This is a genomic window from Nocardia sp. NPDC049190, from assembly GCF_040648115.1.
Classification (GTDB): Bacteria; Actinomycetota; Actinomycetes; order Mycobacteriales; family Mycobacteriaceae; genus Nocardia.
This window is the reverse complement of record NZ_JBEZDE010000001.1, coordinates 403,442-461,112: the sequence shown is the minus strand read 5'-3', so window position 1 is coordinate 461,112 and position 57,671 is coordinate 403,442. Positions and strand designations below refer to the sequence as shown.

The following is a 57,671-nucleotide window of genomic DNA, read 5'->3' as shown; positions in this document are numbered from 1 at the left end:
GGTCCGCGGGCCGCAAACCATGGTTGCCGAACAGCCCGGCCCAGGCGAGAATCGCCATCCGCATGGCCTCCTCGCTCTCCTCCGGTGCAGACGGCAGTTTCGCACGGAAGACCGGATCGGACAGGTAATTGGCGATGCCTTTGCCATGCAGGAACGGCAGGTGCGCATGCTCCAGGTCACGCGGACGCCAGCCGAGGGCCGGGGTGTCGACGGTGACCACAATCGCCGTTGCGCCCGCCCGCTCCGCGCGCTGGACGAATGACTTCGCCAGATCGTCGTCGGCGGGCCAGTACAGCTGATACCACCACGCACCGGCCGCCGCGCCGACCTCTTCGATCGTCGAGGACGCCGCCGTGGACAGCACGGTACCGATACCGAGTTCCTTGGTCACCTCGGCGGCGATCACCTCGCCGCCCGCGTGCAGCAACTCCAGTACGCCGATCGGGGCGGTGAGCACCGGGGCGGCCAGCCGCGTCCCCAGCACCTCCACCGACAGATTCCGTGCGCCCGGCCCGGTGGTGCCGCGCAGCATCCGCGGCAGGATCCGATAACGCTCGAAAGCGCGCCGGTTGGCCGCCGCGGTGCGTTCGGCCGAGGCGCTGCCGGCGACATAGGCGAACGCCACCGGGTCCAGCCGCTCCTGTGCGCTCAGCTCCAAACCCGCTGCGGTCATAGGCAATTCGGGCACCGCACCGCCGAGGCCGCCTAGGTAGATCTCGTTCTGGAAACCGATGAAGCCGCTGGTCACCACCGAGACGGTAGTCGGCGGCGCCGACTACCGCAGGCGGCTGGTCGGATTGCTCTTTTCCGCCCGCGCTTACCCCGCCGATCGTTGTGCGACACACCGGCCGAGGGCCCCGTGCGCGGCGGTCCGGACGGCGGGAGCACTATGACATTGTGCGTGCTATCAACCTGAACGGTTTCGGCGGCCCAGAGGTGATGCAGTGGTCCGCGGCCGCGGACCCGACGCCCGGGCACGGCGAAGTACTGATCGAGGTGGCTGCGGCCGGCGTCAATCGCGCCGACCAGATGCAGCGTCAAGGCCACTATCCACCCCCGGCGGGCGCCAGCGAAGTCCTCGGCCTGGAATGTTCCGGCGTCGTCGCCGAGCTAGGCGACGGCGTGCACGAGTGGCAGGTCGGCGACCGGGTATGCGCGCTGTTGTCCGGCGGCGGCTATGCCGAACGGGTCGCGGTCCCCGCGACCCAGGTGCTTCCGGTTCCGGACGGCCTCGATCTCGGCGCGGCCGCCGGGCTGCCCGAAGTAGCGGCCACCGTGTGGTCGAACCTGGTGATGACCGCGGGGCTGCACGCGAACCAGCTGGTATTGATCCACGGCGGCGGCAGCGGCATCGGCACGCACGCCATCCAGGTCGCCACGGCGCTGGGCGCGCGCGTCGCGGTGACCGCGGGAACGGTCGAGAAACTGACCCGTTGCGCGGAGCTCGGCGCGAGCGTACTGATCAACTACCGCGACGATGACTTCGTCGCCGCGGTGCGGGCCGAGCAGTCGGCCGCGGACGGCCCAGGCGCGGACATCATTCTGGACCTTATGGGCGCCAGCTACCTGGCGCGTAATGTCGAGGCGCTCGCCGCACACGGACAGCTAGTGGTGATCGGCATGCAGGGTGGCATCAGCGCGGAACTGAATCTAGGTGCGCTGCTGCGCAAATGGGGCACCATCCACGCGACCAACCTGCGCGCGAGGCCGTCGACCGGTGTGGGCGGCAAAGCGGAGATCATCACGGAGTTGACTCGGCATTTGTGGCCGTTGATCGCCGACGGCACGGTCGTACCGGTCATCGGCGCCGAACTGCCGATCGATCAGGCGGCCGAGGCACATCGGCTACTGAACTCCGGCGAGATATTCGGCAAGGTGATACTACGGGTGCAGGACCTGTGAGCGCCGGAAGTTCCGGCGGTCATTCCAACGCGACGAGCGCCCTGCTGAGCTGATCGATCTCGAACCTCGTGGTGTACGGCGCCAGGCCGACGGTCACCGCGCCGCCCTCGTCGTTGACGCCGAGCGCGTCCAGTAGCCGGCTGCCGCCGTGCACCCCGCTCAACGTGCCGATCCGATTGTCGGCCAGTTTGGCGGCGACCTTTTCCGCCTGCATGCCGGCGAGCGTGAAACTGACGGTGGGGATTCGAGTAGACGCGCGCCCGATCACGGTGATGTTCGGAATCTTGTCCAGCGCGTCCATCAGATACTCGAACAGTTGGTCGTGGTAGTCCTGCAGCGAGGTGATCGACATCTCCAACCGCTCGCGCCGGGTGCCGTGCGCCCGTTCGTCGAGGCCCGCGAGGAAGTCGATCGAGGTGGTCAGCCCGGCGAGCAGCGCGTACTGGTGCCCGCCTACCTCGAGCCGTTCGGCGCCCTTCGCATAAGGGTTCAACGACATCGAGGGAATCCGGTCCAAGAAGGCCGGGTCGCGGAAGACCAGCGCGCCGATCTGCGGGCCACCCCATGCCGGGGCGCTCAGCGCAACCACGTCGGCATTCAAATCCTCGATGTCGATCAGCGCGTAGGGTGCGGCTCCGAACGCATCGGCCACCAGCAGGCCGCCCACCTCGTGCACCCGGTCCGCGGCGACTCGGACGGCGGGAGCGGAGCCGACGATGGGCGAAGCCGCGGTCAGCGCCACCAGTCGAGCGGTGGGTCCGATCAATTCCTCGAACTGCCACGACGGCATCTCGCAGGTCTCGATCTCGACCTCCGCCCAGCGCACATGCGCGCCGTAGCGGTTGGCGATGCGCAGCCACGGCGCCACATTGGCCTCGTCGTCCAACCGGGACAGCACGATGCCGGTGCCGAGCCCGAGCCGCGAACTGAGTGATTCGGCGAGCCAGGCCAACAGGACCGCGCGGTCGGGGCCGAGCACGACGCCCGCCGGGTCACCGCCGACCAGGTCCGCCACCGCTTCACGAGCCGCGTCCAGGATCGCCGCGCTGCGCACGGCGGCGCCGTTGCGCCCGATATGTGAAAACGAAGACGTTCGGAAACCCGTTGATACGGCGCGAGATACCGCGTCCGGAACCAGCATGCCCAACTGCGGGTCGAGATGGATCCAGCCGTCGCCGAGGGACGGTATCAGGCCCCGAACCCTCGCGACGTCGTAAGTCATGTTGGCCACTCTAAGGGCAGCGGACGAGCCTGTGTAACCGCGTTGCCTTCTGCCTCGCAGCGGGAGCACAGTGACCTGGGACTCAGCATGGCAACCGACTTTCGACAAATCCGAACCACACGACCCGAACAGAATAGAACGCCTTCGCGTCGCCGCGGCGTGGACCGGGCAACCCCATTCCAGCCCGTCGCGCCGCGCGCACCGCCGAGGCCGGGGGCACCCGCTGAGCGCCTGCCGAGCGAACGCGACATGATAGGGATCATGACGCACTCGGATGAGGAACCGGACCACATCGTCGTTGTCGGACCGGACGGCAGACCGTTGGTTATCCCCGCGGAGGCCGGATCCGGAGCGCCCTTCACCGCGCAGGTGGTGACCGATGGCGACAAGAAGGACGACCCGGACATCGGTGACGATTCCGGCGAATCGCTCGCCGACATGGTCGAGCAGCCCGCGAAGGTCATGCGGATCGGCACCATGATCAAGCAGCTGCTCGAAGAAGTGCGCGCGGCTCCGCTCGACGACGCCAGCCGCAGTCGACTCAAGGAGATCCACAAGTCGTCGGTGCGCGAGCTGGAGCAGGGCCTCGCTCCCGAGTTGCGCGAAGAACTCGAGCGGCTGACCTTGCCGTTCACCGACGACACCGTCCCCACGGACGCCGAACTGCGGATCGCGCAGGCACAGTTGGTCGGCTGGCTGGAAGGCCTTTTCCACGGCATCCAGACCGCGCTGTTCGCACAGCAGATGGCGGCACGCGCGCAGCTCGAGCAGATGCGCCAGGGCGCGCTGCCCGCGGGCATCCACGCCGCCGACCCGCGCGGTGGGCATGGAAATCAGGTCACCGGCGGTTCCGGCCAATACCTCTGACCGGGCGACGGGATGTGCCACGCGGGTCCAGGCCGGCCGCAAGGGTAGTGTCGAGCACCGTGCCCGCCGCTGCCGCTCGCTCCGACTCGGTATCCGAACCGAGTGCGGTGCGTCCTGAAGAGAGCTCAGTTGGTTCCGATGACCAAGCACGTTCAGATGACAGCTCACCGCCGTCGACCGAGCGCACGGAGCGTTCCAGCGACGATTCGGCGGAGCAGGATCCGGTGAACGCGACAAACAGTGACGCGACGGAGAACACGGCCGCGGTCGAAGCGGACCCGGCGCCCGCCGGGAGCGAACGAGCCGGCGCCACTGCGGAGCCGATCGTGTCGGATTCCCAGACGTTCCGTCGCGCGTTCCGAGACTTCCGCAGCGGCTTCGCCCAGCGCGAGCTGTGGCTGTCGCTCGGCTGGCAGGACATCAAGCAGCGCTACCGACGCTCGGTGCTCGGCCCGTTCTGGATCACCATCGCCACCGGCCTGCAGGCCGCGGCGATGGGCGTGCTGTACGCGGCGCTGCTCGGCCAGCCGCTGCGGGAGTACCTGCCGTACGTCACGGTCGGTCTGATCATCTGGAACGTCATCAGCGCGAGCATCCTGGAGGGCTCGGAGGTCTTCATCGCCAACGAGGGGCTCATCAAACAGCTTCCTTCGGCGCTGAGCGTCCATATCTATCGGATGGTGTGGCGGCAGCTGCTGTTCTTCGCGCACAACATGGTCATCTATCTGGTGATGCTGGCGGCCTTCGGGGTCTGGCAGAACCTGCGCTGGTCGAGCCTGCTGGCGATTCCGGCGATCGCGCTGGTGTTCCTGAACTCCATGTGGGTGTCGATCGTGTTCGGCATTTTCAGCACCCGCTACCGCGATATCGCACCGATTCTCGGTAGCACCACACTGATGCTTTTCGTGCTGACCCCGGTCATGTGGACGACCAAGACCCTCGAGTCGCAGATCGGCACCGGCGACCGCGCCAAGCTGGCCGAACTGGTGCCGACCTTCCACTATCTCGAGATCGTCCGGGCGCCCCTACTCGGCGAACCGCAAGAGTTGCGGCACTGGTTGATCGTCGGCGGAATCACCATCGCGGGCTGGATCGTGGCGATCTTCGCCATGAAGCAGTACCGTTCGCGCGTGCCGTACTGGGTATAGGAGCGCCCCATGAGTCGTGTGAGTATCGAAACCCAGCAGGCGTGGGTGGAATTCCCGATCTTCGACGCCAAATCGCGCTCGTTGAAAAAGGCTTTTCTCGGCAAGGCGGGCGGCGCGATCGGGCGTAACCAGTCCGACGTCGTCGTGGTCGAGGCGCTGCGCGACATCACGCTGTCGCTGAAGGAAGGCGACCGGGTCGGCCTGGTCGGACATAACGGCGCGGGTAAGTCCACGCTGCTGCGGCTGCTTTCCGGCATCTACGAACCCTCGCGCGGCAGCGCGCGCATCCGCGGGCGGGTCGCGCCGGTGTTCGATCTCGGCGTCGGCATGGACCCGGAGATCTCCGGCTACGAGAACATCATCATCCGTGGCCTGTTCCTCGGGCAGACGCGTAAGCAGATGCTGTCGAAGATCGACGAAATCGCCGATTTCACCGAGCTGGGCGAGTATCTGTCCATGCCGCTGCGCACCTATTCCACCGGTATGCGGGTTCGCCTCGCGATGGGCGTGGTGACCTCGATCGATCCGGAGATCCTGCTGCTCGACGAAGGAATCGGCGCAGTCGACGCGGAATTCATGAAAAAGGCCAGACTCCGGCTGCAATCATTGGTGGCGCGCTCGGGCATCCTGGTTTTCGCCAGCCATTCCAACGAATTCCTTGCGCAACTGTGCGATTCGGCGCTGTGGATCGATCACGGCCAGATCCGTTTGCGTGGCGGGATCGAAGAAGTGGTGCGAGCCTATGAGGGTCCGGACGCGGGTAATCACGTCGCGACCGTGCTGCGTGAGATGGCAGTCGAACGGGCCGGCGGAACCGACCGAGAACTGGAGCGGAATCAGGCATGAGCGGTCAAGCTCGGAGGCGGCAGCGCAGCGTAATCACGGAGAGCTCCGCTCATGCCCGAGGCCACAGCATGAGCGGTCAAGCTCGCAGGCGGCAGCGCAGCATAACCACGGAGAGCTCCGCTCATACCCGAGAGGCCACGGCATGACTGAGCCGACCGGGCAGGACACCCCGCCCGATGCTGGGCCGCAGGCCCCGGTCGACGCGGCGCCGGAGAGTTCCGAGCCGACCCTGGCCTCGGCGGGCAGCGACAGCGGCCCGACCGCACCGGCCACCGCCGTGGCGGCGCCCAACACCGGGCCGGATGCCCGCATCGTGGCCGTCGTGGTCACGCACAAGCGCCGCGAACTGCTCGCCGAGTCGCTGAAAGTCCTTGCGTCCCAGTCACGGCCGGTGGACCACCTGATCGTGGTCGACAACGGCAACGAGTCGGAAGTCGCCGATCTGGTGCGCGACCAGCCGGTCGAGACCACCTACCTCGGTTCGGCGCACAACCTCGGCGGCGCGGGCGGGTTCGCGCTCGGCATGCTGCACGCGCTGAGCATCGGCGCGGACTGGGTCTGGCTCGCCGATGACGATGGCAGGCCCGAAGGCGCGGACGTGTTGTCCACCCTGCTGGACTGCGCCGACCGGCACGGGCTGGTCGAGGTCTCACCCGTGGTCTGCGACATCGACGAACCCGACCGCCTCGCGTTCCCGCTGCGCCGGGGCGTGGTCTGGCGGCGGCTGCGCTCCGAACTCGGCGACGAGGATTTGCTACCCGGGATTGCCTCGCTGTTCAACGGCGCGCTGGTCTCCGCGCAGGCCGTCGACGTGATCGGCGTCCCGGACCTGCGCCTGTTCGTGCGCGGCGACGAGGTCGAGGTGCATCGTCGCCTGGTCCGGTCCGGTCTCCCGTTCGGTACCTGCCTGCAGACCGCGTACCTGCATCCGAACGGCGCGGCCGAGTTCAAGCCGATCCTCGGCGGCCGGATGCACACGCAATACCCCGACGACCCGGTGAAGCGGTACTTCACCTACCGCAACCGCGGCTATCTGATGTCCCAGCCCGGCATGCGCAAACTCCTTCCCCAGGAATGGGTCCGCTTTTCCTGGTTCTTCCTGGTCACCCGCCGTGACCCGGCAGGCCTGCGCGAGTGGTTCCATCTGCGATCCCTGGGCCGCCACGAACAATTCGGCAAGCCCGACTGAACTCGGCGCTTCGCAACCCACGTCGCTGAGCACCCGGTGCGCGACCGAGCGAGCCGGGTAACAACGGTGGAAATTCGATTGCGCCGGAATCAGCAGGCGTGTCAGGGTGGGGACAGCTGCGAGAGAGGCAAGAAGGTGTGGTCCGTGATCAGAAACGTTCGGATTGTCGCGCCTCGGCGTGCTGCGTTCACGCACGCCGCCGCACAGAACATCTCCGCTCTCTCCGCTCGCTGAACCCTGGTCGGGTTCGGCGCCCGACGAAGGATTCCCATCATGGTCGACTACGACCGTCTCTTCCCCTACGGCTGGACCGAATCCGTCGCCGAGGAATACACCTCGTTGATCGAGGAAAGCTGTGTGCCCGCGCGAGTGATCCGCATGGACCGCGGCGAGTGTGATGTCGCCACACCCACCGGACTCGCCCGGGCCCGATGCCAACGCGCGGATTCCGCGGTGAGCGGACTGTGCACCGGCGACTGGGTGAGCATCGACGCCGAATCGACTGTCCAGCAACTGCTTCCGCGCCGCTCGGCGATCATGCGGTCGTCGGTGTCCGGCCGGTCACAGAGCCAGGTGCTCGCAGCCAACGTCGACACGGTACTGGTCTGCACCGCGGCCGACGGCGACATCGATTTCGCACGGATCGAACGTATGCTCACGCTCGCCTGGGAGAGCAACGCACAACCGATCGTGCTGCTCACCAAGGCGGACTCCGCGACCGACCTTCCGCTCGACGACGTCCGGACCGTGGCGCCGGGCGCGGCGACACTGGCGGTCAGTGCCGCCAGCGGCGCTGGACTCGATGCGCTGATCGCGCTGCTCGACGGCACGGTCGCACTGATCGGACCCTCCGGTGCGGGAAAGTCGACCCTCGCCAATGCCTTGCTCGGCGCGGAGGTGTTCGCCACCAACGCGGTCCGTGCAGCGGACAAGAAGGGCAGGCATACCACGGTGCATCGGGAGCTGCGCCCGCTGCCCGGCGGTGGCACCCTGATCGATACGCCAGGACTTCGCGGCATCGGGCTGTGGGATGCCTCCGTCGGGATCGAGAAGACCTTCAGCGATATCGAATCCCTTGCCGCACAGTGCCGGTTCACCGATTGCGCGCACGGCGATGAACCGAGCTGCGCGGTGCGGGAAGCGATCGAAAACGGTGCGCTGACCAGGCGCCGACTCGACAGTTACCACAAGCTGGCGCGGGAGAACGAGTGGGTCCAGGCGCGCACCGACAAGCGGTTACAGGCTGAACGCCAACGGGTCTGGCGGGACATCGCCAAACAGCAGCGCAGGATGTACCGGGAGCGGAACTCCCGGTACTGATTCCGCCGGGACACGGTAGGGTGCGGCTCGCATTGTTCGCTATCTGGGAGGGATAGATGAGTCACCCCGGCGGGTACCCGCCTCACGGCCAGCAGCACGGGCAATGGCCTGGGCAACCAACATACGGTCAGCAGCCGTCCGGCGGTCAGTACCCGCCGCAACCGCAGTTCGCGCCGACGCCCCCGGGGCAGCATCTGAGCCATCCGCATGTTGTCCAACCCACGGTCGGTCAGCCGCCCTATGGCCAGCCGGTGCCCCAATACGGCCAGCCCCAGCAATATGGCCAGCCCGCAACGCAATACGGCCAGCCGCCGCAGTACGGGTTGCCGCAGCAGTCGGCGCCACAGTTGGGCTACGGCCAACCCGCCGATCCACCGGGCATCACGATCGATGCCTCGTATTCGGGCTGGACCTTCCTGCTCGGGCTGACCAAGCCGAAGATCCTGGTCAACGGTCAACGCGTACCGAATACCCGCTGGGGCGCGAATCACATCCCGGTCGGCCCTGGTCAATACCACGTCCGGGTCACCACACCATGGCTGTTCGACATGGGCCCTGCCGCTGTGACGGTGCCGATGGCCGAGGGCCAGGCCACTCGGTTCTACTACAAGGCGCCCGTGGCGTTGTTCCTCAACGGCGCGATCGGCCCGGTGCCGCAGAAGGCGCCCGGCATGGTCGTCCTGTACATCATCTGGGCATTGGCCGGGCTGTCCATCCTGCTGAACATCCTGACGCTGACGACGATGTAGGCGAAAGGGCGCCGGAACCCCGGTGCCCTTTCGCCGGATGTCCTGGGCATACCGGACAGCGATGCCCGTTCGCACCGAGAACTACTGACCTCGCACCCGTATTCCGGTTGGATACGCCCGGAATACGGGTGACACCAGCGCTGGACCTCACGACTCCTGGCTGGTAACGCCTGGAGATCGGGAGATGCCGTACAGCCGCTCCCAGTTGGCCCTGCTGGTGAGTTCCGGCATGGCAGCGCGGTATTGGGCCTGCACGGTGGGCAATTCACGGCGCAGACGACGCAACACCCGGAAGGTACGGCGCAGCAGCTGACGCGCGCGGGCCTTGTCGCGCTTGCGCACCCGTACGCCGGACTGCGAGGCGTCGGTGACCACCACGTGGTCGAACAGCGAGACATGCCACCAGTAGGCATCTTCCCTGGTCACGCCGATGATTCCCGGCTGAGTCCGGCCGAACCACTGGGTCACGGCACGTTTGATCAGCACCAGCATCACCCGGCTGGGTTCCCCACCGGCACGGCGCAATTGGATATCGGCCGAACGCACCGGCGGCGTTGCGGCCGGATGCTTGATCGTCTCGGGATACTCGCCACGACTGGTCCGCGCCGCGGTCAGTGCCTCGATCCCACCGTCGCGCAACACCTTCGGTCCCTGCAAGAAGTCCTCGATGCCCTGCAGCGTGGTGTGCGCCAGCCCGTACTGCATGGCCACAAGATGCTCGGCCAGCTCACGAAACAGCTTGCGGGTGATTGCTTTCGCGTCCAGATCGGTGTGCAGCGAGCCCACGATCAGCGAGTTGCGCGTACTGAAGTAACGCGCCCAGTCGTCGTAGTCCTTCCAGTAGAAGTCCGCGTGCCACACCGCAGCATTGGGCAGTGTGACGGTGACGAAGCCGTTCTCCCGCGCACGGATGCCGTACTCCACGTCGTCCCACTGGAAGAAAATCGGGACCGGGAGACCGATCTTCGCGACGACCTCCGCCGGAATCAGACAGGTCCACCAGGCGTTGTAGCCCGCGTCGACGCGGCGTTCCTGGTTCTTCTTCAGCATGCTGGTGTTGCGCAGCGCCTTCGATACCTTCTGTCCGTGCCGCAGCCGCTGCAGATGCACCTCCTCGGCGCTGACATTGAGGTAATCGGGGTTGAGCAGGAAAAGCATCTGCGCGCCGACCAGGGTCGGCTCCACGGTCATGTTGGCGAAGGCATTGAGCCGCAGGACAGTTTCCGGCTCGCAGAGGATATCGTCGTCCATCAGAATGACGTCGGCGTGCTCGTTGACCGCGGACACCTCGTACAGACCCCGGGTGAAGCCGCCCGCGCCGCCGAGATTCGGTTGGCGGAGGTAGCGCAGCTTGTCGCCGAAGACCGGGACGACCTCCTGGTAGCGCGGCCTGTTCTCGACCAGATCGGTGCCTTGGTCGACGACGTACACCGCGTCGATGGCGGCGAGCACCGTCGGGTCGGACGACAGCGCGGCGACGGTCTCCGCGCAATCTTCGGCGCGGTTGAAAGTGCAGATGGCGATGGCGACCGGGCGCACACGCTCCGGCGCCACGGTGCTCCAGGTCAGCTCCGCGATGCCGAGTTCGCCGCCGACGGCGTCGAACTCCAGCCACAGCGCGCCGCCGTCGACGTATTGATCGAGCGGTGCGCTGAGCGTCAGCGGGCCGGCGCTGTTCACCTGCGCGGTGTCGATGATCCTGCGATGGCCCGCGATGTCGGAGGCGACCAATCGCACCCTTGCCTTCTTCGCGACGTCGAGCACCATGGTGGTCCGCACCTCGGTGACCGTGGTCCAACGCTGCCAGTAGCTCGCGGCGAACCGGCCGAAGTAGGTATTGGTGTGCGCGGTCGCGCCCTTGTCCAGTCTCAGCGTTTGGCGTTCCCGACGCGCGCCACCCTTGACGACGGCGTAGAGCTCATCGCTCACCTTCGCCGACGGACCGGTGAAGATGCCGCGCTGCAGCACCAACCGGTCCGGCGCCCGATGGTCGGCGCGCAGCGATGCGGGCGCGTCAACAGCCGTCGAGCGATCGTTTGTTTCGGTAACGGCTTGGGTAGCCGACTGATCCATGAAATCCTCGGAATTCTTTATTGTCTGGACGGGACAGATACGCCCCTGGATAACCGTTCACGGCGGGGGTGAGGATAGCAACCGGCCTGAGCACATGCTTGCTCTGGAATGGCGGCGTTCGGTCTTCGCACCATTGCTAGCCGTTCGCCCCAGCGCTGTCCGATGCGCCGTCTCTGGGCTTGCCCGCCCCGGTGAAGACGAAGGTGTCGTAGGCCCAATAGCGGAACACCACAGCCATGATCTGCCCGATGAGCGTGCCGGAGATGTTGTCCGACAGCGGGCTCGACAGATCGAGAACGTAACGCGAGAAACCGAGGCAGCCCAGTTGCAGGCCGATCGCGACAACGTTGAACACCGCGTACAACAAATATTCGCGCCCGGGATTGTCGGTCTGTTTGTGCGCGAAGGTCCACCACTTGTTGCCGAAGTAGGTGACCACCGTCGCCACGACGATCGCGATGATCTTGGCGGCCAGTGGGTAGTCGAAGAGCACACCTTCGCCACCCCAGAACACCAGGAGGTTATAAGTGCCCGCGTCGACGAGGAAACCGATCGCGCCGACCACCAGAAAGGCGCTGCCCTGCCGCAGCGCGGTGAGCACCTTCCGGAGGATCGAACCCGGCTGTTGCGTCGCGGACTCGCCTACGGGTGCGGTGGACTCACTGGTTGGCACCGACCGACGGTACCGCAGGCCGGTCGGACGGGCGTCGAGTCGGAATTTTGTCGGTCAGCACAGTGAGGTCGGCCACGCGCCTGCGGTGCGTTCCCTGTACCCTCCCCGTGTTCCCACATTCATCACTGATCGCGAGGATTGACCCGGGTGGACTCCACCGAGCTTCGTATCGCCGCCGTGATTCCGTGCCATAACGAAGAGGCTTCGGTCGCCAAGGTCGTCGCCGACCTACAGGCTGCCGTGCCGGGGATCGTCGTCTATGTCTACGACAATCTGAGTACGGACAAGACCGCCGAGCGGGCCCGCGAAGCCGGCGCCATCGTTCGGTTCGAGAACACCAAGGGCAAGGGCAATGTCGTGCGCCGCGCCTTCGCCGACATCGAGGCCGACGTGTACCTGATGGTCGACGGCGACGACACCTACGAGGCGTCGGCCGCGCCGCTGATGATCAAGACACTGCTGGACGGCCCCTACGACCATGTACTGGGCGTGCGCAGACAGGACGAAGGCGCATCGGCGTACCGGGCGGGCCACGAGACCGGTAACAAGGTGCTCAACGGCGTCGTCGGAAAGGTGTTCGGCGAGAACGTCGAAGACATGCTCTCCGGCTTCCGGGTGTTCTCCCGGCGATTCGTGAAGAGCTTCCCGGCGGTCTCCCGCGAGTTCGAAATCGAGACCGAGCTGACTGTCCACTCGCTGCATCTGCGCGTGCCGAGGACCGCGGTGCCGGTCGGCTTCCGTGATCGACCCGCGGGCAGCGAGAGCAAGCTGCGGACCTATCACGACGGGTTCAAGATCCTCGCCCTGATCATCGGGCTGGCCAGACATGAGCGACCGGTCGCATTCTACGGCCTGGTCGGCACGCTGAGTTGGCTGGTCTCGATCATTCTGACCATTCCGATCGTGGTCGAGTTCTACAACACCCACGAGGTGCCCCGGTTCCCGACCCTGTTCCTCGGCTTCACGCTGCTGTTGCTCGGCAGTCTGGCCTGGACGGCCGGCCTGATCCTCGACGGTATCCGCCGCTCGCGTCACGAGGCCGCGCGCCTCGTCTACCTGCGATACGCGGCGGTCAGCGCGGATGGCCTACCCGCGAATGACGACAACGGTGGTGACGCGCGCGGCGCTGGAGCCGGGCGTTGACGGCCTCAGCGGATCGGGCGGCCGCGCAGACCGAGGTACGCACGCCCCCGGACACCGCGCCACTGCCCACGGTGGACACCGCGCCACTGCCCGCCGCCGACCTCGACACAACCGGCGCGGTCGATGTGGACAAGCACCGCGAAGGCGCCCTGCGCAGGTCCGCGCACCAGGTCGCCACGCGTTTCGGCGCGGCGACGGTCGCCTTCACCGTGCTCGTCGCGATCTTCGGCGGGTTGTTCAGCGTCCTCACCCCGCCGTTCTGGGGCCATGACGAGATCACTCAGTTCGGCCGGGCCTACCAGGTCGCGCACGGCGGATTCGGTCCACAGCGAATTCACGACGACCGCGGCATCGCCTACGGCGGCGACGTTCCCTCCAGCATCACCGCGCTGATGGGCTACGCGCTGAAGGACTACACGACCAACCCGGACGAGCCGGACCCGATGGTGGACAACCCCGGCGGCTACGAGCGACTGGCGAACGCCGCGGTCTCCGACGCCACCGAACCGGTCTGGTTCACCAATACCGCCGCTTACTCCCCGGTCCCCTACATGCCCGCCGCGATCGGCATCCGGCTGTCCGAGTTGTTCGGACTCGACGTCGGCGGACTGGTCCTGCTGACCCGGCTCGCCGGGCTGCTGGCGTACCTCACGGTGGTCGGGTTCGGTCTGTTCGCGTTGCGCGCACACCGGGTGCAATGGCTGGCATTCACCATCGCGGTGCTACCGATCGCGGTGTTCCAGGCGGGCACGGTCACAGCCGACACCATGACCAACGCCTTGGCCATCCTGGTCTCCGCGCTGCTGGTGAAGGCGCTGTTCCTCGGCGAGCGGCTCGGCCGGGTAGAGGTCGCAGCGCTGCTTACCGCGACCATCCTGCTTCCGGTGAGCAAACCGACCTATGTGCTGCTCGCGCTGCTGATCGTGCTGGTTCCCGCCGACCGCTTCGGGTTCACCGGTCCGCGACGCTGGATCCCGCTCGGCTTCGCCGCCGCGGGTGCGCTCGTCTTCGCGCTCTGGATGAAGATCGCGGCGCCGACCGGCGACGGCATGGGTCTGATGCGGCCGTCGCACCAATGGCACTCGGTGCGCCCGGGTGACCAGCTCAGCGGCATTCTCGGCAACCCGCTGGAGTTCGTGCACGTGTTCGGCGAGAGCATCGCGCTGCGCGACCAGCGCTGGTTCAGCCAGTTCTTCGGCGAACTCGGCTTCGCCTACATCGACGTTCCCGCCGTCTCCATGTTGGCCTGCCTGCTCGCACTCGCGGTGAGCCTCGGTATCGCCGATCGGATGAACGCCGCCACTGCCGACTTCCGACGCACCCTGATCGTCGCGCTCACCGTGGCGGCCAGCGTGGCGATGATCTACGTGACGCTCTACATGTCGTTCACACCGGTCGGCTACTACATCATCGACGGCGTGCAGGGCCGCTACTTCGTGCCGCTGGCGATCATCGCGCTCGCGGTGGTGTTGCGCTGGATGCCACTGCGGCTCACCGATGTTGCGGGGAGGACCTCGAATACGGGTCCGGCCGGCACGGTGATCGTGGCCTCGACTGTCGCGCTCATTGCCGCTGCGGCGAAGTACTACAGCATCGTTTGGGGCTGACTCGCAACGGGATGCGCGCAGCGCGCGCTCGGGTCAGTCCCGAGCCGCGCTGATCGTCTGCTCGCCAGCCATGACATACGCGCGCTCGGTGCCTGCCTTGCCCGGGCGCCACCAGGATTCATTGTCCCGGTACCACCGGATCGTCGCCGCCAACCCGGCGCGGAAATCTGCATAGCGCGGTTCCCAACCGAGTTCGGTGCGCAGCAGCGACGCGTCGATCGCGTAGCGCTGATCATGGCCGGGTCGATCGGTGACATGGTCGAAGTCGTCCGGTTCCCGACCGAACGCCTGCAGGATCATCTGGACCACGGATTTGTTGTCCAGTTCGCCGTCCGCGCCGATCAGATAGGTCTGCCCGATCCGGCCGCGCTGCAGGATGTCCCACACGGCACGGTTGTGGTCGTCGACGTGGATCCAGTCACGCACCTGGTGTCCCGCGCCGTAGAGCCGGGGGCGGACCCCATCGATCAGGTTGGTGATCTGGCGCGGGATGAACTTCTCCACGTGCTGGTAGGGCCCGTAGTTGTTGCTGCAGTTGGAAATCGTGGCACGCACGCCGAACGACCTGGTCCACGCGCGCACCAGCAGATCGCTCGCGGCCTTGGTGGCCGAATAGGGACTCGACGGGTTGTACGGCGTGGTCTCCGTGAACGAGGGGGCCTCCGGCGTCAAGTCGCCGTACACCTCGTCGGTGGACACGTGGTGGTAGCGCACGTCGTGCCGGCGCACGGCCTGCAGCAGCGAATAGGTGCCGACGATATTGGTCTGCAGGAACGGCCACGGCTCGGCGAGGGAGTTGTCGTTGTGCGATTCGGCGGCGAAGTGCACCACTGCGTCGACGCCGCTGACCAGTTCGTCGACCAGGTCGAGGTCGGCGATGTCGCCGTGCACGAAATCGATCCGGTCGGTGACCGGATCCAGGGAAGCCCGGTTCCCGGCATAGGTCAACGCGTCGAGGACGGTGACAGTCGTGTCGGGATGGTCGGACACGGTCTGCTGGACGAAGTTCGCGCCGATGAATCCGGCGCCGCCGGTGACGAGCAATCGCACGACCACGACTCTACGTGCCGATCGGTCGTGCCGACGACGAACTCGGTCGACGGTGTCGCGGGCATCGAACCGGGTCACAAACTGTGACCTTTGCCTCATACGCTTCTCGAGAATTCGGACAACCGGTTTGGTTTCATAGTGAAACACCCCGGTCAGCGCATGCTTTTTCGTACCCCGCCATGCCACGGGTCTCGATGGTGAACAAAATTTGAATAAACCGTCACAACGGGTTCACCACGCGTTTGCTGGTCTAGATTTTGCTCTGCTAGTCCCCCCGAACGCTTCACATCGAGGTTCCAACAAAATGCAGATGAGGAAATTTGCCGCGACGTCGGCGCTGGTGATTGCCGCCCTAGGCATCACCGCGGGCACCGTGAACGCCGCACCGGCCACCGAGGCCGACAACAACGCGGTGAACTTCACCGCCCAGACCGTCGATTCGAAGTCCATCATCACGACCGATGCCGGTTCCATGGTCGTCGAGGATGGCACTTTCAAGATCAAGGCCGCCAACGGCGACGTGCTTGCCGGCGCGCCACTGACCTTCCGGTTGGACGACTTCGAGTTCCCGATCGCTGCCGAGATCGCGGACCACACCGCCACCCTGACCCCGCAGTTCGACTTGGAGCACGCGTCTTACAAGCCGGTCGCCCTTCCATACGAGAACCAGGCGCCGTGGAAGACCGAGTACGACCGTGAACAGGCGGCGTGGAACCGCATGAAGGACACCATCTCGACCGGCGCCACCCTCGCCACCCTGATCGGTGGCCTCGGCGGCGCGGCCGTCGGCTGCGTCCTCGGTGGCATCGCCGGTGCGACCGTCGCGGCGGCGACCATCATCGGCCTGTTCGGCGCCTTCCTCCCGAGCGCGGTCATCGGCTGCTTCGGCGGCATCATCGCGGTCGGCGCCCTCGGCACCGTCGCGGGCCAGCTGCTGATCACCGCTCCGGTCGCGATCGGTGCGGCGATCCAGTACTTCACCACGATCAACCAGCCGTTCGTCGCGCCGAAGTAAAACGCACAACTGAATTCGCAACAGAAACAGTTGGGAGACCCCGTCCGCACAACAGCGGGCGGGGTTTCTTTTCTCGCCTCCACGGCCGTTTGCTGGAAAACGGTTGCAGTCCATGAATCAGCTGCCGACTATTCGAATTCGAAAATCATTCGCGGCCGACCCGACTCCCCGACACCGCACTACCGGTATCCGCGATCCGCATGGCCTGGCGCCGATTCCGCGATCGAACGGCTCCGCACAGACGCGAGCCCCGTCCCGGCTGCCGCGGGGCGGGGCTCGCCTGGGCAGACGCAGACACCTCACCTCACGCGGTCTGCGCCTGCTGGCCCTCTGCTATCCGGGCACGCACGAACCGCGACACCCGTGCCAGTGCCGCCCTGCTCTCCGGCAGGTTCGGCGCGATGCTCATGAAGGCGTGCACCTGACCACGCCACAGTTCCAGCGAATTCGGCACACCCGCCGCGGTGAGCCGCTGCGTCATCAGTTCGCAGTCGAACCGCAGCACCTCATCCTCAGCGGCGATCAGCAGCACTGGTGGAAGCGCGGAAAGTACCGCGTTCACCGGGGAGAGCCGCGGGTCGAGCATCCCATCCGTCTCGGCGCCGATGCGCACCACCGCCTCCAACGCCGACAACGATATGTACGGATCACGCGTGACGTTCAGGTAGTTCCGCTTCGCCGCGTAGTCCAGGTCGAGCAGCGGGCTCAGTCCGACCAGCCCGCCTGGAGCGGGCAGGCCGGACTCGAGCGCGCACAGTGCCGTCGCGAAGGCCAGGTATCCGCCGGCGGAGTCGCCCGCGAAGACGATCCGCGCCGGGTCCGCGCCGTGGCGCAGCAGCCAGCGGTAGGCGGTCAGGCAGTCTTGCACCGACTGGGCGATGCTTCGGTCCGGCAGCTGGCGGTATTCGACGTTGATCACCGGAAGCCCGGTGCGACGAGCCAGGCTCGCCGCGACCGGCCGGTGGCTGCGGGTACTGCAGATCGCGAAACCACCGCCGTGCAGGTACAGCACAGCACCGTGCCGCACCGCGCGCGCGGCGCCGGCCGGACGAATGATCTCCAGATGGAAACCGTTGAGTGTCACCTGCTCCCGGTCGATCCCGCGCGGCATGGGACGCAGCCCCGCCAATCCGTGCACCGCCGCGGCGCCGATCGGAATGGTCGCCCTGGTTACCGGGACCGTCCGCAGCACCGGCCGAACCACCCCCAGGCAGGCCGCCAGCAGCAGGCGCGATTGCGCACTCGGTCCCGCTGGATTCATGACAATGCCGGGTTCACCGACTTCCGTCGCTGACATCGCGCACCTACCTCACAACTGGTGCGCCGAGTCACGACCGGACCGGGCTGCCGGGCGAGCTGTCGGCGCTGACAACTCGTGGTGTCGTTTCCGAACACCAGGCATGACGTGATCTATGCACCAGAATCACCCTTTCGGTACCGAAGCTAAACGTCCGTAATCAAATCGAGGACTTCTCGGAACCTCACCGAATCCCGGCGCGGCGAGACTGGCACACTTCAAGGCATGCGCGGAATCATCTTGGCTGGCGGCACCGGCACCCGGCTGCACCCGATCACGCGCGGGGTGAGCAAGCAACTGGTCCCGGTCTACGACAAGCCCATGGTTTACTACCCCCTCTCCACGCTCATGCTCGCGGGGATCGAGGACATTCTGGTGATCACCACTCCGGAGGATGCCGACGCCTTCGCGCGGCTGCTCGGCGACGGGTCCCAGTTCGGTCTGTCCATCAGCTATGTGGTCCAGCCCGAGCCGGACGGCCTTGCCAGGGCCTTCGTCCTCGGCGCCGACCACATCGGCACCGACTGCGCCGCGCTCGTGCTCGGCGACAACATCTTTCACGGCCCCGGCCTCGGTACCAGCCTCAACCGCTTCGACAAGATCGACGGCGGTGCGGTCTTCGCGTACTGGGTGTCGGACCCGACGGCATACGGCGTCGTGGAGTTCACCGAGGGCCGGGCGGTGTCCATCGAGGAGAAGCCGAAAACGCCGCGCTCGAACTACGCCATCCCCGGGCTGTACTTCTACGACAACGACGTGGTGGAGATCGCCCGCTCACTACGCCCCTCGGCACGCGGCGAGTACGAAATCACCGACATCAATCGCACCTACCTGGAACAGGATCGGCTGCAGGTGGACGTGCTTGCCCGCGGTACCGCCTGGCTGGACACCGGAACCTTCGATTCGCTGCTGGACGCGGCCAATTACGTGCGCACCATCGAAGAGCGGCAGGGCCTCAAGATCGGTGTCCCCGAGGAGGCCGCCTGGCGGATGGGCTTCATCGACGACGACCGACTCCGCGCGCTCGCCGAACCGATGGTCCGGTCCGGCTACGGCAGCTACCTGCTCGGATTGCTCGACCGCGGACGGGATTGGTGAGCATGGAGTTCCGCGAACTCGCGGTGCCCGGCGCCTGGGTGATCACCCCGCGCCAACATGGCGACGACCGCGGCATGTTCCTGGAAGGTTTCAAAGCCTCCGAGTTCGAGAAGGCGACCGGCCGGCCGTTCGACCTGAAGCAGGTGAATTGCTCGGTGTCGGCGGCGGGAGTGCTGCGCGGCATCCACTACACCGAGGATCCGCCGGGTCAGGCGAAATACGTGAGCTGCGTGCGCGGCGCGTTCCTCGACGTGGTCGTCGACCTGCGCCCCGGCTCACCGACCTACGGCCGCTGGGACAGCGTGCTGCTCGACGACGTCGACCGGCGCTCGGTGTTCCTGTCCGAGGGACTCGGCCACGCAATCCTGTCGCTGGAGGACCGGTCGACGGTCACCTATCTGTGCTCGCTCGAGTATCAGCCCGAGTTCGACCGCGACATCGACGCCTTCGACCCCACCCTGGGGATCGAGTGGCCGGAGGTGGGCCGCGACGGCAGCAAACTCACCTTCATCCGCTCTGCCAAGGACACCGTCGCCCCGCCGTTCTCCTGATGCGACGGGCGCCATCACCCCGGTCGGGATGATGACGCCCGGTTTCGCGACTCCGCCGGGTCAGCCGACCAGTTCCAACTCCCGCTCCTGCAGGTCGACCGCCCGCTCCTGCCTGCGGTACTTCGGTACAAAGGCGAGCAACGCGACGAGCGCGCCGACAATGGCGACGCCTGCGGCGAACGCCAGACCAGGACGGTAGGTTTCGAGCATCCCGGCCGCGGAGATATCGGCGTGCGCCCCGGAAGCGATGATCGCCGTGGTCACCGCGAGCACGACGGCCGCCCCGACTTGCATGGAGGTCTGCAGCACGCCTGCCGCCAGCCCCTGCTCGTCGTCATCGATGCCGTTGGTGGCCTGGATGTTGATGGCGGGGAAACCGACCCAGCCGATACCGATCAGCAGCACCGCGGGCAGCAGCATCGTCAGGTAGGACGGCGCGGTATCCAGCCGCAGGAACAGCAGGTAGCCGACAGCCATGACGACCATGGTGACCGCGATGATCGGCCCGGTGCCGAACCGGTCCACCAGCTTGTCGGAGAAGAACGCCGACCCCACGACCAGCAGTCCGACCGGCAGCAGCGCCATCGCCAGTTTCAACGGCGACCAGCCGAGGGTGTCCTGCAGGTACAGGGTGACGATGAATTGCCAGCTGAAATAGGAGCCCGCCACCGCGACGATCGCGAGACTGGCGCGCACCAACGAGGTTTTCCGCAGGATGCCCAGGCGCACCAGCGGATACCGCACGCGCTTCTCCACGGCGACGAACCCGGCGAACAGCGCCACGACCGCGACGAACGAGCCGATGGTGCGCAGCGAGGCCCAGCCCGCCTCCGGTGCGGAGACCACGGTGTAGACCAGCAGCAGCATCGCCGCGGTGGACAGCAGTGCACCGAGGAGGTCGTGTCCGCCTTCTTCGGCGGGCTTGTCCTTCGGCACCAGTACGTAGGCGGCGGCCAAGGCGGCGAGCGCGATCGGCACCGGAAGCAGGAACGTCCACCGCCAACCGACACCGGTCATCAAACCGCCGAACAGCAGACCAGAGGAGTAACCACCGGCACCGAACACGGTGTAGATGGACAGCGCCTTGTTCCTGGCGGGCCCTTCGGCGAAGTTGGTCGTGATGATGGACAAGCCGGTCGGTGCGGTGAACGCGGCGGCGAGGCCCTTGACGAAACGGGTGAGAATCAGCAACGGACCCGAGCTGACCAGGCCACCTGCCAGCGAGGCGATCGCGAAGACCGCGAGCGCGATCAGGAAGACCTTGCGACGGCCGAGCAGGTCGGCGGTGCGGCCGCCGAGTAGCAGCAAACCGCCGTAACCGAGGATGTAGCCGCTCACCAGCCACTGCAGGGTAGCGGTCGACAGATCGAGTTCCGTACCGATGGACGGTAGCGCGACACCGATCATCGACACGTCGAGACCGTCGAGGAACAGCACGATGCACAGCGTGATCAGCATGCCCCAGAGCCGGGTTGACCATGTGGTCGGATCGGGCGCATGAGCGGCCGAGAGCCTTGCTGGTGAAGTCATGGGCGGTACATTACATGCGTGCGCATTAAATGCCAACACATCTAATGCGGTTGCATATAACATGATGGAGCACTACTATCGGGCCATGTCGAAGCCGTCGACCATGGACCCAGCCCGGCGCACCGTCGCGCCGACCGGGCTGGTAGGGGAGTGGCGTGAGCTGCTCGACCGACACGCGACGGTGAGTTGCGCACTCGAGAAAGCGCTCCAGGGACAGCATCGAATCGGGCTCAGCGAGTTCGAGACGCTCGACCGGCTGATCGATGCCAACTGCGGCGACTACCGCATGAGTGACCTGGCCAATGACATCTATCTGAGCCAGAGCGCACTGTCGCGGGCCGTCGCCCGGCTGGAGCGTGATGGCCTGGTACGGCGCACCATGTGCGCCGATGACCGCCGCGCCGTGTTCGTCTGCCTGACCGACAAGGGCCGCGAGGTCTACGAACAGGCTCTGCCGACCCACCGCGCCGTGCTGAACGACACCTGGGAGTCGGCGGGGCCATCCCAGTGCCAGCCTTAGCTTCGGCACGGTAGCGACGGCTGCCGGAGTGTCATGGCGCGCCCCGGCCGCGCTCTCGGCCCGTCCCGAGCCGTGCGGCCATCCTTCCCGACATCCACGGCGGATCGCCGAACCGCATTGTTTTACAGCAAAACTGACCAGGTCATGGCGCGTGGCCCAATCAGCCATCACGCAGGGGTCGAGCTTTGTCCGCTCGGGCCGCCATTTCGCGAGTCAACTGCGTCGCCCACGCTTGCTGAGGCGCCAGAACCGCACCGCTCGAACGTCTTCGAAGAGCTGACCGACCGCCTCGGCCACGTGATCCACCGTGATTCGGCGCCGTACTTCTGCGCGTTCGGCGCCGCATTTCCCGGGGGCACGGCTATGCCTTCGAATTCCTCGCCCATGCCGAATTCCGCCCGATTCGCGCCGGCCCCTATCCAGCCGTAAAACGCCCGTGGCCAGGAAGTTCTCGCTGCCGCGCGATGGACGACAGCATCCACAGCGGTCTCCCAGCATCGACACAGCGCGCGATGAGGTCGAAGACCGAAAGTAGCCGCGTGGCAACAACTGCGAGCGGCCTGCGGAGCCCGACCGCACACGGTCAACCCACGCTCGAAAATGAGACGTAGGCGACACTCCGGAAATTGTTTCGAAGATCGCGTAACGCTGCCGACGTCCTCCGCCGATACGACCCATGAATGCAGGACCAGATCCACCCCGGGGAATGGAGAAGACAGTGCGCACGACGTTTCCGACTTCCGTCTCGGCGGCCGACATGACCGCCGCTGCGCAGGACTACGCCCAGCGCGGATGGACGGTTGCCGAAACGGCCAACGGTCTCAGCCTGATCACCGATGCGGACGTGTCCGGCATCGAGGTCACCGGCGAGCTGGCCGGCGAGGTCCGCCGCTTCTTGCGGGCGAACAACCTCTCCGGTCCGGTGATCGAGATCCCGGGCGCCGAGCGTCGTGAGATCCACCTGGTCACTGGTGTCCAGAAGGCCGCGATGGCGCTCGCGGCGCTGCGCGAGGCAGGCGCCACCGTGTACACCGACGGCGCGGGTATCCCGCTGCCGCCCACCCAACTCTCGGCCGGTTCGGCCTGCTGGGGCGTATCGCCCGCCGAGGCCCGCTGGGTGCCGCCGGTGGTCGCGATCAGCGCCGCCGTGCGGGCCGCGACCACGTCGCACCAGGCGAAGCTGACCATCGCCTGCTGAACCGCGCATGCCCCTGACCGGGCGCACCCGCTGAACACAAGCCGGGGCCGCGGATCGGGTGCCCGCGCTATTCGGGTCGGCCGTCATCGGGCCGAGCGAAGGCGAACAGCGTCCGACCAGACTGTCGACGACCGGTTTCCATGCCTGCGCCGCCGATCCCACCCTGGTAACGCAGTCGGTGTCCATCGTTCGGCGTTGTCGATATCGGTTCGTTCCTCTTTTCAGTTCCACCATGAGGGGCCCAAGATGGGGTATGGCCCCGATCACGGACTCGCGCACGCTGCTGCGGACCTGCCCGCTCTGCGAGGCGGTCTGCGGACTCGAACTCACCCTGGACCCCGACGACCACGTGACCGCGGTCCGCGGCGACCGGCAGGATCCCTTCAGTAGCGGGTTCCTCTGCCCCAAGGGAGCCAGCTTCGGCCACCTCGACGAGGACCCGGACCGGATCACCGAACCGCTGATCCGTGACCGTGCCGCCGACACCTGGCGCACCGCGTCCTGGACCGAGGCCTTCGACCTCATCGCCGAGCGCTTCCCCGCGATCGTGGCCGAACACGGAAACCAGGCCGCCGGCGTGTATCTGGGCAATCCGAACGCGCACACTGTGGCGGGCACCCTGTATGTGCCGATTCTGCTGCGCGCGCTGGGCACCAGGAACATCTACTCGGCAAGCACGGCCGACCAGATGCCCAAGCAGGTTGCCAGCGGGCTGATGTTCGGCGATCCCTTGACCGTGCCGGTGCCCGACCTGGACCGCACCGACTATCTGCTGATGCTCGGCGCGAACCCGCTGGAATCCAATGGCTCACTGTGCACCGCACCCGACTTTCCCGGCCGGCTGAAGGCACTGCGGCGCAGGGGCGGCCGCTTCGTCGTGGTCGATCCACGGGTAACGCGCACCGCGAAGCTGGCCGACGAGCACCTGTTCATCCGGCCGGGCAGCGACGCGTACCTGCTGTTCGGCATCGTGCATACGCTGTTCGCCGAAAACTTGGCCGACGTCCGGGTCGAGGCCACGGGAGTCGACGAACTACGAACGGCCGCAGCGGCATTCGATCCGGTCACGGTGGCGACCCGCACCGGAGTGCCCGCACCGACGATCATCCGACTCGCCCGTGAGCTGGCCGCCGCGCCGACCGCGGCCGTCTACGCCCGGATCGGCACCTGCACGGTGGAATTCGGGACGATCACCCAGTGGCTCGTCGAGGCGATCAACACGCTGACCGGAAATCTCGACACCCCCGGCGGCGCCATGTTCGCCACCGCGGCGGCGGGTGGTATCGCACGCAGCAAGCCGTTCCGCACCGGGCGCTGGACCAGCAGGGTCCGTGAACTGCCGGAGGCCATGGGTGAACTGCCGGTGGCCACGCTGGCCGAGGAGATCACCACGCCAGGCGCTGGACAGATCCGCGCGCTGGTGACAATAGCCGGGAACCCGGTGCTGTCCGCACCGAGCGGGCCGCGTTTGGACACCGCGTTCGCTCAGCTCGACTTCATGGTCAGCGTTGACCGGTATCTGAACGAAACCACCAGGCACGCCGACGTGATCCTGCCGCCGCCGCGCCCGACCCAGTCACCGCACTACGACTTCGCGCTGCTGCACTTCGCGGTGCGCAACTACACGCGCTATTCGCGCCCGCTGGTGCCCTTGGGCGACCGGCCATCGGAATCCGCGATCCTCACCCGGCTCGCCGCGGCGCTGACCGGCAGAGCGCACGACGGCTCCGACGGCGTCGACCCGCTCACCGCGGCAGATGAACTCGTCATCGCGGGCACCCTACACAAAGCCGGGTTCGCGAATCGGCGCGCTGAGCTCAACGGCGAGAACAGCACCGAGCGGCGCATCGATCTGATGCTGCGGCTCGGCCCGTACGGCGAGTGGAACGGCGGGACGCTGAATCTGCAAGTACTGCTGGACAACCCGCACGGCATCGACCTCGGTCCGTTACAGCCGCGCCTGCCCGGCGTCTTACGGACGGCGACCGAACAGGTGGACCTGGCACCGGAGCCGCTCCTGGCGGACGTCGCGCGGATGCGGGCGAGGCTCGCCGACGCGGCGCCGGAGATCGTGTTGATCGGGCGGCGCCAGTTGCGGTCCAACAACAGTTGGATGCACAACATCGCATCGCTGGTCGGCGGTTCCAATCGCTGCACTCTGCACATCAACCCGGCCGATGTGGCACGGCTCGGACTGGGCGACCAGGCGGTGGTGAAGTCCGCGGCGGGAACGCTGACGGTTCCGCTGGAGCCGACCGAGACGATCATGCCCGGCGTGGTCAGCCTGCCGCATGGCTGGGGTCACACCGACAGCGCGCAGAACGTCGCCCGCGCGCACGCCGGAGTCAACGCCAACGTGCTCACCGACGACTCAGTGGTCGACGTACCCTCGGGAAACGCCGTGTTCAACGGGGTACCGGTCACCCTGATCCGGGTCTGAGACCGGTCGTTCCCCGCTCGAGTGGCTCGACCGACCGGAAAACAGTTCCAGCCCGGCCGGCTACCTCTACATCCGAACCCGCTCCGTCACCCGAATCAGCTCCGTCCACGGCGCCCGTTGGTCCGGCGAGTCGTCCTTCGCCGCCGGGAGGTGCGCGCCGATCCTGCGCTCAGTCAACTAAATTACCGCAGGTCAGACGAGTGGCTGCGGCTAACGCAGATGATCGAGGATGTAGCGCCGCAACGAGGCGGTGGCCCTGCTCTCGGTGCGGGCGGTGGACCAGGCCAACACGATAGGGCGGGATGCGGGCGGATTGCCGATCGGGATTTCGATCGAGTCGGTCGCGTCCGGCGCGGCGGCTAGGATGCACACCCCGAATCCGGCGGCGGCGAGGCCGCGTAACGTGGCGGCGTCCGTACTTTCGAACACGATGTGCGGGTTGAACCCGGCGAGAGCGCAGAGCTGTTCGGTCATGGCCCGTAGGCCGTATCCGCGCGGCAGGGCGAGGAAGTTGTCCGAAGCGACCTCGGTAAGCGCTACCTGGCTACGCGTGGCCAGCGGGTGCTCGGGCGGAACGACGAGCACAAGCGGCTCGGTGCCCAACTGCGCAGTGGCGAACTCCGGGGCATCCGGCGCGGGCGAGGTCAGGCATAGATCGATGGTGCCCTCGCGCAATGCATCGATCAGGAACTCGGATCCTCCTTGATGGAGGGTGATCTTTACATCAGAGTGGCTGCCACGGTAAGCGCGCAGAATTTCCGGCACCATGCGAGACCCCAGGTTATTGAGGAATCCGAGGGCTACCACGCCCCCGTCGGTATCCAGGTTCTCGGCGATATCTGCGCTGGCCCGCTCGAGCCCCTCCGAGCATCGTTGCAGCGCATGGTGGAGAGATCGCCCGTGGCGGGTCAATCGGACAGACCGGCCGGCGCGGGTGATCAAGGGCAGCCCGAGCTGGCGTTCCCATCGGACCAGCGCACGGCTGAGGCTGGACTGAGCGACTCCCAGTTCCGCTGCGGCGTGTGTCAGGTTTTCGTGACGGGCGATCGCGAGGAATTGAACCAGCGGCGCGGCGAAAACGTCCGCGAGGTGGGGCTTGGTGCGGCGGGGGCCAGTCATCTGCTCATTATGCGCATTCGCATCGATAGCTCGCCAAATCGCATTGGACGCATCAGTCGGACGCTGACATGCTCGCAGCTGTGTTCATCAATGCGCGATGCGGTCGCGAGCATTCGATACCGACGAACGAACTCGGCGTCACCAGACTGCGGCACATCACCGCCGAGTACCCGGTAGCCGCCTCGGGCCCGGTCGGCGCCGGAGCGGCCGGCCCGATGCCGGCTCTGATCCGATGACATGGGGGCATGCGGCGATCATTCTGATCGCCGGGATCTGGGCCGGCGCCATCAACTCGGTGGTCGGTTCCGGCACGCTGGTGACGTTCCCGGTGCTGGTGGCGCTCGGCTATTCGCCGCTGACCGCGACCACTTCGAACGCGATCGGGGTGGCGCCGGGCTCGATCAGCGGCGCGATCGGGTACCGCAAGGTACTGACGGGGTTCTGGCCGCAGGTGGCCCGGCTCTCGGTAGCCTCGTTCCTGGGTGCGATCTGCGGCGCGATCCTGCTGCTGTCACTGCCGAAGGACGCGTTCGAGTCGATAGTTCCGGCACTCGTCGGCCTCGCTGTCGTGCTGGTGATCATCCAACCCAAGGTCTCCCGTTGGATCGCGAAACGCCGCGAGGTCGCGGGCGTAGCGGACCCAGACCACGACGGGATCCCCGCGCTGCTGCTGTTCTTCACGTTCCTGATCGGTATCTACGGCGGGTATTTCACCGCCGCGCAGGGCGTGTTGCTCATGGCGGTGATGGGTATGACGCTGTCCGAGCCGTTGCAACGGCTCAACGGTGCGCGAAACGTCCTGTCCGCCATCGTGAACGTCGTCGCGGGCACGATTTACGCTGTCGTCGCGCCGATCAGTTGGCCTGTTGTCGCCATTCTCGCGGTCGGCTCGACCCTCGGCGGGCAGATCGGCGCGAAGATCGGACTCGAGTTGAAGCCCGCCGTGCTGCGCGGGGTGATCGTCGTGGTTGGTGTCGGCGCAATGGTTCACCTGATCATGGCCCCGAACTGAGGCCCGTACCCCGGGCCGCGAAGTAGGCTCCGCTACGGGAATAGGCCCGACTATCAGCCGTTGTGACCGCAAGGATCGGAGAGCACGGTGCCCCACTTGACGTATGACAAGGAGATCACCGGCCTTGTGGTGATCGACCCTTACAACGATTTCATTTCCGAGGGCGGCAAGCTATGGAATCGTCTGAAAGGCGTTGCCGAGGCCAACCAGTGTATCCCGCATATGCTGCAAGTCCTCGAAGCTGCCCGACATGCAGACATCCGTGTTTTTTATGCGCTGCATCATCGATATCGCCCCGGCGACTACGAGACCTGGAAGTACATCGCGCCGATTCAGAAGGCAGCGTGGTCGAACAAGACTTTTGAATACGGCACCTGGGGCGGCGAGATCCGCCGCGAGTTCGAACCCCGACCAGGCGATATCGTGGCCCTGGAACACTGGGGCTCCAGTGGTTTCGCCAATACGGATCTGGATTTGCAGCTCAAGAGGCACGGCATCCATCAGCTCATAGTGACAGGACTCATCGCACACACCTGTGTGGAGGCGACTGTTCGATATGCCGCTGAACTGGGCTACCAGCTCACGATGGTGACAGACGCGACCGCCGACTACTCGGAAACCGAGATGCACGCCGCACTGGAAGTAAATATCCCGAACTACGCCACTGCCATGGTGACCACCAAACAAATTGTCGCCTCGATTTCCGAACTCCGAACCGACAGTATTCGCAGAAGAGGATGACACATCAGCCGCGACATCCTTCACCAACCGCCGAACCATCTCCCGCCAACTGTCGGCGAGCGTAGTCAAAATGCCGGCAACCCCAGCACCGGTCAACCACCATTTGACTGTCGTCGACGGCTCTCGACGGTTATGGGCAGCATCTGCGGGTTCCCGCGAGTGACCGGACGGTGGCTACGGCGAACTCTAGGTAAGCGACGGGGTAGGCGTCAGGGGATCGCTGGGGAGACGCCGATCTTGAAGATCACAGCGCGCTGGACGATGAAGTTGATCACCGTCGCGGTGCCCTGGGCGACGACGAAGGCCAGCGGTTGACGCCACCAGACCTCGTCGAAGGCGTGGTAGAGCGCGGAGTTGATGCCGACCTGCACCGCGAAGGTGAGCGCGTAGAGCGCGACCACCGCGAAGAAACGGATCCGGCTGGGCGGGGCTTGGAAGGTCCAGCGGCGGTTGATCAGGTAGGCGGTGGTGGTGCCCGCGACGAAGCTGATCGACTTCGCGATGCTGACCGGAAGGCCGACCAGGTTCAACAGCAGACTGTAGAGCCCGTAGTCGACGACGGCAGACAACCCACCGGTGACAGTGAACCGGACGATCTGCGTCTTGAGATCGACATCGGTGCCACCGGGCTCGTCGACCAACGGCAGTTCGGCCGGAAGCGGCAGGTGGGGTTCGGCTTGCACGCCGACGAGCGTAGCGCCGACCGGGGCCGACACGTAGATCCGGTGCTGAACCGACGCGTACGTCCCTACCTCCGCGCCCGCCGACGACGACCGGATGCCGCGTTATACCTGTAGCCTCTATGCCGATGTCCACGAAAGCTCCGACCGCCACCACGACAACCGGGAACGACAGCGGCGCCGTCGTCACAAAGGACGGCCCCGCCGCGGTGAACGCGTTCGCACTTCCGACGCGCACCCGAACGTTGACCGGGTGGGGTCGCACCGCACCGACCTCCTCCGAAGTGCTCTCGACCAGCGATCCCGAACTGATCGCCAAGGCTGTCGCCATGGTCGCCGAGGACAATGACAGCAAGCCCGCCCACCTACGCCGCGGTGTGATCGCGCGCGGCCTCGGGCGCTCCTACGGCGACCACGCGCAGAACGCGGGCGGCCTGGTCGTCGACATGACCGCGCTACACAACATCCATCGGATCGACCGCGACACCAGGATCGTCGATGTCGATGGCGGCGTCAGCCTCGACCAGCTCATGAAGGCCGCGCTACCGTTCGGCCTCTGGGTGCCGGTGCTCCCCGGCACCCGCCAGGTGACCATCGGCGGGGCCATCGCCTCCGATATCCACGGCAAGAACCACCACAGCGAGGGAAGCTTCGGCAACCACGTCCGCTCGATCGATCTGCTCACCGCTGACGGGCAGGTGCAGCACCTCACACCGAAGCGCAACGCCAAACTGTTCTGGGCGACCGTCGGCGGCAACGGCCTCACCGGCATCATCCTGCGCGCGACCATCGAGATGGCGCCGACCGAGACGGCCTACTTCCTCAACGACGGCGTGAAGACCGCGACCCTCGACGAGACCATTGCCGCGCACAGCGACGGCAGCGAGGCCGACTACACCTACTCGAGCGCGTGGTTCGACGTGATCAGTCCGCTGCCCAAACTGGGCAGGGCCACCATCACCCGCGGCCGGCTGGCCAAGGTCGACGAGCTTCCCAAGCGGCTGCAGAGCAAGCCGCTGAAGTTCGACGCCCCGCAGCTGATGACGGTTCCGGACATCTTCCCGAACTGGACGATGAACAAGCTGACGTTGATGTCCATCGGCGAGGCGTACTACCGGATGGGCGGCAACTACACCGGCAAGGTGCAGAACCTGACGCAGTTCTACCACCCGCTGGACATGATCTCGGAGTGGAACCGCGGCTACGGCTCCAACGGCTTCCTGCAGTATCAGTTCGTGGTGCCGACCGAGGCGGTCGAGGAGTTCAAGCGGATCATCATCGACATCCAGGCGTCGGGGCACTATTCGGCGCTGAACGTGTTCAAGCTGTTCGGCCCGGGCAACCACGCTCCGCTGAGCTTCCCGATGCCGGGCTGGAACATCTGCGTCGATTTCCCGATCAAGCCGGGCCTGAACCAGCTGGTCGGCGAGTTGGACCGGCGGGTGCTGGAGTTCGGCGGGCGGCTGTACACCGCGAAGGACTCGCGGACCACCGCCGAGACGTTCCATCAGATGTACCCGCGGATCGACGAGTGGATCAAGATCCGCCGCAGTGTCGATCCCACAGGCGTTTTCATGTCCGATATGGCGAGAAGGCTGGAGCTGCAGTGACAGTAGGATCGGCGAAATGATCAATGCCGTTGGCAACCCGCAGTCGATTCTGCTGCTGGGTGGAACCTCGGAGATCGGCTTGGCAATCTGCGCGGAGTACCTGAAGAAGGGGCCCGCGCGAGTCATCCTCGCGGCGCTGCCCGGTGATCCGCTGCGTGAGGACGCGGTCGCCCAGATGAAGGCGGCGGGCGCGAGCGAGGTCGAGATCATCGATTTCGACGCACTCGACACCGGCAGCCACCCGAAGGTGATCGACGCTGCCTGGGACACCGGCGATGTGGACGTCGCGATCGTCGCGTTCGCCCTCGACGGTGATCCGGAAGAGCTGTGGCAGAACCAACGCAAGGCCGTACAGGTCGCCGCGATCAACTACACCGCGGCGGTTTCCGTCGGCGTGCTGCTCGGCGAGAAGATGAAGGCGCAGGGCTTCGGGCGGATCATCGCCATGTCCTCCGTCGCCGGTGAGCGGGTGCGGCGCTCGAACTTCGTCTACGGCTCGACCAAGGCCGGCCTGGACGGTTTCTACCTGGGGCTCGGCGAGGCGCTGCGCAAGCACGGCCCGCGCGTGCTGGTGATCCGGCCCGGCATGGTGCGGACCCGATTCTCGGCGCATGTCAAAGAGGCTCCGCTGACCGTCGACAAGGAAGACATCGCGGTGCTGGCGGTCTCGGCGTCGCAGAAAGGCAAGGAGCTCGTCTGGGCGCCGGGGCCTTTCCGCTTCGTGATGATGATCCTGCGGCACATCCCGCGGCCGGTCTTCCGCAGACTGCCGATCTGATCCAGCTATCGGGCTCGGACCCAGTGCCCGCGTGATCCTCGATCACGCGGGCACCTATCGTTCGAGGGAGTCGACCCCCAGTGAATCCGGAGGCGCTATGCGAGTAATCGAGTGCGGAGCGGTCCGTTGAGCACGGCGACCGCGACGGACGAAGTTCACCCGCGCCCGGTTGATCCGGCGCCGAGGCCGGGACGGATAGCTCCGCTGGTGCGGCAGATCGCCTCCGGCCTCGGGGAGGCGGCGCTGGCCGCGGTCGTCGCCGCGGTCGTCGCCGCGGTCGGGCTGATCGCGTTCTCGATGGTGCACTGGCCCGCCTTCAACTCCTCCAACGTGACCCGGGCGCTGACCACGCTCGGACAGGTGGTCGCGGCCGCTCTGTTGGCAACGGCGATCGCGCTGCTGCGCAGGCGCACGTGGCCATGGTTCGCGAAACTGCTGTCCTGGGTGGGCATTTCGACATTCGTCACGGTCACGCTCGGCATGCCGCTCGCCGCGACCAAGTTGTATCTGTTCGGCGTGTCGGTGGACCAGGAGTTTCGCACCGAGTTCCTCACTCGGCTCACCGACTCGGCCGCACTACGCGACATGACCTACGCGGAGCTGCCGCCGTACTACCCCGCGGGCTGGTTCTGGATCGGCGGTCGCATCGCGAACCTGCTGGGGATGGCCGGCTGGGAGGTGTTCAAACCGTACGCGATCTGTTTCCTCGCGGTGGCCGCGGTGGTCGCACTCGTGTTGTGGTCCAGATTGATTCGCGCGGACTGGGCGATCGGCGTCGGCGCGGCGATCACCGCGGTCACGGTGGCGTACGCGGCGCCGGAAGCCTATGGCGCCGTCATCGTGATTGTGCTGCCGCCCGCGCTCGTCCTCGCCTGGGGTGCGCTGCATCGACCGCTGGAACACGGCCGGGCGGGCGCGACGGTCCCGGCGGACGGTGGCACCGAACGCCGCACGGCCGGTGGCTGGGGCGCGGTTGTCGGGTCCGGATTGTTCCTCGGCGTGGCAGCCACGTTCTACACCCTCTACTTCGGCGTCGCCGCGTTCGCGATCGGGTTGATGGGCCTGATCGCGGCCGTTCTCGCCGTGCGAGAGCAGCGCACAGCCCGCGACCACGGCGCGGCGGCGTCCGTTCGCCCGGCCTGGCGCGCCGCGGTGCCGCCGCTGCTGCGGCTGGTGGCGATCGGGGCGATCGCCGGGCTGGTCGCGTTGATCGTGTGGACGCCGTATCTGCTGAAGGCGCTGCGCGGCACGACCGCGAGTACCGGTACCGCGCTGCACTACCTGCCCGAGTCGGGTGCGCGACTGCCGCTGCCGATGTTCGAGTTCTCCCTGCTCGGCGCCCTGTGCATGGTCGGAACCGTGTGGCTGGTCGTGCGCGCCGCCTCGTCGAGGCGGGCACAGGCACTCGCGATCGGTGTGTTGGCGATCTACCTGTGGACGCTGCTGTCCATGGCGGCGACCGCGGCGGGCACCACGCTCCTGTCGTTCCGGCTGGAGCCGATCCTGCTCGTATTGCTCGCCGCCGCGGGCGCGTTCGGGTTCGTGGAAGGCGCGCGGGGGATCTACCAGGCGTTGAACGAACCGGGCCGGTTCCGGTTCGCGGTGGTCGTTGTCGCGGTGGTCGGGGCGCTGGCGTTCACCCAGAACATTCCGCACATCCTCGCGGCGGAGATCACCACCGCCTACACCGACACCGACGGCGACGGTCAGCGCGCCGACCAGCGACCGGCCTCCGCGGTGTCGTACTACCGCCAAGTGGACGCGGCGCTCACCGCGCAGACCGGGCGGCCGCGCTCGGACACCGTGGTCCTCACCGCCGACACCAGTTTCCTTTCCTTCTATCCCTACTTCGGCTTCCAGGCGCTCACCTCGCACTACGCCAACCCGCTCGCCGACTTCGCGGGCCGGGCGGCGGCCATCGAGCGCTGGAGCAAGCTGAAGACGCCGGACGCACTGCTCGACGCACTGGCCGCGAGCCCGTGGCGCGCACCGGACGCGTTCCTGTTCCGGCACAGTGGCGACGCCTACACGCTGCGACTCGCCAAGGACGTCTACCCGAACGACCCGAACGTGGCGCGATACTCGGTGTCTTTTCCCAAGAAGCTGTTCGCCGACCCCCGATTCACCACCACCGATATCGGCCCGTTCACCCTCGTCACCGTTCGCCGTTGAGCGGACGCTGAGAATGTCCGAGGGCGCCCCTCTGCACGGTGTCCAGGGTTGAACTCGTCGACAGTGGATAACCCCTCCGATTGTCAGTCCACGCACAGCGTGGTCGGTTACGGAGGGCGGCTGGTTCAGCGCTGTCGAGGAGTGATGCGCGGGTGGAACGGGCACAAGAGGTCGAACCCGAGCTCGCGGGGACGACTGCGGTAGGTGTCGCACCAAGCGAGCCGACACCGACCGAAGTGCTCCGCAACCCACCGCATCCGCGCACGCGTCGATTCCCGCGCATCCGGGTCCACCGCACCGACCTGCTCGCCGCGACCGGCTACTTGGCGCTGGCAGCCACGGTGCTGTCGGGGCAGTGGCGCGATACCGACAGCGGCTACCTGATCAAAAGCGGTCAGGACCAGACGATGTGGGAGTGGTTCTTCGCGGTGACCGCGCACTCGGTGACCGCCCTGCACAGCCCGCTCGGCACCGACCTGCAGAACTTCCCCGCCGGGGTGAACATGATGGCCAACACGGCCATGTTCGGCGTCGGCGTACCGCTGACCCCGGTCACCCTGCTGTTCGGGCCCACCGTCACCTTCGTACTCGTGCTCACCCTCGGGCTGGCCGGGACGGCATTCGCCTGGTATCGGCTATTGTGCCGCGAACTCGTCGCATCGAGGTCGGCGGCCTGCCTCGGCGGGCTGTTCTGCGGTTTCGCTCCCGCGATGATCTCGCACGCCAGCGCGCACCCGAATTTCGTTGTGCTGATGCTGCTTCCGATCATCGCCGGACAGCTGATCCGGATGACGCGACGGGCGAGCGCGACCGGACCGGAGCGGCCGCGCCGACGGGTCCGCGATGCCGTAGCGCTGGGACTGCTGGTCGCGCTGCAGATCGCGCTGGGGGAGGAACCGCTGCTCATCTTCGCGCTGGCCTTCGCCCTGTTCGCGCTCGTCTATCACCTGCACGCGCCGCGCATTATCGGTCGCATTCTGCACGGAATCACACCCACCCTGACCTTGGCCGCGGTGATCACGTTGGTGCTCACCGAAATCCCGCTGTGGTGGCAGTTCTTCGGGCCGCAGAGTTATCGCTCGATCGACCACGGCCCGATGGGCAACGACCTGCGGGCCCTGGTGCAGTTCCCGTCCGAATCGCTGGGCGGCATCTTCTCGCCCGGCCAGAACGTGGCGATCAACCCGACCGAGCAGAACGCGTACTTCGGATGGCCGCTGCTGCTGTTGGTCGCGAGCACGGTGGCGCTGCTGTGGCGCGACCGGGTGGTGCGGGCCGCGGCCGTGGTGATCACCGTTTTCGGCGTGCTCTCGCTCGGCTCGGTCGCCATGATCGGCAAGAAATCCACCGGTATCGAACTGCCATGGCACTGGGCCGAACAGGTGCCGCTGCTCAGCACGGTGCTGGAGTCCAGACTGGCGATGGCCGCGATCCCGGCGATCGCGGTGGTGCTCGCGCTGGCCACCGACCAGGCGGTGGCGACCTGGAAGCAGTCGGTGGTGGACTGGAAGCCGCTGGCCTGGTTCGCGGCCCTCGTCGGCGCACTGCTGCCGTTGACCCCGACCATCCTTCCGGTGACCCAACGGGCTCCGACGCCGGACTTCTTCGCGGACGGGGCGGTCCAGCGGTACGTCACCGGCGGTTCGGTGGTCATGGTGCCGCCGCCGCGTCCGCCCGACGCGCGGGCACTGCGCTGGCAGGCCGACGCCGGCTTCGATTTCCCACTCGCCGGCGGCTATTTCGTCGGGCCGACCGGCACCACCAAGAAGGGGATCTACGGCCCGGAGGCCCGGCCGACGACCACCCTGCTGGTGCGGGCACAGGACACCGGGGTGGTGCCGCCGATCGACGCCGATACCCGCGTTCGCGCGGTGTCGGATCTGTGGTTCTGGCAGGCGGACGTGCTGGTGCTGCCCATGACCAAGAACCATGACGTGCTGCGCGAGACCGTCACGCAGTTGCTCGGATTCGCGCCGACCCGGGTGGCAGATGTCTGGCTGTGGGACGTTCGCCCACTGCGGTAGTCGCCGATCACAGCACGCGGTCTATACCATCAACCCCCGTGCGACCGGACCGATCTTCTCGAGCGTTCACCCGTATCCGCCTGATCGCCCTCGTCTCCGGATTTCTCGGATTCGTGCTGGCGCTGTCGACCCCGCTGCTGCCCGTGCGTCAGGATCGGGCCACGCTGGATTGGCCCCAGCCAGGCACCGCGAGCGTCGCGGCGCCCCTGGTGTCCTACGAGCCCCTGCGGTTGACCGCGACGCTGCCTTGCTCGTCGCTGCGGGAAGTGGGGGCGGCCGGCACCGTGCTGTCCACGGTGCCCACATCGTCCGGTCAGGCGGCCACCAAGGGGTTGGTCGTCTCGGTCGCCGACGGGGAGGTGTCGGCGGTGTTGCGCGATATCCCGCTGCTGTCGGCCCCGCTCGCCGAAGTCGGCTCCTGCGCGACGCTCACCGTCGAATCGAGCGCGGCCGCGACGACCGTGCACATCACCGGGGTGTCTCGGCAGGACGGCACACCGTTCCGGTCGACGGTCACTCGAGACATCCGGCCGCAGGTGGTCGGGGTGTTCACCGATCTGGACGCCGGCCGCCTCGGCGGCGCACAACTGCACGCGGACATCGACTCGCGTTTTTCCTCGACGCCGACCACGCTGAAGTTGGCCGCGATGATCGCCGCCGCCGTGTTCACCCTGATCGCACTGATCGCACTGCACCTGCTCGACACCAGCGACGGTCGCACGCCGCGCCGATTCCTGCCCGCGCACTGGTGGCGGGCCACGGTCGCGGACACCGTCGTGCTCGGCATGCTGGCGCTGTGGCACTTCATCGGAGCCAACACCTCCGACGACGGATACATCCTCAATATGGCCCGCGCCTCCGGGCACGCGGGCTATATGGCGAACTACTACCGGTGGTTCGCGGTACCCGAGGCGCCGTTCGGCTGGTCCTACGAGGTGCTCGCCTGGCTGACCCGGATCTCCGACGCCAGCCCGTGGATGCGGCTGCCGACGCTTGTCGCTGGCGTCGTGTGCTGGCTGGTGATCAGCAGGGAGGTGCTGCCCAGGCTCGGCGCCCGGGTGCGGCGGAACAAGGTGGCGCTGTGGACCGCGGGCCTGGTGTTCCTGGCGTTCTGGCTGCCCTATGACAACGGTCTGCGGCCCGAGCCGCTGATCGCGGCGGGCGCGCTACTCACCTGGTGCTCGATCGAACGCGCCATCGCGACCGGGCGGCTGCTGCCGGCCGCGGTCGCCGTGCTGATCGCCGCCTTCTCACTCGCGGCGGGCCCCACCGGTCTGATCTGCATCGCGGCCCTGATCGCGGGCTCGCGGCCGGTACTGCTGATCATCATCAAACGGGCCCGCGGCGCCGTCCCGACGCGGACCGGCCCGGACGCCGACGCGGCAGCCTCCGGCTCCACCACCGCCGACGCCGCGGTGAACGCCGCCGCGGCCGCGCGCCGGCCGTCCGTCGCGGACACGGTATTCCGTTTCGCCGCACTGCTCGCGCCGGGGTTGGCCGCGGGCACGCTGGTCCTCGTGGTGATCTTCGCCGACCAGACGCTGTCGACGGTGCTGGAGGCGACGCGGGTGCGCACCATCGTCGGCCCGAATGTGGCCTGGTTCGACGAACGCACTCGGTGGGACTCGCTACTGATGCTCTCCCCGGACGGTTCGCTGGCCCGGCGGTTCGGCGTCTTGGTCATGCTGCTGTGTCTGCTGGTCTGTGTACTGCAGGTGTTGCGCAAGGGACGCATCCCCGGCACCTCGCGTGGGCCGTCGGTGCGCATTCTCGGCATCGTGTTCGCATCGCTGTTGCTGATGATGTTCACGCCCACCAAGTGGACCCACCATTTCGGCGTGTATGCCGGGCTGGCCGGGTCGCTCGCCGCACTCGCGGCGGTCGCGGTGGGCACCACCGGCATTCGCTCGCCCCGCAACCGCTCGTTGTTCGCGGCCGCGGTGCTCTTCCTGCTCGCGGTAACGTTCACCGGATCCAACGGCTGGTGGTACGTGTCCAGCTACGGTGTGCCGTGGTGGGACAAAGCCCCGCTGATCGCGGGCAAGGGGCTGTCCACGCTGTTCCTCGGGCTCAGCGGCGTGGCGTTGCTGGTGGCGATCTGGCAGCACTACCGCGAACCGTACCGGCGCGAGAATGTCTCGGCCCCAGGGCGTTTCGATCGTTGGGCCTCGGCGCCGCTGACCATCGCCGCCGCGCTGCTCGTGCTGTTCGAGGTCGCCTCGCTGGCCAAGGCCGCGATCACGCAGTATCCCGCGTATTCGATCACCAAATCGAATCTGCAATCGCTGCACGGTGATTCGTGCGGGCTGGCAACAGAGGTGCTGGTGGAGACCGACACCGCGAACTCGCTGCTGTTGCCCTACACCGGTTCCCCCGCCGACGGATTGGCCGCGAAAAACAAGGGATTCACGCCGAACGGGGTCGCCCGCGACCTCACCGCCGACGCCGAAGAGACGGTCAGCGGCGGTGCGAACTCGGTGGCATCCGACTCCGAGAACAAGACGACCAAGACCACCGGCGCCGGCACCGGCGGCGGCACCACCGAGCAGCAGGGCATCAACGGCAGCACCGTCGCATTGCCGTTCGGCCTCGACCCCGCCAAGACACCGGTGCTCGGCAGCTACCAGGACGGCGAGCAGCGGCAGACCCAGCTGACCACGCAGTGGTACCGCCTGGACCTGACCGACAGCATGCGCCATGATCCCGCCTACCAGGTGCTGGCGATCACCGCGGCGGGCCGCATCCGGTCGGTCGACGCCGACGGGGTGCTCACCTACGGCCAGGAACTGCATCTCGAATACGGCGTCCGCGGCGCGGACGGCGAGGTCCGCGCGCTCGGCTCGATCGATCCGCTGGACATCGGCCCCGCGCCGTCTTGGCGCAACCTGCGGGTGCCGTTGGACCGGCTGCCCGCCGAGGTGAACGCGGTGCGCCTGGTCGCGGTGGACAACGACATCACGCCGAAGCAGTGGCTGGCGGTCACCCCGCCCCGGCTGCCCAAGCTGGCCACGCTGAATTCGGTGGTCGGCGCACACGACCCGGCGCTGCTGGACTGGCACGTCGGACTGGCCTTCCCGTGTCAGCGTCCGTTCGACCATCGCGACGGCGTGGCCGAAGTGCCCCGCTGGCGCATCCTGCCCGATCGGGTCGGCTCCGACGCGTCCAATGCCTGGCAGGACGATATCGGCGGTGGCCCGCTCGGCTGGACCGGTCTGCTGCTGAAGTCGCAGACCGTGCCCAGCTATCTCGACCACGACTGGTCACGGGACTGGGGCTCACTGGAGAAGTACACGCCCTACGATCCGAACGCCAAGCCGGCCGCTATCGACGTCACCGTCGAAAGCCGCAGCGGAATGGCCGGCGACGACCCGATCCGAGTCCGCTGACAACAAGGCGGGGCGCCGACACTATGCGCCCCGCCTCTTCTTTGCGGTGCGACTGCCTCCTGGTGCGTCTGCTTCGTAGTGTGTCACCGGTGTGCGCAGCTCGGCGGAGACCTCACCAGTTATCGCTCCGTGAACCGGCAGCATCGACTTGTCCGGTGTCGTCACCTAACCCGACGGCGATATCGGCGACAAACCGCACCCAGTAACGCCGACCTCGCAAACCACGACTTCCTTGGTGACGCTGGCCCTCGGGGGGGCCTGTCCGTCCAGTTGTCACTAATGGAATGGGATCAGGGAATGGCTTTACGCGAGTTCTTCGCGCGGCATCGCATGGCGTCGGCGGTCGTTGCGCCGGCAGTGTTGGGGATAACGGCGATTGTCGCCGCCTCGTGGGCACTGACAGCGCAGCCGCCGCAGACCGGGGATACGCAACTCACGGCGTCCGTCACGGAGTGCCACGACATGGTGACCATCTCGGTGGCCGGCCGCGGCGACACTCCCGTCGCCGGGACCACCAAGATGCTCATCGGGGCGAACGGTGAAGAATTGCCCGCCGCGCTGTCCGGCGACCACAGCAGCAATTGGGTCGATCCGGTCGTCAACGCACCGGCCGATGCGGTCGATCCCGGGTCGTACGCCGCGGTCTACATCGCCTACCCCGCGAATATGGCCAGTTATGAAGACGCCGTCACCACCGGTGTCGCGAATACCGAACAGGTGATGCGGCAGATCAGCGCGGCATGCCCCGACACCAAGTTCTCGATCGTCGGATACAGCGAGGGCGCTGATGTCGTCCGCCGGGTCGCGATGAACATCGGCCATCAGGAGGCCGACCGGGACGGCGGCTACGGGATCGTCGATCCGACCGATGTCGTCGGTGTCGTCATCCTCGCCGACGCCGGTCGCTCCGCGGGGGACGGCCCGTTCCCCGGCGCGAAGGACCCGTTCGGCAATCCCGATGGCTTCGATCAGCAATATCAGAACGGAACGAAACCGGCGCCGGGTCAGGGTGCGCTGCCGGGCACCAGCGGTGACTTCGGTGCGCTGAACGGCAAGATCGCATCGTTCTGCTCCGACGGCGATCTCACCTGCGCGGCGCCGGAGAACATCTCCTTGCTGCAATTGGCGGTCAATGTCGGCCGACAGTTGAACGTCGACGCACTGGAACGAGATGGCCTCACCCCGGCGACCGGGCAGGACGTCGCGGTTGTCCTGAGCAATATCGCACTTGCCGCATTCGCGGATATTCAGTCGCAACCGAATTGGATGCAGAGCGACGAGACGTTCCTCCAGGTGCTGCTCAGGGTGTCGGATCCGGCATACAGGCCGGGCCAGACGCCGAAGACCCCGGCGAACGCGGCGTCGATCTCGACCAACGACATGTCACCGCTGGCTTACCTGCCGCAGAAGGTGCTGAACGAGATCATCGGGCTGATCGTGACGAACCAGAACACGATCCCCGTGATCATGAGCGACCCGTACCAGCTCACGCTGGGGCCGAACGGAACAGGTCACCACTTCGACTACTGGCGCGACGCCGATGCTGCCGACGGCAAGCCATTGACTTCCGCCGAGTACGCGGCTGCCTGGCTCACCCACCTGGCGAAACAAGCGCAAGCGGGTACGCCGGTCGATACGAACGCCAAGCCGCAAGCGGCGGACCTCGCCGACGCGTACAAGGTAGTGGCCGCCACGTCGGCGGCCCCGACGAGCCAACCGACCAAGGCCGCGGGCGCGTCACCGACGACCACCCGTGCTGCCGCCGCGAAGACCGGTGTAGCCAGTTCGACGACCCCAGCGCCTACCACCACGACGACGACCGCGAAGCCGATCACCGCATCGCCGACAACCACGACGTCGACAACCGCAACGCCGACAACCGCAACGCCGACGACCACAGCGCCGCCGACTTCGGCATCGACGACATCGGCCCCGACTTCCGAGAACCTCGTGACTGTCACACCACCAGTGGCAACTCCACCGGCTCCCGCGCCGGTCGCGACACCCGCCGAGACCACCCGGCCGACCGCCACGACAACGGAATCCACGACGCCGACCACCACCAGCGCAAGATGTGGACGTCACAACGACCGCCACGGCGAACCGTCGACCTGTGCGAGTAGCCGCGACGCTCAATTGCCGGCGGCGTGAACTGATGCCGACGTTTCCCGGAACTCCTAACGATCAGCAACCTCCCAGTTGCCCACCGTCGAAATTCCGTGTCCTCGCAGTGATGTCCAGGGAGGTTGTCTCGGGTTCGTGGCGACACGGCCCTGGTTGGTGACTGGGGAAGGCCTCCGGTTGTGAAGTGGAGATGTCGAACCGCTTCACACCCAGGAGGCCTTCGTCATCCACGCTAATGCCACTTCGACCCCGCGTGCCCGTTCAAGCCTGCCTCGTTTGATTGCCGAACAAGGCTGGAGCTGCTCGGCAGCGGCGACATGGTCGCTCCCAAGACCACCCGCAAGTGACCACTACCGCAGCGAGGGCCCGGCGGGGATGGCCGACCGCAGCCCACGGCCACACCACAGCCCGGCCAGGACGCCCGAATCCGTTGTCCGGCACGTGGTCAGGTTGCGGTGGCGGCATCGGATCGGCCCGGTCCAGATCGCCGGGCGGCTCGGCTTGCCGGCATCGACGGTCCACGCGGTGCTGCCGCTCTGCCGGATCAACCAGCTCTGGCGCCTCGACCGCGTCACCGATGAGCCACTGCGCCGCTACGAACACGACCACCCCGGCTCCCTGATCCACGTCGATGTCACCAAGTTCGGCAACATGCCCTCCGACCGAGCACAGATCTATGGCGACTGAATGAGGTCGTACGACCGCCATGTCACTACGCTCGAGCGATCGTGCGTTGGATGGGTGCCTACAGGCTGAACCGCGACCGACGCGCGGCGCTGTCGCTTGTCCACGGCCGGGGACGCCGAACGGGAGCTCGAGGATCTCGGTGTATCGCCTCGACTTCGGGGAATCTCTCTTCGCTCCGGCGAATGCCCCGAATCTCTGCACCCCGTGGGATATTCGGGCGAACCGGGCAAATGACCCGTGGCGGTTCGGGGCGCACAAGTGGCCTCCTTGTTGCCGGGAACTGGATCTGTCGGATCATCCGATCATCTGGCTAAGCTCCGGACGTCGAAAGCGAGTGGAGCATGTCAGAGAGCAAGATCGTCCCCGTCCTTGCGCGCCGATCGGCGGTCGCGCGATGACGCGACGCGGGTGGGCGCTGTTCTTCGCGATGGGTGTGATCTGGGGTCTTCCCTACGCGATGATCCGGATCGCGGTAGCGGATCTGGACCCGATCGTCGTCGCGTTCGGACGGACCCTGATCGGCGGGCTGATCTTGTTGCCGATCGCGCTGTATACCAAAACGCTGGTACCGGTATTCCGCCGCTGGCGACCGCTACTGCTCTACACCGTGACGGAGATCACCGGCCCGTGGGTCCTCATCGGGTACGCGGAAACCACACTGAACAGCTCGACGGTCGGGCTGCTGGTCGCCGCCGTCCCGTTGATCGCGGTGGTGATCGTGACCGTGCTGGGCCACGACAGATTCGACGCGCGCCGAATAGTCGGCCTGATGATCGGGTTCGGCGGCGTCGCGACGCTCATCGGGATGGACATCGACCTGTCCAATCCCGCGGCCATCGGCGCGATCGGGTTGACGACGATCGGATACGCGGTGGGCCCGATCGTCATCAATCGCGCGCTGGCCGACCTCCCACCGATGGGTGTGGTGACCGCCTCGCTGCTGCTCGCCGCGGCGATCTACGCTCCGTTCGCGAGCTGGCGGTGGCCGAGGCACGTCACCGCCGACTCGGGTTGGTCGGTGCTCGGCCTGGCCATACTGTGCACGGCGGTCGCCTTTCTGTTCTTCTTCGCGCTGATCTCCGAGGTGGGCCCGGCGCGCGCCACCGTCGTCGCCTATATCAATCCGGCGGTGGCGATCCTGCTCGGCGTCGCGGCACTCCACGAGCCGATGACCGCGGGTATGGCGATCGGCTTCCCGTTGGTCATCCTCGGCTCGATTCTCGGCACCGCCCGCAGCCGCGACACGACCGCATCGCACGCGGTCCCCGCCGCGCCGGAAGCCATTGCCGGATTACCCGAGAGGTAATCGCGTTGCGGCGTATCCGTCCTGAGAATGAGAACGTGATGCCTGATCGCCGTGGCGCTCTCGCCAGGAAGGACCCGCGAATGACCGTAACCCCGGTACCGCCCACCCGCGTAGTGGTCGAGGATCTGTTGCGCCGGATCGATTCCGGTGATCCGGAGGCAATCGCGCAGTTGTACGCCGAACACACGGACTGGAAGCTGGACTGGCCGCACGCCGAACACGGTCGCGCGGCAACGCCGTGGATTCGGCACCGCTCGACCAGAACCGACGCGGCAGCGCACTTCCGCGCGATCGCCGAGCACCACGTGCCGGAGGAGGCCGCGACCCACATCGAGCGCATCCTGGTCGACGGCGACGATGCGGTAGTGCTCGGGGAGATCCGGCAGACCGCACGCCGCACCCGACGCGCGTACCGCGCACGCTTCGCCCTGCATCTCACGGTTCGCGACGGCCTGATCACCCGCCATCACGTGTACGAGGACAGCTTGTCCGTCGCCCAGGCATTCGATCCGGCAGGATGATGGGGTACGGGCAAAGGGTGCCGGACTGCACGTACCCTGCCAGGGTGCAGGATTCCACCGATCATTCCGCAGCGACAGAGTTCGCGGACGTAGCGACCACCCGCGCCGCCTATGACGGCATCGCTCAACTGTATGCCGATCTTTTCAAGCACCAGCTCGAAGGTCGGGCTCTCGACCGGGCGATGCTCGCCGCATTCGCGGAATCGGTGGCCGATCTGCGTTCCGGCCCGGTGGCCGATCTCGGTTGCGGCCCTGGAGAGGTAACCGCGCACCTCGCGGCGCTGGGTGTGGAGGTCTTCGGTATCGATCTCTCGGCACGAATGGTCGCGATCGCTCGGGCGGAATTTCCGCACCTTTCCTTCGACCAGGGCTCGATGGAGCACCTATCGATCGGCGATGGCGCCCTCGGCGGGATCGTCGCGTGGTATTCCCTGATCCACCTGCCGCCCGATCGCGTGCCGATGGTGTTGCGCGAGTTCCATCGAGCGCTCGCCGACCAAGGTCACGTGCTGCTGGCATTCCAAACCGCCGAACTGCCCGACACGGTGGAGGCCTTCGACCACAAGGTGGCTCGCGCCTATCGGTGGGCGCCCAAACGGCTCGCGCGGCTGCTCACCGATGCCGGGTTCACCGTGATCGCCCGCATGGTCCGCGAGCCGCGTCCCGACGAACGGTTCGGCCAGGCATTCCTGCTGGCGTCGAAGGTCCGGTGATCCACCGAACACACTGGGTCCGGTCCCAGGTAGTGTGTCGCGCTGGTGCACATGGCCCACCGGCATCGTGGTCGATCTGAAATCGCGACGCGTCTCACCACCTGTCGTCAGGGCCACTCATCATGGAATCCATTGCACCGGTCGGTGCCGCCTGTCTTCTGCCGAATCCCGTGAACACCCGATGCACGTCGGATCGCCGCAACGCTTCGAGCCGTCGCACGAGGCTGGGGCCGACTGCGCCCGGCGTACCACCTGACCGCGTCGCGGCCGACCGGCCGGTATGGCACGCGGATTCCCCCGGATAAACTAGAACGTGTTACCGTCAATGCACGGTGTCGCAACCAGTCGAAGAGGCCGGGGCCGCTTTATGGCGATATCTGCGGCTTGCGGCCGATTCGACGTGCAGTGACCACCGCGGATCAGGCAATATTTATGCAACTCGTTCTATGACATCTGCGCCGCGCCGTTCGCGGCGGAGCAGCGAGGGAGACCAGCACGCCATGCGAACCGAAATCTGCGAACGGCTCGGGATCGAATTTCCGCTCTTCGCGTTCACCCATTGCCGCGACGTGGCGGCCGCGGTCAGCAACGCCGGCGGGCTAGGCGTGCTCGGCGCAGTCGGCTTCACCGCCGACGACCTCGAAGTCGAGCTGGCCTGGCTCGACAAGCACGTTCCGGGCGTCTACGGCGTGGACCTGGTGATTCCGTCCAAGTACGAGGGCAAGGGCATCGACGGCCTGACCCCTGAGCAGTTGGAGGCCAAGCTGGCCGAGATGGTTCCACAGGGACACCGCGACTTCGCCGAGAAGATCCTCGCTGATCACGGTGTTCCGCATTTGCCCAAGGGCGAACGGCACAGCCAACTCCTCGGCTGGACCGCGACCACCGCGGGCCCGCAGGTGGAAGTGATCCTGCGGCATCCGAAGGCGAAGCTGGTGGCCAACGCGCTCGGCACCCCGCCCGAGGACGTGATCAGACAAGTGCAGGACTCCGGCAGGCTGATCGGCGCGCTGTGCGGCTCGGTCAAGCACGCGCTCGACCACAAGAACGCGGGTTTGGACTTCGTGGTCTGCCAGGGCACCGAAGGCGGCGGACACTGCGGCGAGATCTCGTCACTCGTGTTGTGGCCGCAGGTGATCGATGCCGTCGGCGATCTCCCGGTGCTCGCGGCGGGTGGCATCGGCAACGGTCGGCAGGTAGCCGCGGCGATGGCGATGGGCGCCGCGGGCGCATGGACCGGATCACTGTGGCTGACCGTCGAGGAGGCGAATGTGCCGCCCGCACAGATGCAGACCTATATCGAAGCAAGCAGCCACGACACCGTGCGTTCGCGCGCGTGGACCGGCAAGCCCGCCCGCATGCTGCGCAACGACTGGACCGACGCCTGGGAGCGGGCGGACACCCCCGACCCGCTGCCGATGCCGCTACAGATGATGGTTGCGCTGGATGGCGTCAAGCGCGGACACAGCTACCCGGAGGCCGCCAAGGACGTCAATTTCAATCCGGTCGGCCAGATCGTCGGCATGATGAATCGGGTGGAACGCTCCGCCGACGTGGTGAACCGGCTGGTGCAGGAATATGTCGAGGCCTGCGACCGCCTCGACAAGCTCAACGGCGGGCTCTGACCACCCGGAAACTCTCGGCCACGACCTCGGGTCGATCACGGTGCGCCCCAATAGAACTCGCGCATCGCGGTCGGTCCGCCTGCCGTCTCGGACACGCATGGCGGACCGAAGGGGTGACAGAGTCCGGCGGTGACCAGATCGTATTCACTTCGCCGCCGACGAGGTCGGTAAGACGGCAGGGCAGACGCCGCGAGAACCATATTTGTCTGAGACAATAAACTCGCACATTCGCACCGGCAGCCGAAACAAGGCCTGAACCGGCGAGCAGACCTCAGCACTTCGGCCATTCGCGACTCAGACGGGTCGTGCGGTGTACGAAATCCCGCTACGCCGTGGCGGCGTGCACCGCGCCGGACCGCTCCGCTAGGGCGCCGACGATCTCCTCGAACCGCAAGACGACCTTCTCGTGGTACGTGCCGAGCAGGTCTTCGAACAGAGCGATCTGCGCATCGGACGGTCCGGAGCCGGAGTCCCACACCGCCGCGAGCGCCCGCCAAACCAGCACGTGCAGATCCGGGGCGCCGGCGAAGTACGCCTCGACCGCCTCCGGCACCTCGAGCACCATCTCGCCGATCGAGTTCAGGATCGCCCGCTGCATGGTGCGGCCGAGCGCGGTGAGCAGCCTACGCACCAGCGCGACCTCGATGGCGAGAATCTGCGAAAAGTCCGGATCATCCTGGCGGGCCGAAGTTTCGAGCTCGTCGATCAATGCCTTCAGCTCGGCCGCATCGGCCTCGTGCGCGCTGCCGGTATACGCGAGTAGCGTCTCGAGCACCAGGCTGCGCTCGACGTCGACGATGTCGCGGAACATCTCGATCGCGAGGTCCGGCATCGGAATCGAGAACCGGAACAACTGGCGGTACACCTCGACGCCGCCCGCCCGACGGACATCACGAATCGTAAATCCCTTGCCGCGCTGGGCCTCGGCGAAGCCGTACGACTCCAGCCGACCCAAAGTCAGCTGTGCGGTAGCACGATTCATGTCGAATTCCTCGGCGACCTGACGCACCGACGGCGTGAGATCTCCCGGCTGATACTCTCCCGCGGCAACCCGGCGCGCCAGCTCATCGGCAACGTCGGCGACCACCGTCTGGGATCCCATCGAAGTCACCTTTCGACTACTTTCGAACACGTCCCAGACAGTCTAAGGCCTACCTGGGGGTACTGCACCTCTGCCATCGGGCGCCACATCGCGCACCTGCGCATCGCGGCGTAGCCACACACCCGCCCCATTGTTACCGAAACAATCAGTGCGACAACCAATCCCGCCACCGCGGGGCGATCAGTGCGGTGATCTCGTCGTAGCCCGCCGCGCCAGGATGCGCCCCGCCACCGGCGTGCACCTCGGCCATCCACCGTCCGTTCTCGCGCAACTGCTGGTGTACGCGCACGTACGGAACATCGGCCAGCGCGCAGGTCCGGGCGAACCGCTCATCGAGCGCGGCGGTGCGGATATTGTGGTCGGCGTCGTCGATCGGCGGCGGGGCGACCATCAGCACCCGCCAACCACGCTCGGCGGCCTGTTCGAGCAACTTCGCCACGGTGGCCACCGACTCATCGGGGCCTACCCGCGGACGGCCGTTCTCGTGCATCGCGTCATTCACGCCGAACGACAGCACGATTCGCGCATCCACGCCCTCGGGAAGCCGGGGGCCGCACTCGGCGAGCCACCGGCCACGGACCTCGGTCGAGGTCTGCCGACGAACCCCCAGGTTGTAGGTGGTGAGCGGCATTCCCTCCGCGTGCGACATGGCCGCGAGACGACCCGCCCAGCCGAGGCATCGAGGGTCGCCGACACCGGCGACGAACGAATCTCCGACGAAACACACACGGACGTCCACATTCATCCTGTGATCGTGGCACGGATTACGGCCTATCCGGGGCCGGGCAATATGATCGCCGAGAGTTCGACCGGGAGGGGAGTGACCATGACAGCCGAGCCGGCGTTCGCGACACCAGCGATTCCGCAGTGGTTCGCGGAATTGCTCGCCCATCGGCGCTGGGTCCGCCGCACCCAACCGTTTCCGCATGTATACGCACGCGATGTCTTCGTCCCCGAGTTCTATCAACGGCTGACCGACGAACTGGACCGGGTGCGCCGCGACCATCCCGCATTATTCGGGTCGATCGCCGAGGGATACAGCGCGGACGGGGTCCGGCTGGCCGAAATGCGCGACGGCCCCCTCGCAGTATTCACCTCACGGGAGTGGCACGACCTGATCGCCAGGGTCGGCGGAGTCGACGCGACCGGCGATGTCGAGGGATCGGTGCACCACCACCCCCCGGGTAGCCCGTTCGGCTGGCCGCACAACGATCTTAATCCAGCCTGGTTCCCCGGAGCAGCACCGGGCGCCGACGAGGTGCGGCTACCGGACGACACCGTGGATACCAAAACCGGGGATCGAGCCCCGGGCGTGGTCGCACGCGAGACCGTGCGCGCTGTCGCGGTGCTGTTCTATTTCGGCAATCCGGGGTGGGCGCCGGGTGACGGCGGCGAGACCGCCCTCTACGATCACGTCGCGGACGCCAGAGCAGTTCCTTCGGTGACTTTGGTACCGCCGCTGGACAATTCGCTCATCCTGTTCGAGGTGACGCCACGCACATGGCACACCTTCGCAGGAAACAACGTCAGGGACCGCAACAGCGTGGTGATGTGGGTCCATCGCGCCAAGGCCGATGCCGAGCGACGCTGGGGGGGAGACCTGATTGTCCACTGGTGACCGTCGTGTCTGCCTGCTCACCGGGGCAAGCGGCACCTTGGGCGACGCCTTCTGCCGCGCCTACTACCGGGATTACGACATCGTCGCCGTGTGCCGCACACGCACGCCTGCCGCGCCGTCGCAGCTGGAATGGTTCGTCGATCCGCTCGCGCCGGAAACAGCGCTACCGGAGAATGATTCGCGCTTGTTCGTAGTGCGTGCCGACCTGACTCAGCCCGGCGAGGTGGAGCGCGTGGTCGACCTCGCGCTCGCCCGGTTCGGCCACGTCGATCTGCTGGTGAACAACGCCGCGCAGGTTCGGCTGCACCCGCGCGGCATCGTCGACGGGGACGCCGCACTGGAACAGTTCGATCCGCATTTCACGCTCAATGTCGGCGTACCGCTGCGTTTTTCAGCCCGCCTGGCACAGCGGTGTTGGCTGCACCGCGGCCCGGAGAACCGCGCACGCAACCGCAATATCGTCAACGTCTCCAGTATTTCCGGTTCGGAAGTCTATCCCGGACAGACCGTGTACTCGGCGTCGAAAGCCGCACTCAACCAGGTGACGCGCAGCGTCGCCGCGGAGTTCGCCGAATTCGGCGTCCGAGCCAATGCCATCGCACCCAACAGTTTTCCCACCCTGGTGTCCACTGAGCGGGTCGCACAGGCAATCATCGAATTGGACGCGAGCACCGCGTCCGGTGGCGTGTACGGGGTCGGCGTAGAGCCGGACGCCGCGACGGGGAGCCGCAGCGTCCGACTGCCCGACACCTCGCCCACCTGAGCGCAACGCCTGCTATCCGGTCGAACCGATGCCGGTGACCTGTTCGGACAGCGTCCACAGACGCTGCGCGAGATCGGCGTCGATCGCCTGTTTGTTGCGCGGCGGCTCCAGGTCGAAACGGTGGAAGTACTGCCCGTTGATCGCCGCGTCGTTCGCGGTGGTGGCCAGGTGCACCAACGGCTCGGCGCCCTTGTCGGCGCGCAGCACGAACGGGCGCGACAGCGGTGACCGGATGAGCCTGCCGAGCCCGAATGGGGCGTTGTCGTACACATGGGTGGCGACCGCGCCGGGATGGAACGCCACGGCAGTGAGGCCGGTGTCCGCGGTGCGACGGGCCAACTGCCTGGTGAACAGGATGTTGGCCAGCTTCGTCGCCGCGTACGCGCCGAGTTGGTTGAACGACCCGGTAGGCGCGTTGATCGTGTTCAGGTCCAGCCTGGCCATCCGGTAGGTCGTGCTCGCGGTGTTCACCACTCTGGCCCGCGACTGCAGCAAGCGTTCCAGCAGCAGGTTGGTCAGCAGGAACGGCGACAGATGGTTCACCTGGAACGTCAACTCGTTGCCGTCGACGGTGACGGTGCGCTCGGGCCAAGCGCCGCCCGCGTTGTTGGCGAGCACGTCGATCCGCGGGTAGCGGTCGAGCAGCGCAGCGGCCAGTTCGCGCACCTCGTCGAAGCAGGCGTAATCGGCGATGAACGGGACGGCCGCGACCCGTGCGGCGACCTCGGCCGTGCGCTGCGGCGCTCGCCCGACCACAGCGACAGTGGCGCCACGGTCGGCGAACCGGGCCGCCGCCGCGGCGCCGATGCCGGAGCTCGCACCGGTCACCACCACGGTCTTCCCGGTCAGATCCGGTTCCTGCAGTGCCATTTTTGCCTCCAGAGCATCGGCTACCCGACCCGATCGTCATCGGATCGCCCGGATTCGGCAAGACCACACGCGTACTACGCGGCCAGTCATGGTGGAACCCGATACCACTCGCAGGTATGCCCAGAACTCCGCCGCGCCATGAACCGTCGGCTCGCAACGGTAGGTTAGGCGCACCCACGACCGGCGATAGGCGCGGAGAGGCGGAGGAGACATGCGAGTCGACGGGCGGGAGATCCCGGTCACCGGCAACCTGCTACAGCCGCTGATCCGGCGGACGAGTGACATCGTCCGCGTCGTCCTCGCGGCGCTGTGGGTCGCGGTCGTCATCGCGGCGTCGCTGATCACCCGGCCGGAATGGCTGGCGCTGGAGCGCTCGGTTTCCAATATCGTCGGGTTCCTCAACCCCGACCAATCGAACCTGGTGTATCTGGTCTACGGCACCGCGATCCTGGCCCTGCCGTTCGCCATCCTGATCGAACTGATCATCACCAGGCAGTGGAAGCTGCTGGCGGGCTACGCCGCGGCCGGGGTGGGGGCCCTGCTGCTGCTGTCCATCACCGGTACGGGGCTGTCCGCGCCGAAGTGGCACCTGCAGGTGCCGGACCGGTTGGACACCTTTCTCTCCCAGTTTCTGGACGACCCGCGCTGGATCGCGATGCTCGCGGCGATGCTCACCGTCTCCAGTCCGTGGCTACCCACTCGGCCACGACGCTGGCTGTGGGTGCTGTTGCTCGCGTTCGCGCCGATCCACCTGGTAGTCAGTACCGTGGTGCCCGCCCGGGCGATGTTCGGCCTCGCGGTCGGCTGGCTGGTCGGCGCGGTGATCGTGCTCGCGGTCGGCACGCCCGCGCTGGAGGTGCCACTGGAGGCCGCCGTGCGGGTGCTCGCCAAGCGCGGGCATACGGTTACCGGGTTCACGGTGGTGCATCCGGCGGGCCGTGGGCCGCTGGTACTGGCCGCGGCCATCGCTGGCCCGGAGCGCGAGTTGATCATCGAGTTGTATGGAAAGAACCAGCGCAGTTTCGGTGCGCTGCGCCAGCTGTGGCGCTGGCTCACCTTCCGCACGAGCGAGACCGCCGCGCTGCACGGTTCCATGCACCGAGTGGTCGAGCACCGCGCGCTGATGGCGATCGCGGTCGGTGACCTCGGACTGGCCAGCTGCACCCCGGTCGGGGTCGCGGCGCTCTCGCGCGGCTGGGTGCTCTTCGCCCACACCAAGCCGCGGGGAACATCGATCACCGAACTGCCCAGCGACGTGCTGCCGGAAGTGTGGCGGGCCGTGGACGCCCTGCACCGGGGCCAGATCGCACACGGCGACCTGCGCCCAACCGATATCCGAATCGAGAACGGCGCCACCATCTTCAGCGGCTTCGGCAGCGCCGAGTTCGGCGCGTCGGAGGCCCAGCTGCAGTCGGACATCGCACAGTTACTCGTCTCGACCACTGCGGTCTTCGGCAAGGAATCCGCCGTCCGGGCGGCGATCGATGTCCTCGGCGAACAACGGGTACTCACCGCGGCGAGCCGACTGACCAAATCCGCCATACCGACCGGGATCCGCAAGGCGATACCGGAATGGAAGGCGGCACTCGCCAGTGCCCGCGAGGAGGTACGCAAACAGACCGGGCAGGACCGGATCGAGGCCGAGCAGATCACTCGGTTCTCCCGTAACCAGATCATTCAGCTGGTGCTGCTGATCGGACTGGTGTACGTCGCGTACCCGTTCATCAGCGCGGTGCCGACCTTCTTCACCCAACTGAAGACGGCCAACTGGTGGTGGGCGGTGTTGGGGCTGGCGGTCTCGGCATTGACCTATGTCGGTGCGGCGGCTGCCCTGTGGGCCTGTGCCTCCCGTGCCGTCAGTTTCCGCAATCTGCTGATCATGCAGATCGCCAACACCTTCGCCGCGACGACCACGCCGGCGCGGGTCGGCGGCCTCGCGTTGAGCGTGCGCTTCCTGCAGAAGGGCGGCATCGGCGCGGTACGGGCCACCGCCGCGGTGGCCCTGCAGCAGGCGGTGCAGGTGATCACACACATCAGCCTGCTCGTCGTATTCAGCATCGCGGCAGGCACCTCGACGGATCTTTCGCACTTCGTCCCGGACGCGACGGTGCTGTATCTGCTGGCCGGTGTCGGCGTGGGGATCGTGGGCACATTCATGTTTGTACCGAAACTGCGCCGCTGGCTGAACACCTCGGTTCGTCCGCAGTTGCAGGAGGTGCTCGCTGAACTCGTCGACCTCGCGCGTGACCCGAAGAGATTCTCGGTGATCATTCTCGGCTGCGCCGCGATCACCCTGGGGCTGGCGGGCGCGCTGTGGGCCAGCGTAGCGGCGTTCGGCGGTGGCACCACGTTCATCACCGTCACCATCGTCACCATGATCGGCGGCACGCTGGCCTCGGCCGCACCGACCCCCGGCGGGGTCGGCGCGGTCGAGGCCGCGCTGATCGGCGGGTTGGCCGCGTTCGGCCTGGCAGCGGGTGTCGCGGTACCGTCCGTACTGCTGTATCGGGTACTCACGTGCTGGCTTCCGGTCTTCTGCGGATGGCCGACCATGCGCTGGCTGGCCGCGAAAGACCTGATCTAAGGCTTGGTAGCCAGCAGTACACCGGTCGCGGGCCGTACCGCGACGAACTTCACCGCGTCGAATCCGGCCGCGTCGAGCATGTCTCGGTAGCGACGGATATCGCTGGCAGCCACCGGATCACCAAGGTCATGCGCGATGTCGTGCGCCCGGCGCCTGGCGATGCGCGCCATGACGCGCACGACCGAGGGAAGGATCAAGCCGGTCGGATATGTGTCGGCGAGCAGCAGCCTGCCGCCTGGCCTCAGCACTCGGAACATTTGCGCGACGGCAGTGGGTCGATACGCCGCAGGGATATGATGCATTGCGAAAGTCGAGGTCACGAGGTCCGCCGACGCATCGGGCAGCGGAAGTGATTGCGCCGCACCGAGTTCGAATCGGCAGTTCGTCAGCCTACGAGAGCGTGCGGTGGCATAGTCGATCATCGGTGCAGACGGGTCGACTCTGGTGACCCGCCCGGCTCGGCTCGCCAGGACTCGCGCGAGATCACCTGGGCCGCATCCGATATCGACGACATCGGAACTTGGTACAAGGCAGGCCAGCCGGGCAATCCGCCGATTCAGACGACCGCCGCGACCGAGTAGGAACACTGTCTTGAACGCCAGGTAACGCCGCGGCTGGGTGAGCAGGACGCCGACTTCGGTGTCGTTATCCTGGGGACGAATGGGAGAGAGAGGTTCGTTTTCGGCCATGTGTTCATGTTCGGGTGAGGTCACCACGTCGACCAGAGACAATGCGGCGGATATCGTCCGTAAACGGACGGATTCGCGATCTTTGTTCGGGAGGCACCGTGTCATCGGAAGGGCGCAGCACCGACCGCCGGGTCCGGCGCACGAGGAATGTGTTACACCGGGCGCTGATCGAACTCGTTCTCGAACGCGGCTACGACAGGGTTACCGTCCGCGACATCCTCACCCGCGCCGATGTCGGACGGTCGACGTTCTACACGCACTATCGCGATAAGGATGACCTGCTTCTACTGAGCAGCACCGACTACCTGCGCGCAGCGATGACCGCCGCGGCTGCGGACACACCCGCCACCGAACCGTTGGCGCCGATGCGCGTCCTGTTCGGACTGGCCGCCGACAATCCCGAGGTGTACCGGGCACTGATCGGCCGCAAGAGCGGCACCCTACTGCTGCGCACCACCAAGGCGATGGTCGCCGAGATCCTCGCCGAGCGGATGCGCGACCGGCTCGACATGCCGGAGGCCGAGTTCGCCACGACCATCACCTTCCTGTCCTGGGGGGTGATCGGTCTGCTCGGCGCCATCGCGGAGCCCGACCTGCCACTGTCGGCCGAAGAGGCGTACGAGCGTTTTGCCCGCCTGGTCGGCCCCGGGTTGGCCAGCCGGGTTCGACCAGACGACTGAGTCCGAGCCGTAGGTGACGTTTGTCGAACAATCCAGTCGCCGAAAAATTGGTCGAGTCGCGCCACGGCAAAAGAGCATGTCGGCTCGACTGATGCGATCTTCGCCCCGATGCGTCAGCCTGGCCCGACGAGTTCCAACGCACGCTCCGCGATAACACCGCCCGCGGTGACGAGTTCGAGGGTGGCCAAGGCGGCTTCGTGCGCCTGTGCGCCTGCCGCGCGGCATGGAACTCCACCGCGCGCGTCACCACGCCGCTGGCCGCCACGGGCGCGGCCAGCATGGGGCCGAAAAAGCCGTCCGGCCGAATGACATTCACCTGCCAGTGCAGGGCGAGCACCGCGGCGCGGACACGTCGAATCGCCATGGGACGACGATACGCATCCGGGCCAACTCCCGCCGCTCGATTCACGTGAAACCGACCGCGTTGACGTTCAGGACGAATACTTCTTGCGCAGTTGCACTTTCACCACCTTGCCGCTCGCGTTGCGGGGCAGCGCGGGCACCAGCACCAGGCCTTTGGGGTGTTTATAGCGGGCCAGGTTCTCGTTCAGGAAAGGCTCCAACTCGGCGAGCGTCAACTCGTCATCCGGGTTGTGTAGCGCCACCACCGCGACCGGCACCTCGCCCCACTTCTGGTGCGAGCGCCCCACCACGGCGGCCTCCCGGATCTTCGGGTGCGCGAACAGAACATTCTCCACCTCGGCACAGTAGACGTTCTCGCCGCCCGAGATGATCATGTCCTTCTTTCGATCCACTACATAGACGAAGCCCTCCTCGTCCTGGCGAACCAAGTCGCCGGAGTGGAACCAGCCGCCCGCGAAGGCCTCCGCGGTCTCCTCCGGCTTGTTCCAGTAGCACTGCATGAGAGTCGGCCCCCGGTAGACGATTTCGCCCACCTCGCCGGGCGCGACGTCGTTCATCTCCTCGTCGACGATGCGTACCTGGATCGTCGGGATGGGTGCGCCGACCGAGCCGATCTTGCGGATCGCGTCCTTGCCCTCCAGCACGCAGGTGACCGGCGACATCTCGGTCTGGCCGAACAGCGCCACGTTGCGCGCGTTCGGGAAACAGTCGGCCATGGCGCGCAGCACAGTGTCCGACGCAGGCGCGGCTCCCCAGCTCAGCACCTCGAGCGCGAGCGCGCGGTCGCGCACGGTCGGGTGGTCGCAGACCAGCTGCCACTGCGCGGGCACACAGAACGCCGAGGTGGCGCGCTCGCGCTCGAGCACGTCCAGGAACTCACCGGCGTCGAAGGCGCCGAGCGGGTGCAGCACAGTCTTCGCGCCGAGCTGGAAAGCTGGTGCGAAACTGCCGATTCCGGCGATGTGAAACAGCGGCGAAGTGCAGAGTCCGACCGAATCCGGCGTGATCGTGAGGGCCCGGATGGCCGTCAACGCCTGGGCGTTCATATTCGCGTGGGTCAGCACCGCGCCCTTCGGGTTGCCTGTGGTGCCCGAGGTGTACATGATCAGGCTCGGAGTGTCCTCGGGGATATCCAGCGGGGTGTGTGGCTCGCCCGCCTCCGCGAGCAGGTCATCGAAGCCGGTCACGCCGTCGCCGGACTTGCCGCCGATCACCACGCAGGTGGCCAGAGCGGGCGCCTGTGCTTGCACGGCGGTGGCCAGCGGCCGCAACACGGTGTCAGTGACGACCGCCGTGGCGCCGCTGTCGCTCACGATGTAGGCGACCTCGGGTGGCGTCAGCCGGAAGTTGACCGGGACCGCGATGGCGCCGAGCGCGTTGATGCCGACCACCGCCTCGAGGTACTCGGGGTAGTTCAGCGCGAGGATCAGCACGCGATCGCCGAATCCGATGCCGCGACGGGCGAGCCCGTCCGCGAATTTCAGCGACCGGTCACGCAGCTCCCGCCAGGTCGTGTCGACGCCGCGGAACCGCACCGCGACCGCGTTCGGGCGCATCTGCGCATGGACGGCGATCTGGTTGTTCCAGTGGTTTCGCCGCGACCTGATCGGCTCGTCGAGCGCTTCTGCACCGGTGGGCATGCCACGAACTCCTCTCGGACCGCCCCCGAGGCCGCCGGGACATCCGACGGCGGCGGCGGACTGGATTGATGCAGAATAGCAACTAACTTATTTGGGCAGCAAGAGATCAGGAGGCGATTCGGCGTTAATGCAAAGTCGCGCTATGGCACCAGCGGTCAGCAACACTATCGTGAACTTATGGCCGGTCAGGGGGACAATAACGAACAAGAGAACTTGCCGGACCACTTTCTATCGTATGCGAACCCGGACTCACTTATGAGTTGATTGCGATGCGCATTTCAGTGCCGTCATCGCCCCCGGCGGGCGGACCAGCGCGCCCAGATCACTTGAATGGTCACCGACAGCAGTTCGCCTCACCGACACCGTCGTCGGCCGAGGGGTCGGTTACACGGCCGCGCGTGCGGTGATCGCCGCGTAATCGTGGCCAGCGATGAGTTCGATGCCGTCGGGCAGCGCGTGTAGACGGTGGATCGTCGTGAACGCCGCGTCCCGGTCGGCGTCGAACAACTGACCGGGCATCGGGGCTTTCTCGCGCAGCAGATCGACCTGCACCTTGCTCCAGACGGCATCGCCCGCGAACAGCACCCGGCTGCCGTCGTCCACCGCGAGCAGCACACCGATGCTGCCCGGTGTGTGGCCCGCGAGATCCACCAGCAGCACCGAACCGTCGCCGAACAGGTCTTTGCTACGCGGAAAACTCAGCACCGGCGGGCCGTCCAACTCGAAGCGGTCGAATACCCGATCCCGCAGCGGACCACGCGCGACGCCGACCGGAGCGTGTGAACCGCTCATCGCCCACTCGTGTTCGACCGCGGGCAACCGGACCTCGACCGACGACGGCAGTTCCAGCAGTCCGGAGACATGGTCCCAGTGCAAGTGGGTCGGCACCACGAAGTCGATGTCGGAGCCCGCGATGTCGCGGGCCGCGAGCGCGTCGGACAGGCCGAGCACCGGCTTGTCCGGCGCAACGAGCAACGGGATCGGGAACGGAAGTTCCGGAAGCACCCGGTCGTGTACCCCGGCGCACAGCGCGGGATCGACCAGGAAGCGCGCCTTGGGATGCTCGACCAGGAATGCCGCCATCGACAACGGCATCGCGCGCAGGCTGCGCACACCCTCGGCCACAAGGGTGGTCGGCGCGGACATCGTCGCCTGTGTCAGAACGGTGAGGCGGACAGTGGCACTCGCCGACGGTAGCGGTGCCACCTCGAGGTTCGCCAGCAATGCGGTATCGGGGCGGCGCGGGCGTAGCAACCGGCCTGGCGTGACGGCCAGCGCGGCGCAGCAGCGCAACACGGTGGGCAGGGTCGGGGTGCGCTCCGCACGGGCCACGGTACCGCTGTCCGGTTCGGTCACCATGCCACCGTAAGTGATCACCGAGCTTCCCGAAAGAGGTGGGCAGGCAGCGGATATGCGCCCTTCGCTC

The 57,671-nt window shown here is 66.7% G+C and carries 47 protein-coding genes and 1 pseudogene (1 of these 48 cut by a window edge); 33 read left to right on the top strand and 15 right to left on the bottom strand.

Annotation, left to right across the window (positions count from 1 at the left end):
- Positions 1-748: the 5' portion of an alpha-hydroxy-acid oxidizing protein gene (locus AB0B25_RS01765; RefSeq protein ID WP_357173140.1), read on the bottom strand. 431 nt of this gene lie to the left of the window's left edge; only the first 748 of its 1,179 coding nucleotides appear in the window; it begins with the start codon at positions 746-748; the stop codon falls past the left edge of the window.
- A 149-nt stretch (positions 749-897) separates the two neighbouring features.
- Here AB0B25_RS01765 and AB0B25_RS01760 point away from each other — a divergent pair, with 149 nt between their 5' ends.
- Positions 898-1,902, top strand: coding sequence for an NAD(P)H-quinone oxidoreductase (locus tag AB0B25_RS01760; RefSeq protein WP_357173137.1), 1,005 nt, complete (start codon positions 898-900; stop codon positions 1,900-1,902).
- Between the two features lie 19 nt (positions 1,903-1,921).
- Here AB0B25_RS01760 and AB0B25_RS01755 read toward each other — a convergent pair whose 3' ends face one another.
- On the bottom strand, positions 1,922-3,124 hold the full coding sequence (locus AB0B25_RS01755) for a cysteine desulfurase-like protein (RefSeq protein WP_357068642.1): 1,203 nt from the start codon (positions 3,122-3,124) through the stop codon (positions 1,922-1,924).
- Positions 3,125-3,385: 261 nt separating this feature from the next.
- Between AB0B25_RS01755 and AB0B25_RS01750 the strand changes: the two genes are divergently transcribed.
- The 6 genes from AB0B25_RS01750 to AB0B25_RS01725 all read left to right on the top strand — a co-directional run bounded on the left by AB0B25_RS01750 (position 3,386) and on the right by AB0B25_RS01725 (position 9,243).
- Positions 3,386-3,991 carry a bacterial proteasome activator family protein gene (locus AB0B25_RS01750; protein WP_357173134.1) on the top strand — a complete coding sequence of 202 codons (606 nt, stop codon included), beginning with the start codon at positions 3,386-3,388 and terminating at the stop codon, positions 3,989-3,991.
- Positions 3,992-4,314: 323 nt separating this feature from the next.
- Entirely contained in the window at positions 4,315-5,139 is an 825-nt protein-coding gene (locus AB0B25_RS01745; RefSeq protein ID WP_357173292.1) for an ABC transporter permease, read from the top strand.
- Between the two features lie 9 nt (positions 5,140-5,148).
- A complete protein-coding gene (locus AB0B25_RS01740; RefSeq protein WP_357173131.1) occupies positions 5,149-5,985 on the top strand; it encodes an ABC transporter ATP-binding protein in 837 nt (278 codons plus the stop codon).
- Between the two features lie 142 nt (positions 5,986-6,127).
- On the top strand, positions 6,128-7,174 hold the full coding sequence (locus AB0B25_RS01735; protein ID WP_357173128.1) for a glycosyltransferase family 2 protein: 1,047 nt from the start codon (positions 6,128-6,130) through the stop codon (positions 7,172-7,174).
- Between the two features lie 273 nt (positions 7,175-7,447).
- The gene (gene rsgA, locus AB0B25_RS01730) at positions 7,448-8,494 is read left to right on the top strand and encodes a ribosome small subunit-dependent GTPase A (RefSeq protein ID WP_357173125.1); all 1,047 of its coding nucleotides are present in this window, start codon (positions 7,448-7,450) and stop codon (positions 8,492-8,494) included.
- A 56-nt stretch (positions 8,495-8,550) separates the two neighbouring features.
- On the top strand, positions 8,551-9,243 hold the full coding sequence (locus AB0B25_RS01725; protein ID WP_357173123.1) for a hypothetical protein: 693 nt from the start codon (positions 8,551-8,553) through the stop codon (positions 9,241-9,243).
- A gap of 147 nt (positions 9,244-9,390) precedes the next feature.
- On the opposite strand, the gene AB0B25_RS01720 is transcribed toward AB0B25_RS01725, so the two are convergent.
- The gene (locus AB0B25_RS01720) at positions 9,391-11,316 is read right to left on the bottom strand and encodes a glycosyltransferase (protein WP_357173120.1); all 1,926 of its coding nucleotides are present in this window, start codon (positions 11,314-11,316) and stop codon (positions 9,391-9,393) included.
- Between the two features lie 136 nt (positions 11,317-11,452).
- Positions 11,453-11,989, bottom strand: coding sequence for a GtrA family protein (locus AB0B25_RS01715; protein WP_357173117.1), 537 nt, complete (start codon positions 11,987-11,989; stop codon positions 11,453-11,455).
- A 147-nt stretch (positions 11,990-12,136) separates the two neighbouring features.
- Between AB0B25_RS01715 and AB0B25_RS01710 the strand changes: the two genes are divergently transcribed.
- Together AB0B25_RS01710 and AB0B25_RS01705 are read left to right on the top strand one after the other, a co-directional pair.
- Positions 12,137-13,132, top strand: coding sequence for a glycosyltransferase (locus AB0B25_RS01710; RefSeq protein WP_357173114.1), 996 nt, complete (start codon positions 12,137-12,139; stop codon positions 13,130-13,132).
- The gene (locus tag AB0B25_RS01705) at positions 13,129-14,739 is read left to right on the top strand and encodes a DUF2142 domain-containing protein (RefSeq protein WP_357173111.1); all 1,611 of its coding nucleotides are present in this window, start codon (positions 13,129-13,131) and stop codon (positions 14,737-14,739) included. Before AB0B25_RS01710 ends, AB0B25_RS01705 begins: the two co-directional genes overlap by 4 nt.
- Positions 14,740-14,772: 33 nt before the next feature.
- On the opposite strand, the gene rfbB is transcribed toward AB0B25_RS01705, so the two are convergent.
- The gene (rfbB, locus tag AB0B25_RS01700) at positions 14,773-15,789 is read right to left on the bottom strand and encodes a dTDP-glucose 4,6-dehydratase (RefSeq protein WP_357173108.1); all 1,017 of its coding nucleotides are present in this window, start codon (positions 15,787-15,789) and stop codon (positions 14,773-14,775) included.
- A 304-nt stretch (positions 15,790-16,093) separates the two neighbouring features.
- Here rfbB and AB0B25_RS01695 point away from each other — a divergent pair, with 304 nt between their 5' ends.
- Complete coding sequence (locus AB0B25_RS01695; protein WP_357173105.1) at positions 16,094-16,804, top strand: hypothetical protein; 711 nt, start codon at positions 16,094-16,096, stop codon at positions 16,802-16,804.
- Between the two features lie 304 nt (positions 16,805-17,108).
- Here the strand turns inward: AB0B25_RS01695 and AB0B25_RS01690 are convergent, their stop codons facing one another.
- A complete protein-coding gene (locus AB0B25_RS01690) occupies positions 17,109-18,101 on the bottom strand; it encodes an alpha/beta hydrolase (protein WP_357173102.1) in 993 nt (330 codons plus the stop codon).
- A gap of 225 nt (positions 18,102-18,326) precedes the next feature.
- Between AB0B25_RS01690 and rfbA the strand changes: the two genes are divergently transcribed.
- Positions 18,327-19,199, top strand: coding sequence for a glucose-1-phosphate thymidylyltransferase RfbA (gene rfbA, locus AB0B25_RS01685; RefSeq protein ID WP_357173100.1), 873 nt, complete (start codon positions 18,327-18,329; stop codon positions 19,197-19,199).
- A gap of 2 nt (positions 19,200-19,201) precedes the next feature.
- Entirely contained in the window at positions 19,202-19,750 is a 549-nt protein-coding gene (gene rfbC / locus AB0B25_RS01680; protein WP_357173289.1) for a dTDP-4-dehydrorhamnose 3,5-epimerase, read from the top strand.
- Between the two features lie 60 nt (positions 19,751-19,810).
- Here the strand turns inward: rfbC and AB0B25_RS01675 are convergent, their stop codons facing one another.
- Complete coding sequence (locus AB0B25_RS01675) at positions 19,811-21,280, bottom strand: MFS transporter (RefSeq protein WP_357173097.1); 1,470 nt, start codon at positions 21,278-21,280, stop codon at positions 19,811-19,813.
- Positions 21,281-21,365: 85 nt separating this feature from the next.
- Between AB0B25_RS01675 and AB0B25_RS01670 the strand changes: the two genes are divergently transcribed.
- The 3 genes from AB0B25_RS01670 (at position 21,366) to AB0B25_RS01660 (ending at position 25,438) form a co-directional block, all read left to right on the top strand.
- Entirely contained in the window at positions 21,366-21,800 is a 435-nt protein-coding gene (locus AB0B25_RS01670; RefSeq protein ID WP_357173094.1) for a MarR family transcriptional regulator, read from the top strand.
- 718 nt (positions 21,801-22,518) lie between these two features.
- Positions 22,519-22,998, top strand: coding sequence for a hypothetical protein (locus tag AB0B25_RS01665; protein WP_357173091.1), 480 nt, complete (start codon positions 22,519-22,521; stop codon positions 22,996-22,998).
- 232 nt (positions 22,999-23,230) lie between these two features.
- Entirely contained in the window at positions 23,231-25,438 is a 2,208-nt protein-coding gene (locus AB0B25_RS01660) for a molybdopterin-dependent oxidoreductase (protein WP_357173088.1), read from the top strand.
- A gap of 210 nt (positions 25,439-25,648) precedes the next feature.
- On the opposite strand, the gene AB0B25_RS01655 is transcribed toward AB0B25_RS01660, so the two are convergent.
- Positions 25,649-26,557 carry a LysR family transcriptional regulator gene (locus AB0B25_RS01655; RefSeq protein WP_357173086.1) on the bottom strand — a complete coding sequence of 303 codons (909 nt, stop codon included), beginning with the start codon at positions 26,555-26,557 and terminating at the stop codon, positions 25,649-25,651.
- Between the two features lie 68 nt (positions 26,558-26,625).
- On the opposite strand from AB0B25_RS01655, the gene AB0B25_RS01650 reads away from it, so the two are divergent.
- The 3 genes from AB0B25_RS01650 to AB0B25_RS01640 all read left to right on the top strand — a co-directional run bounded on the left by AB0B25_RS01650 (position 26,626) and on the right by AB0B25_RS01640 (position 28,310).
- Entirely contained in the window at positions 26,626-26,793 is a 168-nt protein-coding gene (locus AB0B25_RS01650) for a hypothetical protein (protein WP_357173083.1), read from the top strand.
- Complete coding sequence (locus AB0B25_RS01645; protein ID WP_357173080.1) at positions 26,790-27,569, top strand: sulfite exporter TauE/SafE family protein; 780 nt, start codon at positions 26,790-26,792, stop codon at positions 27,567-27,569. Before AB0B25_RS01650 ends, AB0B25_RS01645 begins: the two co-directional genes overlap by 4 nt.
- 87 nt (positions 27,570-27,656) lie before the next feature.
- Entirely contained in the window at positions 27,657-28,310 is a 654-nt protein-coding gene (locus AB0B25_RS01640) for an isochorismatase family cysteine hydrolase (RefSeq protein WP_357173078.1), read from the top strand.
- Between the two features lie 209 nt (positions 28,311-28,519).
- On the opposite strand, the gene AB0B25_RS01635 is transcribed toward AB0B25_RS01640, so the two are convergent.
- A complete protein-coding gene (locus AB0B25_RS01635; RefSeq protein ID WP_357173075.1) occupies positions 28,520-28,993 on the bottom strand; it encodes a GtrA family protein in 474 nt (157 codons plus the stop codon).
- A 119-nt stretch (positions 28,994-29,112) separates the two neighbouring features.
- Here AB0B25_RS01635 and AB0B25_RS01630 point away from each other — a divergent pair, with 119 nt between their 5' ends.
- The 11 genes and pseudogenes from AB0B25_RS01630 to AB0B25_RS01580 all read left to right on the top strand — a co-directional run bounded on the left by AB0B25_RS01630 (position 29,113) and on the right by AB0B25_RS01580 (position 45,936).
- The gene (locus AB0B25_RS01630) at positions 29,113-30,600 is read left to right on the top strand and encodes an FAD-binding oxidoreductase (protein WP_357173072.1); all 1,488 of its coding nucleotides are present in this window, start codon (positions 29,113-29,115) and stop codon (positions 30,598-30,600) included.
- 16 nt (positions 30,601-30,616) lie between these two features.
- Positions 30,617-31,378: a decaprenylphospho-beta-D-erythro-pentofuranosid-2-ulose 2-reductase gene (locus AB0B25_RS01625; protein WP_357173069.1), complete on the top strand. Its 762-nt coding sequence runs from the start codon at positions 30,617-30,619 to the stop codon at positions 31,376-31,378.
- Between the two features lie 195 nt (positions 31,379-31,573).
- Entirely contained in the window at positions 31,574-33,550 is a 1,977-nt protein-coding gene (locus AB0B25_RS01620) for a galactan 5-O-arabinofuranosyltransferase (protein WP_357173286.1), read from the top strand.
- A gap of 152 nt (positions 33,551-33,702) precedes the next feature.
- Positions 33,703-35,574, top strand: coding sequence for a glycosyl transferase (locus tag AB0B25_RS01615; RefSeq protein ID WP_357173066.1), 1,872 nt, complete (start codon positions 33,703-33,705; stop codon positions 35,572-35,574).
- A 38-nt stretch (positions 35,575-35,612) separates the two neighbouring features.
- The gene (locus tag AB0B25_RS01610) at positions 35,613-38,960 is read left to right on the top strand and encodes an arabinosyltransferase domain-containing protein (protein ID WP_357173063.1); all 3,348 of its coding nucleotides are present in this window, start codon (positions 35,613-35,615) and stop codon (positions 38,958-38,960) included.
- A gap of 297 nt (positions 38,961-39,257) precedes the next feature.
- On the top strand, positions 39,258-41,111 hold the full coding sequence (locus AB0B25_RS01605; protein WP_357173060.1) for a cutinase family protein: 1,854 nt from the start codon (positions 39,258-39,260) through the stop codon (positions 41,109-41,111).
- A 198-nt stretch (positions 41,112-41,309) separates the two neighbouring features.
- Positions 41,310-41,741: pseudogene (locus tag AB0B25_RS01600) on the top strand (leucine zipper domain-containing protein); the annotation flags it as partial.
- Positions 41,742-42,165: 424 nt separating this feature from the next.
- The gene (locus AB0B25_RS01595; protein ID WP_357173057.1) at positions 42,166-43,077 is read left to right on the top strand and encodes a DMT family transporter; all 912 of its coding nucleotides are present in this window, start codon (positions 42,166-42,168) and stop codon (positions 43,075-43,077) included.
- An 80-nt stretch (positions 43,078-43,157) separates the two neighbouring features.
- On the top strand, positions 43,158-43,598 hold the full coding sequence (locus AB0B25_RS01590) for a nuclear transport factor 2 family protein (protein WP_357173054.1): 441 nt from the start codon (positions 43,158-43,160) through the stop codon (positions 43,596-43,598).
- A gap of 44 nt (positions 43,599-43,642) precedes the next feature.
- Positions 43,643-44,311, top strand: a complete 669-nt coding sequence (locus AB0B25_RS01585; protein WP_357173051.1) for a class I SAM-dependent methyltransferase — start codon at positions 43,643-43,645, stop codon at positions 44,309-44,311.
- A gap of 500 nt (positions 44,312-44,811) precedes the next feature.
- A complete protein-coding gene (locus AB0B25_RS01580; protein WP_357173048.1) occupies positions 44,812-45,936 on the top strand; it encodes a nitronate monooxygenase family protein in 1,125 nt (374 codons plus the stop codon).
- Between the two features lie 325 nt (positions 45,937-46,261).
- Here AB0B25_RS01580 and AB0B25_RS01575 read toward each other — a convergent pair whose 3' ends face one another.
- Positions 46,262-47,038, bottom strand: coding sequence for a GntR family transcriptional regulator (locus tag AB0B25_RS01575; protein ID WP_357173045.1), 777 nt, complete (start codon positions 47,036-47,038; stop codon positions 46,262-46,264).
- Between the two features lie 145 nt (positions 47,039-47,183).
- On the bottom strand, positions 47,184-47,783 hold the full coding sequence (locus AB0B25_RS01570) for a GDSL-type esterase/lipase family protein (protein ID WP_357173042.1): 600 nt from the start codon (positions 47,781-47,783) through the stop codon (positions 47,184-47,186).
- An 81-nt stretch (positions 47,784-47,864) separates the two neighbouring features.
- Here AB0B25_RS01570 and AB0B25_RS01565 point away from each other — a divergent pair, with 81 nt between their 5' ends.
- Together AB0B25_RS01565 and AB0B25_RS01560 are read left to right on the top strand one after the other, a co-directional pair.
- Complete coding sequence (locus AB0B25_RS01565) at positions 47,865-48,656, top strand: 2OG-Fe(II) oxygenase family protein (protein ID WP_357173040.1); 792 nt, start codon at positions 47,865-47,867, stop codon at positions 48,654-48,656.
- Positions 48,643-49,419: an SDR family oxidoreductase gene (locus tag AB0B25_RS01560; protein ID WP_357173037.1), complete on the top strand. Its 777-nt coding sequence runs from the start codon at positions 48,643-48,645 to the stop codon at positions 49,417-49,419. Before AB0B25_RS01565 ends, AB0B25_RS01560 begins: the two co-directional genes overlap by 14 nt.
- 12 nt (positions 49,420-49,431) lie before the next feature.
- Here the strand turns inward: AB0B25_RS01560 and AB0B25_RS01555 are convergent, their stop codons facing one another.
- Positions 49,432-50,289 (bottom strand): SDR family NAD(P)-dependent oxidoreductase, encoded by an 858-nt coding sequence (locus tag AB0B25_RS01555; protein ID WP_357173034.1) that lies wholly within the window; start codon positions 50,287-50,289, stop codon positions 49,432-49,434.
- Positions 50,290-50,500: 211 nt separating this feature from the next.
- Here AB0B25_RS01555 and AB0B25_RS01550 point away from each other — a divergent pair, with 211 nt between their 5' ends.
- Entirely contained in the window at positions 50,501-52,873 is a 2,373-nt protein-coding gene (locus tag AB0B25_RS01550; protein WP_357173031.1) for a flippase-like domain-containing protein, read from the top strand.
- Here the strand turns inward: AB0B25_RS01550 and AB0B25_RS01545 are convergent.
- Positions 52,870-53,562, bottom strand: coding sequence for a methyltransferase domain-containing protein (locus AB0B25_RS01545; protein WP_357173029.1), 693 nt, complete (start codon positions 53,560-53,562; stop codon positions 52,870-52,872). The two genes, AB0B25_RS01550 and AB0B25_RS01545, sit on opposite strands and share 4 nt — an antisense overlap.
- Before the next feature lie 98 nt (positions 53,563-53,660).
- On the opposite strand from AB0B25_RS01545, the gene AB0B25_RS01540 reads away from it, so the two are divergent.
- Complete coding sequence (locus tag AB0B25_RS01540; protein WP_357173026.1) at positions 53,661-54,242, top strand: helix-turn-helix domain-containing protein; 582 nt, start codon at positions 53,661-53,663, stop codon at positions 54,240-54,242.
- Between the two features lie 431 nt (positions 54,243-54,673).
- Here the strand turns inward: AB0B25_RS01540 and fadD5 are convergent, their stop codons facing one another.
- Together fadD5 and AB0B25_RS01530 are read right to left on the bottom strand one after the other, a co-directional pair.
- A complete protein-coding gene (gene fadD5, locus AB0B25_RS01535) occupies positions 54,674-56,245 on the bottom strand; it encodes a fatty-acid--CoA ligase FadD5 (protein WP_357173023.1) in 1,572 nt (523 codons plus the stop codon).
- 384 nt (positions 56,246-56,629) lie between these two features.
- The gene (locus AB0B25_RS01530; RefSeq protein WP_357173020.1) at positions 56,630-57,622 is read right to left on the bottom strand and encodes an MBL fold metallo-hydrolase; all 993 of its coding nucleotides are present in this window, start codon (positions 57,620-57,622) and stop codon (positions 56,630-56,632) included.
- Positions 57,623-57,671 lie beyond the last annotated feature (49 nt).

Coding starts and splice junctions, on each gene's coding strand:
- AB0B25_RS01755 (WP_357068642.1), bottom strand. CDS start 3,124: ATGACTTACGACGTCGCGAGGGTTCGGGGCCTGATACCGTCCCTCGGC.
- AB0B25_RS01750 (WP_357173134.1), top strand. CDS start 3,386: ATGACGCACTCGGATGAGGAACCGGACCACATCGTCGTTGTCGGACCG.
- AB0B25_RS01740 (WP_357173131.1), top strand. CDS start 5,149: ATGAGTCGTGTGAGTATCGAAACCCAGCAGGCGTGGGTGGAATTCCCG.
- AB0B25_RS01735 (WP_357173128.1), top strand. CDS start 6,128: ATGACTGAGCCGACCGGGCAGGACACCCCGCCCGATGCTGGGCCGCAG.
- rsgA (WP_357173125.1), top strand. CDS start 7,448: ATGGTCGACTACGACCGTCTCTTCCCCTACGGCTGGACCGAATCCGTC.
- AB0B25_RS01725 (WP_357173123.1), top strand. CDS start 8,551: ATGAGTCACCCCGGCGGGTACCCGCCTCACGGCCAGCAGCACGGGCAA.
- AB0B25_RS01720 (WP_357173120.1), bottom strand. CDS start 11,316: ATGGATCAGTCGGCTACCCAAGCCGTTACCGAAACAAACGATCGCTCG.
- AB0B25_RS01695 (WP_357173105.1), top strand. CDS start 16,094: ATGCAGATGAGGAAATTTGCCGCGACGTCGGCGCTGGTGATTGCCGCC.
- AB0B25_RS01690 (WP_357173102.1), bottom strand. CDS start 18,101: ATGTCAGCGACGGAAGTCGGTGAACCCGGCATTGTCATGAATCCAGCG.
- rfbA (WP_357173100.1), top strand. CDS start 18,327: ATGCGCGGAATCATCTTGGCTGGCGGCACCGGCACCCGGCTGCACCCG.
- rfbC (WP_357173289.1), top strand. CDS start 19,202: ATGGAGTTCCGCGAACTCGCGGTGCCCGGCGCCTGGGTGATCACCCCG.
- AB0B25_RS01675 (WP_357173097.1), bottom strand. CDS start 21,280: ATGACTTCACCAGCAAGGCTCTCGGCCGCTCATGCGCCCGATCCGACC.
- AB0B25_RS01670 (WP_357173094.1), top strand. CDS start 21,366: ATGTCGAAGCCGTCGACCATGGACCCAGCCCGGCGCACCGTCGCGCCG.
- AB0B25_RS01660 (WP_357173088.1), top strand. CDS start 23,231: ATGAGGGGCCCAAGATGGGGTATGGCCCCGATCACGGACTCGCGCACG.
- AB0B25_RS01655 (WP_357173086.1), bottom strand. CDS start 26,557: ATGACTGGCCCCCGCCGCACCAAGCCCCACCTCGCGGACGTTTTCGCC.
- AB0B25_RS01650 (WP_357173083.1), top strand. CDS start 26,626: ATGCTCGCAGCTGTGTTCATCAATGCGCGATGCGGTCGCGAGCATTCG.
- AB0B25_RS01645 (WP_357173080.1), top strand. CDS start 26,790: ATGACATGGGGGCATGCGGCGATCATTCTGATCGCCGGGATCTGGGCC.
- AB0B25_RS01630 (WP_357173072.1), top strand. CDS start 29,113: ATGCCGATGTCCACGAAAGCTCCGACCGCCACCACGACAACCGGGAAC.
- AB0B25_RS01625 (WP_357173069.1), top strand. CDS start 30,617: ATGATCAATGCCGTTGGCAACCCGCAGTCGATTCTGCTGCTGGGTGGA.
- AB0B25_RS01605 (WP_357173060.1), top strand. CDS start 39,258: ATGGCTTTACGCGAGTTCTTCGCGCGGCATCGCATGGCGTCGGCGGTC.
- AB0B25_RS01595 (WP_357173057.1), top strand. CDS start 42,166: ATGACGCGACGCGGGTGGGCGCTGTTCTTCGCGATGGGTGTGATCTGG.
- AB0B25_RS01590 (WP_357173054.1), top strand. CDS start 43,158: ATGACCGTAACCCCGGTACCGCCCACCCGCGTAGTGGTCGAGGATCTG.
- AB0B25_RS01580 (WP_357173048.1), top strand. CDS start 44,812: ATGCGAACCGAAATCTGCGAACGGCTCGGGATCGAATTTCCGCTCTTC.
- AB0B25_RS01575 (WP_357173045.1), bottom strand. CDS start 47,038: ATGGGATCCCAGACGGTGGTCGCCGACGTTGCCGATGAGCTGGCGCGC.
- AB0B25_RS01570 (WP_357173042.1), bottom strand. CDS start 47,783: ATGAATGTGGACGTCCGTGTGTGTTTCGTCGGAGATTCGTTCGTCGCC.
- AB0B25_RS01565 (WP_357173040.1), top strand. CDS start 47,865: ATGACAGCCGAGCCGGCGTTCGCGACACCAGCGATTCCGCAGTGGTTC.
- AB0B25_RS01555 (WP_357173034.1), bottom strand. CDS start 50,289: ATGGCACTGCAGGAACCGGATCTGACCGGGAAGACCGTGGTGGTGACC.
- AB0B25_RS01550 (WP_357173031.1), top strand. CDS start 50,501: ATGCGAGTCGACGGGCGGGAGATCCCGGTCACCGGCAACCTGCTACAG.
- AB0B25_RS01545 (WP_357173029.1), bottom strand. CDS start 53,562: ATGGCCGAAAACGAACCTCTCTCTCCCATTCGTCCCCAGGATAACGAC.
- fadD5 (WP_357173023.1), bottom strand. CDS start 56,245: ATGCCCACCGGTGCAGAAGCGCTCGACGAGCCGATCAGGTCGCGGCGA.